Annotated in this window: 54 protein-coding genes (2 of these 54 cut by a window edge); 35 read left to right on the top strand and 19 right to left on the bottom strand. The window is 70.3% G+C overall.

Annotated features, from left to right (window positions below):
* Together O9Y01_RS13520 and O9Y01_RS13515 are read left to right on the top strand one after the other, a co-directional pair.
* Window positions 1-185 carry the 3' end of a hypothetical protein gene (locus tag O9Y01_RS13520; RefSeq protein WP_269632081.1) on the top strand. It extends 739 nt beyond the left edge of the window, so only the last 185 of its 924 coding nucleotides appear in the window; its start codon lies beyond the left edge, outside the window; it ends in the stop codon at window positions 183-185.
* Window positions 186-240: 55 nt separating this feature from the next.
* Window positions 241-810, top strand: a complete 570-nt coding sequence (locus O9Y01_RS13515) for an MOSC domain-containing protein (RefSeq protein WP_269632080.1) — start codon at window positions 241-243, stop codon at window positions 808-810.
* A gap of 49 nt (window positions 811-859) precedes the next feature.
* Here O9Y01_RS13515 and O9Y01_RS13510 read toward each other — a convergent pair whose 3' ends face one another.
* Window positions 860-1,933: an alkene reductase gene (locus O9Y01_RS13510; RefSeq protein ID WP_269632079.1), complete on the bottom strand. Its 1,074-nt coding sequence runs from the start codon at window positions 1,931-1,933 to the stop codon at window positions 860-862.
* A gap of 211 nt (window positions 1,934-2,144) precedes the next feature.
* Here O9Y01_RS13510 and O9Y01_RS13505 point away from each other — a divergent pair, with 211 nt between their 5' ends.
* Window positions 2,145-2,999, top strand: coding sequence for a 23S rRNA (adenine(2030)-N(6))-methyltransferase RlmJ (locus tag O9Y01_RS13505; protein ID WP_269632078.1), 855 nt, complete (start codon window positions 2,145-2,147; stop codon window positions 2,997-2,999).
* A 105-nt stretch (window positions 3,000-3,104) separates the two neighbouring features.
* Here O9Y01_RS13505 and O9Y01_RS13500 read toward each other — a convergent pair whose 3' ends face one another.
* Window positions 3,105-4,295 (bottom strand): M48 family metalloprotease, encoded by a 1,191-nt coding sequence (locus tag O9Y01_RS13500; protein WP_269632077.1) that lies wholly within the window; start codon window positions 4,293-4,295, stop codon window positions 3,105-3,107.
* A 237-nt stretch (window positions 4,296-4,532) separates the two neighbouring features.
* Between O9Y01_RS13500 and O9Y01_RS13495 the strand changes: the two genes are divergently transcribed.
* From O9Y01_RS13495 to O9Y01_RS13480, 4 genes are all read left to right on the top strand, one after another.
* The gene (locus O9Y01_RS13495) at window positions 4,533-5,447 is read left to right on the top strand and encodes an EamA family transporter (protein WP_269632076.1); all 915 of its coding nucleotides are present in this window, start codon (window positions 4,533-4,535) and stop codon (window positions 5,445-5,447) included.
* A gap of 40 nt (window positions 5,448-5,487) precedes the next feature.
* Complete coding sequence (locus O9Y01_RS13490; RefSeq protein ID WP_269632075.1) at window positions 5,488-6,201, top strand: hypothetical protein; 714 nt, start codon at window positions 5,488-5,490, stop codon at window positions 6,199-6,201.
* Between the two features lie 85 nt (window positions 6,202-6,286).
* Complete coding sequence (locus O9Y01_RS13485; protein ID WP_269632074.1) at window positions 6,287-7,570, top strand: glycoside hydrolase family 18 protein; 1,284 nt, start codon at window positions 6,287-6,289, stop codon at window positions 7,568-7,570.
* Between the two features lie 66 nt (window positions 7,571-7,636).
* Window positions 7,637-8,221: an NAD(P)H-dependent oxidoreductase gene (locus O9Y01_RS13480; protein ID WP_269632073.1), complete on the top strand. Its 585-nt coding sequence runs from the start codon at window positions 7,637-7,639 to the stop codon at window positions 8,219-8,221.
* A gap of 6 nt (window positions 8,222-8,227) precedes the next feature.
* Here O9Y01_RS13480 and O9Y01_RS13475 read toward each other — a convergent pair whose 3' ends face one another.
* Both O9Y01_RS13475 and O9Y01_RS13470 read right to left on the bottom strand, forming a co-directional pair.
* Window positions 8,228-8,821, bottom strand: a complete 594-nt coding sequence (locus O9Y01_RS13475; RefSeq protein ID WP_269632072.1) for a hypothetical protein — start codon at window positions 8,819-8,821, stop codon at window positions 8,228-8,230.
* Window positions 8,814-9,719, bottom strand: a complete 906-nt coding sequence (locus O9Y01_RS13470; RefSeq protein ID WP_269632071.1) for a LysR family transcriptional regulator — start codon at window positions 9,717-9,719, stop codon at window positions 8,814-8,816. Before O9Y01_RS13470 ends, O9Y01_RS13475 begins: the two co-directional genes overlap by 8 nt.
* 114 nt (window positions 9,720-9,833) lie before the next feature.
* Between O9Y01_RS13470 and hppD the strand changes: the two genes are divergently transcribed.
* The 4 genes from hppD (at window position 9,834) to O9Y01_RS13450 (ending at window position 12,390) form a co-directional block, all read left to right on the top strand.
* Entirely contained in the window at window positions 9,834-10,877 is a 1,044-nt protein-coding gene (hppD, locus tag O9Y01_RS13465; protein WP_269632070.1) for a 4-hydroxyphenylpyruvate dioxygenase, read from the top strand.
* 120 nt (window positions 10,878-10,997) lie between these two features.
* Window positions 10,998-11,399, top strand: coding sequence for a response regulator transcription factor (locus O9Y01_RS13460; protein ID WP_269632069.1), 402 nt, complete (start codon window positions 10,998-11,000; stop codon window positions 11,397-11,399).
* Between the two features lie 187 nt (window positions 11,400-11,586).
* Complete coding sequence (locus O9Y01_RS13455; protein ID WP_269632068.1) at window positions 11,587-11,985, top strand: response regulator transcription factor; 399 nt, start codon at window positions 11,587-11,589, stop codon at window positions 11,983-11,985.
* Between the two features lie 24 nt (window positions 11,986-12,009).
* Window positions 12,010-12,390 (top strand): methylglyoxal synthase, encoded by a 381-nt coding sequence (locus O9Y01_RS13450; protein WP_269632067.1) that lies wholly within the window; start codon window positions 12,010-12,012, stop codon window positions 12,388-12,390.
* A gap of 3 nt (window positions 12,391-12,393) precedes the next feature.
* Here the strand turns inward: O9Y01_RS13450 and O9Y01_RS13445 are convergent, their stop codons facing one another.
* Window positions 12,394-13,059, bottom strand: a complete 666-nt coding sequence (locus tag O9Y01_RS13445; protein WP_269632066.1) for a dienelactone hydrolase family protein — start codon at window positions 13,057-13,059, stop codon at window positions 12,394-12,396.
* Between the two features lie 172 nt (window positions 13,060-13,231).
* Between O9Y01_RS13445 and O9Y01_RS13440 the strand changes: the two genes are divergently transcribed.
* Both O9Y01_RS13440 and O9Y01_RS13435 read left to right on the top strand, forming a co-directional pair.
* Window positions 13,232-14,203 (top strand): DUF2157 domain-containing protein, encoded by a 972-nt coding sequence (locus O9Y01_RS13440; RefSeq protein WP_269632065.1) that lies wholly within the window; start codon window positions 13,232-13,234, stop codon window positions 14,201-14,203.
* Window positions 14,200-15,816 (top strand): GDYXXLXY domain-containing protein, encoded by a 1,617-nt coding sequence (locus tag O9Y01_RS13435; RefSeq protein WP_269632064.1) that lies wholly within the window; start codon window positions 14,200-14,202, stop codon window positions 15,814-15,816. The genes O9Y01_RS13440 and O9Y01_RS13435 overlap by 4 nt, the downstream gene beginning before the upstream one ends.
* A 10-nt stretch (window positions 15,817-15,826) precedes the next feature.
* Here O9Y01_RS13435 and O9Y01_RS13430 read toward each other — a convergent pair whose 3' ends face one another.
* Window positions 15,827-16,096: a hypothetical protein gene (locus O9Y01_RS13430; protein ID WP_269632063.1), complete on the bottom strand. Its 270-nt coding sequence runs from the start codon at window positions 16,094-16,096 to the stop codon at window positions 15,827-15,829.
* A 77-nt stretch (window positions 16,097-16,173) separates the two neighbouring features.
* Between O9Y01_RS13430 and O9Y01_RS13425 the strand changes: the two genes are divergently transcribed.
* Window positions 16,174-16,452 (top strand): DUF427 domain-containing protein, encoded by a 279-nt coding sequence (locus tag O9Y01_RS13425; RefSeq protein ID WP_269632062.1) that lies wholly within the window; start codon window positions 16,174-16,176, stop codon window positions 16,450-16,452.
* Between the two features lie 21 nt (window positions 16,453-16,473).
* Here O9Y01_RS13425 and O9Y01_RS13420 read toward each other — a convergent pair whose 3' ends face one another.
* The 4 genes from O9Y01_RS13420 to mltA all read right to left on the bottom strand — a co-directional run bounded on the left by O9Y01_RS13420 (window position 16,474) and on the right by mltA (window position 21,595).
* Entirely contained in the window at window positions 16,474-18,222 is a 1,749-nt protein-coding gene (locus O9Y01_RS13420) for a putative bifunctional diguanylate cyclase/phosphodiesterase (protein WP_269632061.1), read from the bottom strand.
* A gap of 13 nt (window positions 18,223-18,235) precedes the next feature.
* Complete coding sequence (locus O9Y01_RS13415; RefSeq protein WP_269632060.1) at window positions 18,236-18,691, bottom strand: response regulator; 456 nt, start codon at window positions 18,689-18,691, stop codon at window positions 18,236-18,238.
* Window positions 18,684-20,150, bottom strand: a complete 1,467-nt coding sequence (locus O9Y01_RS13410) for a sensor histidine kinase (RefSeq protein ID WP_269632059.1) — start codon at window positions 20,148-20,150, stop codon at window positions 18,684-18,686. Before O9Y01_RS13410 ends, O9Y01_RS13415 begins: the two co-directional genes overlap by 8 nt.
* Window positions 20,151-20,401: 251 nt before the next feature.
* Entirely contained in the window at window positions 20,402-21,595 is a 1,194-nt protein-coding gene (mltA, locus tag O9Y01_RS13405) for a murein transglycosylase A (protein ID WP_269632058.1), read from the bottom strand.
* On the opposite strand from mltA, the gene O9Y01_RS13400 reads away from it, so the two are divergent.
* The gene (locus tag O9Y01_RS13400) at window positions 21,594-21,725 is read left to right on the top strand and encodes a hypothetical protein (RefSeq protein ID WP_269632057.1); all 132 of its coding nucleotides are present in this window, start codon (window positions 21,594-21,596) and stop codon (window positions 21,723-21,725) included. The genes mltA and O9Y01_RS13400 overlap by 2 nt on opposite strands.
* Before the next feature lie 84 nt (window positions 21,726-21,809).
* Here the strand turns inward: O9Y01_RS13400 and O9Y01_RS13395 are convergent, their stop codons facing one another.
* A complete protein-coding gene (locus tag O9Y01_RS13395) occupies window positions 21,810-23,828 on the bottom strand; it encodes a site-specific recombinase (protein ID WP_269632056.1) in 2,019 nt (672 codons plus the stop codon).
* Window positions 23,828-24,202 (bottom strand): Co2+/Mg2+ efflux protein ApaG, encoded by a 375-nt coding sequence (gene apaG, locus O9Y01_RS13390; protein WP_269632055.1) that lies wholly within the window; start codon window positions 24,200-24,202, stop codon window positions 23,828-23,830. The genes O9Y01_RS13395 and apaG overlap by 1 nt, the downstream gene beginning before the upstream one ends.
* Before the next feature lie 134 nt (window positions 24,203-24,336).
* Here apaG and O9Y01_RS13385 point away from each other — a divergent pair, with 134 nt between their 5' ends.
* The 8 genes from O9Y01_RS13385 to O9Y01_RS13350 all read left to right on the top strand — a co-directional run bounded on the left by O9Y01_RS13385 (window position 24,337) and on the right by O9Y01_RS13350 (window position 33,579).
* Complete coding sequence (locus O9Y01_RS13385) at window positions 24,337-24,948, top strand: DNA-3-methyladenine glycosylase I (protein WP_269632054.1); 612 nt, start codon at window positions 24,337-24,339, stop codon at window positions 24,946-24,948.
* A gap of 98 nt (window positions 24,949-25,046) precedes the next feature.
* Window positions 25,047-25,724 carry a ribulose-phosphate 3-epimerase gene (gene rpe, locus O9Y01_RS13380; RefSeq protein ID WP_269632053.1) on the top strand — a complete coding sequence of 226 codons (678 nt, stop codon included), beginning with the start codon at window positions 25,047-25,049 and terminating at the stop codon, window positions 25,722-25,724.
* A 42-nt stretch (window positions 25,725-25,766) separates the two neighbouring features.
* Window positions 25,767-26,147, top strand: a complete 381-nt coding sequence (locus O9Y01_RS13375) for a DUF2845 domain-containing protein (protein WP_269632052.1) — start codon at window positions 25,767-25,769, stop codon at window positions 26,145-26,147.
* A gap of 230 nt (window positions 26,148-26,377) precedes the next feature.
* Complete coding sequence (locus tag O9Y01_RS13370; protein WP_269632051.1) at window positions 26,378-29,803, top strand: nSTAND1 domain-containing NTPase; 3,426 nt, start codon at window positions 26,378-26,380, stop codon at window positions 29,801-29,803.
* Window positions 29,803-30,282, top strand: coding sequence for a hypothetical protein (locus O9Y01_RS13365; RefSeq protein ID WP_269632050.1), 480 nt, complete (start codon window positions 29,803-29,805; stop codon window positions 30,280-30,282). Before O9Y01_RS13370 ends, O9Y01_RS13365 begins: the two co-directional genes overlap by 1 nt.
* Before the next feature lie 738 nt (window positions 30,283-31,020).
* Window positions 31,021-31,455, top strand: a complete 435-nt coding sequence (locus O9Y01_RS13360) for a helix-turn-helix domain-containing protein (protein WP_269632049.1) — start codon at window positions 31,021-31,023, stop codon at window positions 31,453-31,455.
* Window positions 31,456-31,647: 192 nt separating this feature from the next.
* Window positions 31,648-32,112: a low molecular weight protein-tyrosine-phosphatase gene (locus tag O9Y01_RS13355; protein WP_269632048.1), complete on the top strand. Its 465-nt coding sequence runs from the start codon at window positions 31,648-31,650 to the stop codon at window positions 32,110-32,112.
* A gap of 3 nt (window positions 32,113-32,115) precedes the next feature.
* Window positions 32,116-33,579, top strand: coding sequence for a diguanylate cyclase domain-containing protein (locus tag O9Y01_RS13350; protein ID WP_269632047.1), 1,464 nt, complete (start codon window positions 32,116-32,118; stop codon window positions 33,577-33,579).
* A gap of 22 nt (window positions 33,580-33,601) precedes the next feature.
* Here O9Y01_RS13350 and O9Y01_RS13345 read toward each other — a convergent pair whose 3' ends face one another.
* The 5 genes from O9Y01_RS13345 to O9Y01_RS13325 all read right to left on the bottom strand — a co-directional run bounded on the left by O9Y01_RS13345 (window position 33,602) and on the right by O9Y01_RS13325 (window position 41,475).
* Window positions 33,602-36,712, bottom strand: coding sequence for an efflux RND transporter permease subunit (locus tag O9Y01_RS13345; protein ID WP_269632046.1), 3,111 nt, complete (start codon window positions 36,710-36,712; stop codon window positions 33,602-33,604).
* Window positions 36,709-37,995 (bottom strand): efflux RND transporter periplasmic adaptor subunit, encoded by a 1,287-nt coding sequence (locus tag O9Y01_RS13340; protein ID WP_269632045.1) that lies wholly within the window; start codon window positions 37,993-37,995, stop codon window positions 36,709-36,711. Before O9Y01_RS13340 ends, O9Y01_RS13345 begins: the two co-directional genes overlap by 4 nt.
* Before the next feature lie 163 nt (window positions 37,996-38,158).
* Window positions 38,159-39,070, bottom strand: coding sequence for a pseudouridine-5'-phosphate glycosidase (locus tag O9Y01_RS13335; protein ID WP_269632044.1), 912 nt, complete (start codon window positions 39,068-39,070; stop codon window positions 38,159-38,161).
* The gene (locus O9Y01_RS13330; RefSeq protein ID WP_269632043.1) at window positions 39,067-40,161 is read right to left on the bottom strand and encodes a carbohydrate kinase; all 1,095 of its coding nucleotides are present in this window, start codon (window positions 40,159-40,161) and stop codon (window positions 39,067-39,069) included. Before O9Y01_RS13330 ends, O9Y01_RS13335 begins: the two co-directional genes overlap by 4 nt.
* A gap of 54 nt (window positions 40,162-40,215) precedes the next feature.
* Complete coding sequence (locus O9Y01_RS13325) at window positions 40,216-41,475, bottom strand: MFS transporter (protein WP_269632042.1); 1,260 nt, start codon at window positions 41,473-41,475, stop codon at window positions 40,216-40,218.
* A 109-nt stretch (window positions 41,476-41,584) separates the two neighbouring features.
* Between O9Y01_RS13325 and O9Y01_RS13320 the strand changes: the two genes are divergently transcribed.
* Window positions 41,585-42,499, top strand: coding sequence for a LysR family transcriptional regulator (locus O9Y01_RS13320; protein WP_269632041.1), 915 nt, complete (start codon window positions 41,585-41,587; stop codon window positions 42,497-42,499).
* Here O9Y01_RS13320 and O9Y01_RS13315 read toward each other — a convergent pair whose 3' ends face one another.
* On the bottom strand, window positions 42,500-43,075 hold the full coding sequence (locus O9Y01_RS13315; protein WP_269632040.1) for an NAD(P)H-dependent oxidoreductase: 576 nt from the start codon (window positions 43,073-43,075) through the stop codon (window positions 42,500-42,502). It abuts the gene before it with no gap.
* 139 nt (window positions 43,076-43,214) lie between these two features.
* Here O9Y01_RS13315 and gph point away from each other — a divergent pair, with 139 nt between their 5' ends.
* Window positions 43,215-43,883, top strand: a complete 669-nt coding sequence (gph, locus tag O9Y01_RS13310) for a phosphoglycolate phosphatase (protein WP_269632039.1) — start codon at window positions 43,215-43,217, stop codon at window positions 43,881-43,883.
* A gap of 24 nt (window positions 43,884-43,907) precedes the next feature.
* Here gph and O9Y01_RS13305 read toward each other — a convergent pair whose 3' ends face one another.
* On the bottom strand, window positions 43,908-44,504 hold the full coding sequence (locus tag O9Y01_RS13305) for a chalcone isomerase family protein (RefSeq protein WP_269632038.1): 597 nt from the start codon (window positions 44,502-44,504) through the stop codon (window positions 43,908-43,910).
* Window positions 44,505-44,912: 408 nt separating this feature from the next.
* Here O9Y01_RS13305 and trpE point away from each other — a divergent pair, with 408 nt between their 5' ends.
* The 10 genes from trpE to O9Y01_RS13255 all read left to right on the top strand — a co-directional run.
* Entirely contained in the window at window positions 44,913-46,397 is a 1,485-nt protein-coding gene (trpE, locus tag O9Y01_RS13300) for an anthranilate synthase component I (protein ID WP_269632037.1), read from the top strand.
* Window positions 46,397-47,131: a CTP synthase C-terminal region-related (seleno)protein gene (locus O9Y01_RS13295; protein ID WP_269632036.1), complete on the top strand. Its 735-nt coding sequence runs from the start codon at window positions 46,397-46,399 to the stop codon at window positions 47,129-47,131. Before trpE ends, O9Y01_RS13295 begins: the two co-directional genes overlap by 1 nt.
* Window positions 47,122-47,706, top strand: coding sequence for an anthranilate synthase component II (locus tag O9Y01_RS13290; protein ID WP_269632035.1), 585 nt, complete (start codon window positions 47,122-47,124; stop codon window positions 47,704-47,706). The genes O9Y01_RS13295 and O9Y01_RS13290 overlap by 10 nt, the downstream gene beginning before the upstream one ends.
* Window positions 47,707-47,776: 70 nt before the next feature.
* The gene (gene ltaE / locus O9Y01_RS13285; RefSeq protein WP_269632033.1) at window positions 47,777-48,799 is read left to right on the top strand and encodes a low-specificity L-threonine aldolase; all 1,023 of its coding nucleotides are present in this window, start codon (window positions 47,777-47,779) and stop codon (window positions 48,797-48,799) included.
* 12 nt (window positions 48,800-48,811) lie between these two features.
* The gene (gene trpD / locus O9Y01_RS13280) at window positions 48,812-49,846 is read left to right on the top strand and encodes an anthranilate phosphoribosyltransferase (RefSeq protein ID WP_269632032.1); all 1,035 of its coding nucleotides are present in this window, start codon (window positions 48,812-48,814) and stop codon (window positions 49,844-49,846) included.
* On the top strand, window positions 49,843-50,361 hold the full coding sequence (locus O9Y01_RS13275) for a hypothetical protein (protein ID WP_269632031.1): 519 nt from the start codon (window positions 49,843-49,845) through the stop codon (window positions 50,359-50,361). Before trpD ends, O9Y01_RS13275 begins: the two co-directional genes overlap by 4 nt.
* Window positions 50,362-50,411: 50 nt before the next feature.
* Window positions 50,412-51,200: an indole-3-glycerol phosphate synthase TrpC gene (gene trpC / locus O9Y01_RS13270; RefSeq protein ID WP_269632030.1), complete on the top strand. Its 789-nt coding sequence runs from the start codon at window positions 50,412-50,414 to the stop codon at window positions 51,198-51,200.
* Window positions 51,200-51,958: a uracil-DNA glycosylase gene (locus O9Y01_RS13265; protein WP_269632029.1), complete on the top strand. Its 759-nt coding sequence runs from the start codon at window positions 51,200-51,202 to the stop codon at window positions 51,956-51,958. Before trpC ends, O9Y01_RS13265 begins: the two co-directional genes overlap by 1 nt.
* A 260-nt stretch (window positions 51,959-52,218) precedes the next feature.
* A complete protein-coding gene (locus tag O9Y01_RS13260) occupies window positions 52,219-53,160 on the top strand; it encodes a BadF/BadG/BcrA/BcrD ATPase family protein (protein ID WP_269632028.1) in 942 nt (313 codons plus the stop codon).
* Window positions 53,157-53,699, top strand: partial view of a GntR family transcriptional regulator gene (locus tag O9Y01_RS13255; protein WP_183103958.1) — the 5' portion only. The gene runs 198 nt beyond the window's last position; the window shows 543 of its 741 coding nt (coding positions 1-543); its start codon is at window positions 53,157-53,159; its stop codon lies beyond the right edge, outside the window. Before O9Y01_RS13260 ends, O9Y01_RS13255 begins: the two co-directional genes overlap by 4 nt.

Here is a 53,699-nt window from a genome sequence, read left to right as displayed (position 1 = left end):
CCTTTGCCCAGCACCACTGCGCGGCGCCGGGCCATCTGGCCCTGAGCGTGTATCTGCAGGTGGGAACGCGCCAGGTCAACTGGGTGCTGAACCCTGGCACACGCCCCGCCGGGGCCGAGGACCTCAAGGCCTTGCTGCCCGTGATCCAGTCCTCCCTCGCGCATGCCGAGCGCCTGAAGCCCTGAGCGGCGGCCGGCCGGCAGGCATGGCGTAGAGTGGCGGCCTCACTGCCGTCCTGCCATGAAGATCCTCTCGCTCAACACCGGTCGCGTCCAACCCCTGCTCATCGAGGGCCAGTCCCACGTCAGCGGCATCCGCAAATCGCCGCGCGAGGGGCGGGTGGCGGTGGCGCCCCTGGGCCTGGAGGGCGACGAGCAGGCCGACCTCAGCGTGCACGGCGGCCTGAGCAAGGCCGTCTACGCCTATCCGCAGGAGCACTACGCCTTCTGGCAGACGGTGCGTGCCCAGGCCCGGGTCGCCGGCTGGAACGAGCCGCTGGCGCCCGGTGCGCTGGGCGAGAACCTCACCCTGCAGGGCCTGACCGAGAAGGACGTGTGGGTGGGCGACGTGCTGCGCTTCGCCGACTGCGACCTGGCCGTCAGCGAACCGCGCCAGCCCTGCTTCAAGTTCAATGCCGTGATGGGCTTCAACCAGGCCGCCAAGCTGATGAGCCAGAGCGGCTGGTGCGGCTTCTACCTGGCCGTGCTCAAGCCCGGCAGCCTGCAGGCCGGCGAGGCCTTCGAACTGGTGCCGGGCCCGCGCGAGGTCAACATCGCCGAGCTGTTCCGCGCCAAGATGCGCCGGGCCTGAAGCGGCCCGGCCTGCCTGGCTCAGCGCGTGAGCCAGGCCTCGGAGCGGTTCAGGCCAGGGCCGGGTAGTCGGTGTAGCCCTTCGCGCCGCCGCCGTAGAAGGTGCTGCGGTCGGGCTTGGCCAGCTCCGCGTTCAGGCGCAGGCGGCGCACCAGATCCGGGTTGCTGATGAAGTCCCGGCCGAAGGCGACCAGGTCGGCCTGCCCCTCGGCGACCACCTTCAGCGCCATCTCACGGCTGTAGCCGTTGTTGACCATCCAGGCGCCCTTGAAGCGCTGGTGCAGGGCGGCGAAGTCGAAGGGGGCGATGTCTCGGGCACCGCCCGTCATGCCCTCGATCACATGCAGGAAGGCCAGGTTCAGCGGCGCCAGCTGCTCGACGGCATGGTTGAAGAGTGCCTGGGCCTGGCTGTCCTGGCCGGCGTCGTTGACCGGCGTGACCGGGCTCAGACGCAGGCCGGTGCGGCCGCCGCCTATGGCCTGGCTCACTGCGGTCATGACCTCCACGAGGAAGCGGGCGCGGTTCTCGATGGAGCCGCCATAGGCGTCCGTGCGGTCATTGATGCTGTCGCGCAGGAACTGGTCGATCAGATAGCCGTTGGCCCCATGCACCTCCACCGCATCGAAGCCGGCCTCCATGGCGCAGCGTGCGGCATGCGCGAACTGGGCCACCACGCCGGGGATCTCCTCGGTGCGCAGCGCACGGGCCGGGGTCACGGGCTCCAGGCCGCGGGCGGTGAAGGTCTTGGCCTGGATGGGCCGGGCCGTGGAGGACACCGGCGCGCCGCCGCCGGGCTGGAAGTCCGCATGCGAGATCCGACCCACGTGCCACAGCTGCACGGCGATCTTGCCGCCTTCGGCATGCACGGCGTCGGTGACCTTCCTCCAGGCCTCGACCTGCTCGGGGCTGTGGATGCCCGGGGTGTCCAGATAGCCCTGGCCCTCGGGGCTGACCTGGGCGCCTTCGGTGATGATGAGGCCGGCATTGGCGCGCTGGCGGTAGTACTCGACGGCCAGCGGGCCGGGCTTCAGGCCCACGGAGCGGCTGCGCGTGAGCGGGGCCATGACGATGCGGTTGGCGAGCTCGAGGTCGCCGGCGCGGAGAGGGTCGAAGAGATTGGGCATGGGACTTCTGGTGCGGCGGCAGGCCGCAGGAACGAGGAAAGTGCCGCAAGCGTAGCCAATGTGGCGGCCCGCCGCCTGCCACGCTGGCGACAGCGCCCGTGGCGGCCCGGGCTTGGGCAGGCGCACTGCAGCGCCGCCGCCGCTGTGCTAGGGCGCTCCGTTGGGAGTGATGGCCCTAGGTGGCGCGGCGGCCGCTTGCTACAGTGCGCACATGCTCGCCTATCGACACGCCTTTCATGCCGGCAACCATGCCGACGTTCTCAAACACCTGGTGCTGGCCCGCGTCCTGCGCTACCTGGGCGAAAAGGACAAGCCCTACACCCTGGTCGACACCCACGCCGGGGCCGGTGGCTATTCCGTCGAGGGTCGCTACGCGCAGAAGAACGCCGAGTACGGCAGCGGCATCGCCCGCCTCTGGGACCGCAAGGACCTGCCCGAGCCCCTGGCGGCCTACGTCCAGCTGGTCAAGGACTTCAACCCGGACGGCCAGCTGCGCCAGTACCCGGGCTCCCCGGCCGTCGCCAATCTGTTGATGCGCGAGGCCGACCGCCTGCGGGTCTACGAGCTGCACCCCACCGACCACCGCATCCTGGCCAGCTACCTCGAATCACGGCCCAACACCCAGGTCGCCGACACCGACGGCTTCGCCTCGCTCAAGGGCGAGCTGCCGCCGCCCTCGCGTCGGGGGGCCGTGCTGATGGATCCGCCCTACGAGATCAAGACCGACTACGGCAAGGTGCTGACCGCCCTGCGCGAGGGCCTGCAGCGCTTTGCCGACGGCGTCTACATGATCTGGTACCCCCAGCTGCAGACCCTGGAGTCGGCCCAGCTGGCCACGCGCCTCAAGGCCGCGGCTGATGCCGCCGCCAAGAAGGGCTGGTTGCATGTGCGCCTGACCGTCGCCCAGCCCGACGAACGTGGCTTCGGCATGCTGGGCAGCGGCATGTTCGTGGCCAACCCGCCCTTCACCCTGCACGACGAGCTGCAGGAGTGCCTGCCTTACCTGGTCGAGCACCTGGGCCAGTACGACGGCGCGAACTTCGTGCTGGAGCAGCGGGCGAGCTGAGGCCCTGCCACCGGGCTGCTCCGGCGGTCCGCCAGGCATGCAAAAAGGGGGCCGAGGCCCCCTTTGCTGTTGGTGCGCTGCTGGTGCGCTGTTGGTGCGGTGGGATCAGCGGATGCCCTGCTCGCAATTCATCGGCAGCTTCTTCGGCTGGACCTCGCCCTGGATCTCGCAGACCCACAGCAGGCTGCCGTCCTCCTGCACCTGGGGCAGCAGGTTCAGCGTGGATTTGCCCAGGGCGATGGACAGGGTCATGTTCTCACTGTTGAGGCTCAGCTGGGCGCCGGAGGGCAGCGTGCTGCCAATGCCGACTTCATCGAGGGAGTCGGGCACCGTCTCCTGCGCCTGATAGAAGGCGGACAGCGCCTGGCGGGCCTGCGCGCTGTCCGTCAGCGCTGTGGCGGCCTTGGCCACGAGCTGGTACTCCTGGTACTTGGGCAGCGCGATGGCCGCCAGCACGCCGATGATGTAGACCATCATCAGCAGGCCGAAGCCGGCACCCAGGCGGCCGGCATAGGGCACGAAGACGGCCAGCAGATAGGCCAGCGGGTTGCGGGACGGCACCTTGGCCTCCGGCAGCACGCGGGCGACGCGCTTGGTGTGCCAGGGGTAGGCCGCGCAGAGCTCATGGAAGGACATCCAGAAGCCGCGGGTCTCGCGCAGCTGGCGGAGGTAGCTCGGCAGGTCCAGGTCGCGCCAGCGCTGCGAACCGGCGGCCAGCGCGGCCAGGGCCCGGGCCGCGCCCTCAGGGGTGTTGCAGCAGGCGGCACCGTGGCGGTCACAGGTGTACTCGCGGGCCCGCGAATAGGCCGCGCCCAGCAGGGGCAGCCACAGCACCGGCCAGCGCAAGACCTGACCCTGCAGGTGCTTCATGCGCAAGTGTCCCAGCTCGTGACCCAGGTAGAAGCGCACGCCGTCCTCGTGCTGAGCCATGGCCTCCAGCGTCCCGCTCAGCAGCACGACGTACTGGGTGCCCAGGAATCGCGTGGCAAAGGCGTTGAGCATGCCGTCGCCGTTGAGCACATAGGCGCGCGGGAGCTGAGCGATGTCCAGGCGGCGGCAGCAGTCCTCGAACTGCTCCCAGAGGTCGGGAAACTGGTTGGCCGTCAGCTCGACGCCATTGCCCTTGATGTAGGAGATCAGCGCCGACTGCGCGAAGACATAGGCCAGGAAGGCCAGCAGCAGGCCGATCAGGGCGGTGCCGTAGGTGCCGACGATGAGCGCCAGCCAGACGAGGACTCCCAGCACGAGGGTGATGAGACCCAGGATGCGTTCCTTGGGGTAGACGAGTTCTTTCATGGGACTTCCGTTGAGGCCAGGCGCTCAAAGGCGAGCGTGGCGTTGGTGCAGCGCGGCCGTCACGGCGCGCGGGCAGCGATTGTGCCCAGCCGCCGCGCGGCGGCCGTCCCTCCGATGGGGGTGAATCGCATGCCTGCAACAGCGCCAGGCGGGCGGTACGCATGTCCATCGCCCGGCGCCGCGGGCCCGGGCCTGCTAGGCTGCGCCTCTTCCGTACCTGATCTCGCGAGGCGCATCTTGAGCAGCTCCGGCAGCCTTCCCCTGCGGCATTTCCTGCTGGCCCTGGCCGTGGTGGCCATCTGGGGCAGCAATTTCGTGGTGATCCGGCTGGGGCTCAACGCCTTCCCGCCGCTGCTCTTTGCCACCCTGCGCTTCTCGATGGCGGTGCTCCCGGCCATCTTCTTCCTGCCCCGGCCGGACGTGCCCTGGCGCAATCTGGCGGCCTATGGGGCGCTGGTGGGCGTGGGGCAGTTCGGGCTGCTCTACCTGGCCATGGGCTCGCAGATCTCGCCGGGGCTGGCCTCGCTGGTGATCCAGACCCAGGTCTTCTTCACCCTGCTGCTGGCCATGCGCATCACCCACGAGCCGGTGCGGGGCTTCCAGTGGCTGGCGCTGGGCCTGGCGGCCTGCGGCCTGGCCGTCATCGCCAGCCATACTGACGGCAGCACCACGGTGCCGGGCCTTTGCATGGTCCTGCTGGCGGCCTTCAGCTGGGCCAGCGGCAATATCGTCGGCAAGAAGGCCGGGCGGGTGAACATGCTGGCCTATGTGGTCTGGAGCAGCGTCTTCGCGGCGCCGCCCCTGCTGCTGATGTCCTTGGTCTTCGAGGGGCCGGCCCGCATCGGCGAAGGGCTCAGCCAGGCCGGCTGGGGCGCCTGGGGGGCGGTGGCCTGGCAGGCCTTTGCCAACACGCTCTTCGGCTATGGCGTGTGGAGCTGGCTGCTGTCGCGCCATGCGGCCTCGCAGATCGTGCCCATGGCCCTGCTGGTGCCGGTCTTCGGCATGAGTACGGCGGCCTGGTACCTGCACGAGCCGCTGCCGGGCTGGAAGCTCACGGCGGCGGCCCTGGTGCTCAGCGGTCTGGCGCTGAACCTGCTGTGGCCCCTGCGGCCCTGGGCGAAGGCGGGAAACAAGCCCGCGACCAGCGGCTGATCCCGGGCTCGCGGCCCGGGCCGCGGCGTATGCTCAGGCCATGGATGCCTCTCGCCGTGCGCTGCTGAGCCTGTTCGCCTCTCTGGTCCTGAACCTGGCCCTGAACCTGGCCGTGGTGCTGCCCGCCCAGGCGGCCGAGCCGCGCGTCAATCTGTGGGTGGAGCTGCGCTGGGTGGACAGCCGCGTGAGCCAGGCGGCCATCGCCGGCGTGCGTGACGGCGCGGTGGTGGTGGGCACCGGCGGTTCGGTGTCGCCTCGTGGCGCTGTCGTGCTGAGTACCGAGCAGCAGTCCGCGCAAGGCCAGCTGCTGCAGCGCCTGACCGTGCTCAACGGCTTTCGCGCCTCGGTGCAGCTGGCCGAGCTCACGCCCCTGCAGTGGCTGGACATGAGCGTGCCGGTCTCCCCGGGCTCGACGGGACAGGCGCCGGCCCGGGACGCGGGCCGAGCCCAGCTGCGTCAGGGCTATGTCGAGCAGGTGCGCGGCTTCAGCCTGGAGCCCCATTGGCCGGGCGGCCGCGAGCCGGTGCGGGTCACCTTGCGGACGCAAGACCTGACCCCCAGCGAGTCCGGCGCCGGCCAACCGCCGGTGCGCACCGAGCTGGAGTCCACGGCCCTGGTCCCGCTGGACGAGTGGGTGACCGTGGCCCGCACGGGGGGCCAGCTGCGGCGCAGCGAGCGCGGCACCTTCAGCACCCGTGACGCCGAGGCTGTGAGCAGCCGCGAGCTGCAGGTCCGCATTCAGGTGGCGCCCTGAGCCCGGGGCCCTGGTTCCGGTTAATTGGTATTCAAGTGGCATCTAATTTGCGCTAGGCTGCGAGCTCTTGCGTGAAAGGATCGCCATGCTCAAGTCCCTCCGGCCCCGCCGCCTGTGCCGCAGCCTGTGCCTGCTGCTGGTGGCGGGTCTCGTCGCCTCGGCCTGGGCCGACCCGCAGCCTGCGCCGCCGCCGCCCGCAGGCCTGTTCACGCCCGGCGCGCTGGACTTCGAGCCGACCAGCGGCAAGGTGCTGGGCCTCTATGTGGCCAACTGGGAGCCCCCCAGCCGAGTGGCCGCCCTGCCCGCGGGCAGCCTGACGCATGTGCTCTACGCCTTCCTGCGCGCCTGCGGCCCTGGGCAACTGCTCAAGGACGCGCCCAAGTGCGAGGGCCGGGCTGAGCATTCTTTGGGCTGGAGCGCCGTCGATGCCCGCTTCGATGCCGCCTTTGCCGCGCTGAAGTCGCGTGCGCCCCAGCTGAAGGTGCTGGCCTCCGTGGGCGGCTGGGGGGGCTCGGATCCCTTCTTCCACTTCGCCAACGAGGCGCCGCGGCGCGCCGTCTTCGTGGCCTCCGCCCTGCAGTTCCTGCGCGAGCATCCGGCCTTCGACGGCATCGACATCGACTGGGAACACCCCGGCGGCAATGGCAGCGCCAACGGTGTCGCCCTGGGCAGCCCGGCGGACGGCCAGGGCTTTGCCGATCTCATGCAGGACCTGCGCGCGGGCCTGGACCGCCTGACGGCTGAGACCGGCCGGCTCTACCAGCTGACCGTGGCCGTCAATCCCATCCAGCAGATCACGCGACGCATCGACTACCGCCGCGCGGCGCCCGCCCTGGACCTGGTCTTCATGATGAGCTACGACTACCACGGCGGCTGGTCCGAGCGCGTGGGGCACCACAGCGCGCTGCGCGGCTCGGCGCCGCAGTCGGACGACAGCCTGGCGCAGTCGGTGCAGAACCTGGTCGAGGCGGGCGTGCCCCGGGCCAAGCTGGTGGCCGGTGTGGCGATGTACGGGCGCGGCTTCAGCGGCGTCCGCGAGCCGCGGCACGGGGCCGGCAAGACGGGCGCCTTCCCGGGAGGGGACGGTTCCATGGGTTGGGCTGCGCTTTCGCGGCGTTATTTCGATGAGCAGGGTCGGCCGCGGCATGGCTACCAGGTGCTGTTCGATCCCCTCACCCAGGCCTATGCCCTCTACCAGCCGCGCCTGCAGCTGTGGATGGGCTATGACGATCCGCGCGCCGTGCTGGCCAAGGGGCAGTTCGTGCGCGAGCAGGGCCTGGCCGGGCTCTTCGCGTGGGAATGGAGCCAGGACAACGGCGCCCTGCTCAACGCCATGAACCGCGGCCTGGGGCATCCGGTACTGCCGTGAGCCAGGTCAAGGCGCGGCGACCCGGCTGCCAACAAGATGAGGACTCCCGCCCGCACGGAGCCCTCCATGACACGCATCCTGATCCTGCAAGGTCATCCTGATGCCGATGCACCGCATCTCTGCCATGCGCTGGCCGAGTCCTATGCCGCCGGCGCCCGCGAGGCCGGCCACGAGCTGCGCCAGGTGGACGTGGCCCGCCTGGAATTCCCTCTGCTGCGTTCCCAGCAGGACTGGGAGCAGGGCACGCTGCCGCCAGGCCTGCGCCAGGCGCAGGAGGACATCGCCTGGGCGCAGCACCTGCTGATCGTCTTTCCCTTGTGGCTGGGCGAGATGCCGGCCCTGCTGAAGGGCTTTCTGGAGCAGGTGGCGCGGCCGGGCTTCGCCTTCAAGGCCGAGGGCGGCAACCCCTTCGGCCGCAAGGGCCTGCAGGGGCGCTCGGCCCGCGTGCTGGTGACCATGGGCATGCCGGCCCTGGTCTACCGCTACTACTTCCGGGCGCACAGCCTCAAGTCCCTGGAGCGCAACATCCTGGGCTTCGTGGGCATCGCGCCCATCCACGAGACCCTCGTCGGCATGGTCGGCCAGCTCAAGCCCGCGCAGGTGCAGGCCCAGCAGGAGAAGCTGCGCCGGCTGGGGCAGCGCGCGGCCTGAGCCGCCTCAGTGCCACCACCGCAGCCAGCGGCTGCGCAGGGCCTGGCGCCAGTTGATGCGGGTGAAGAGCCAGACGCCCGCCAGCAGCAGGCACTGGCTGACGACGAAGTAGATGCCACCGGCCAGGCCGCTGAGCTGCAGCTCCAGCTGGCGCCCGGCATAGGCACCGCCGATCACGGCGACCGTGTAGCTGATGAAGCGCCCCACGAAGAAGGGCCAGGCCAGCAGCCGCAGCGGCGCCCGGGCCAGGCCGTAGGCCAGGAACAGCACGTTGGAGGGCAGGGGGCTGATGGCGAAGGCCAGGAAGGCCAGGGTGCTGGCTCGCTCGTGGCCCTTGATGGCGTCGGCCACCTCGTGCATGTTGGCGCGCATGGCGGGGCGCATCCAGCGGCTGGCGCTGATGCGCTGGGCGGAACGGGCCAGCATCAGCCGCCCGCCGGTGGCCGCGACGGCCGCCACGCCCGCGATGGCCAGCGGCGCAGTGCCAGGTTGCTGCAGGGCGTAGAAGGCGAGCAGCATCCAGGTGGGCGGGGCGAAGGCCGGCATGGCATTGAGCACGAAGACGCCGCCCGCCAGCAGCAGCAGGCTGAACTCAGGCATGCGCGCCTCCGGGCACGGCCGGCTGTGCCGAGGGCGCCAGCAGCTCGACCAGGCGCTGGCCGGCCCGGCCCAGCGGGCGGTCCAGGCGCTGCACCAGCCAGGGCGTGAAGCGGTAGCGCGAGCCGCCCTCGTAGGCCAGCTCCTGCAGCGCTCCGCTGGCCAGGGGCTCGTCGGCCAGGTAGCGGGGGATCCAGCCGAAGCCCATGCCCATCAGCAGCGCCTGGCGCTTGGCCATGAAGCCGGAAAGATAGAAGACGCGTTCACCGCCAAACATGTGCCGATCATCGCCGCGTTCACTGCTGTCCTGCACGCTGAGCTCCACATGGGCCTGCAGCTCGGCCAGCGTGGCGGGCCGCCCCAGGCGGGCCAGGGCGTGCTCCGGCGCGACGCACAGCACGCATTCCACCTCCGGCAAGGCCAGCGCCCGGCACTGGGCATTGGGCTCGTATTCCTTGACCAGCATCAGGTCGGCGTGGTCCTTGTCGAAGCGGTACTGCACGCCGTGCAGGAACTCGATCTTGAGCTGGATCCGCGTGGGGATGCCCTCTTCGGCCAGCTGCTTGAGCGCCTGCAGGGTGTCCGCCTGAGGCAGGATGCCGTCGACCACCACCAGCAGGCGCGGCTCCCAGCCCGAGGCCAGCTGCTGGGCGAGCGCCTCCAGCTGATGGGCGTGCTGCAGCAGGCGCCGGCCCTCGTTGAGCACGGCCTCGCCCTGCGGGGTCAGGCGCACGCGGTAGCCGCTGCGGTCCAGCAGGGGCAGGCGCAGCTGCTCCTCCAGCTTCTTGACCTGGTAGCTGACGGCCGAGGTGACCTTGTGCAGGTGCTCCGCAGCCTGTGCATAGCTGCCGTTGCGGACCACGGCGTCCAGCGCGGCAAGGGCCTCCAGGTCCAGCTTCATGATCGATTTTCTTGAATGAGTTTCGCAAGGAAATTCGCTTTCTTCGAATTTGAGCCCCAAGAAGAATCACGGTCAATCCATCCCCCCGCTCTACCCAGGAAAAGAGGAGACCCCATGAGCCAGATCAATCCCTGCGGCCTTCGCGGCATCGAGTTCACCGAGTTCTGCGGCCCGGATCTGCAGCACCTGGAGTCCCTGTTCTGGGCCTTCGGCTTCTCCAAGCTGCGCCGCCATGCGTCCAAGGACATCGCCTATTTCCGCCAGAACGACATCCACTTCCTGCTCAACGGCGAGCGCGAAGGCCATTCGGCCCAGTTCGCCCGCCGCCACGGCCCGGCCATCAGCGCCATGGGCTGGCGCGTGGACGACGCCCAGGCCGCCCTGCACGCGGCGGTGAGCCGCGGCGCGGTGGAGGTGCCGGCCGCCATGAAGGACCACGCCTATCCGGCCGTGTGGGGCATCGGCGAGAGCGTGATCTACTTCATCGACGCCCAGTCCTGGGGCAGCGCGCCCCTGTCGCTCTACGAGCGTGACTTCGTGGCCCTGGAGCAGCCCCTGGTCCAGCCCGACAAGGGCTTTCTGGTGGTGGACCACCTCACCAACAACGTGCCCCCCGGCGAGCAGGACAAGTGGGCGGACTTCTACCGCGACATCTTCGGCTTCACCCAGGTGCGCTACTTCGACATCCAGGGCGTCAAGACCGGGCTGACCAGCTTTGCGCTGCGCTCGCCGGATGGCTCCTTCTGCATTCCCATCAACCAGCCCAAGGATGACAAGGACCAGATCGCCGAGTACCTGCGCGAGTACAAGGGCCCCGGCGTCCAGCACCTGGCCTTCCTGACGCGCGACATCCTGGCCTCGCTGGATGCGCTGAAGGGCAGCCCCATCGAGACCCTGGAGATCGATGCGGACTACTACCGCGAGGTCTTTGACCGCGTGCCCGGCGTGCGCGAGGACCATGCCCGGCTGGCGCAGCACCAGGTGCTGGTCGACGGCGACGAGCAGGGCTACCTGCTGCAGATCTTCACCAAGAACATCATCGGGCCGATCTTCATCGAGATCATCCAGCGCGCGAACAACCTGGGCTTCGGCGAAGGCAACTTCGGCGCCCTGTTCCGCTCGCTGGAGAAGGACCAGGAGCGCCGCGGCCTGATCTGAGGCTCGCACAAGGGCGCCTTCCGGCGCCCATAGTTCACGGCAGGGCGGCCGGCGTTGGTGCGCTGTCAGCGTGCGCGCCGGCCTGCGGCGCTAGCCTTGGCAGGTTCCGGAGCCCTGCCCATGAAGAAGACGTTGCTGGTCATCGAAGACCAGTCCGAGATCCGCCAGCTCTTGCGCATGACCCTTGAGGACGAGGGCCTCGAGATCTTCGAATGCGCGGACGCCGCCACCGGCGAGATCCTGGCCCGCGAATGCCGGCCCGACGCCATCGTGCTCGACGTGATGATGCCCGGGCCCTTCGACGGCCTGGAGCTGTGCCGCCGGCTGAAGGCCGATCTCACGCTGTCCGGCATCAAGGTGCTGATGGTCAGCGCGCGCGGGCACCGCAACGATGTGCTGATCGGCCGCCAGGCCGGTGCCGACGAATACCTCATCAAGCCCTTCAGCCCCGCCCGCCTGGCCGCGCAGCTGCATCTCTGGTTCGACGAGCCCCCGCCGCTGCAACCGGACATCGCCGTCTGATCCCGGCCGCGGCAGGCGGACGCGGTCCGGGCAAATACCGATCCTCCCGTTCGTGACAAATGTCGCGCCCGCGGCCACCCTGGGGCGGGGATCAGGTCCGCGTCAGGATTAACCCCTTGGTCAGCGCCTGCGAGCTTTGCGACCCTTCGCCCCGATTCATTCCAGCCCCCAGCTTGAAAGGTGCGTGATGCGCAAGCAGTTGTTGCTCATTGAACCCCGGACGGACATTCGCAGCCTCCTGCGAGCCAGCCTCGGCGCCGAGGATGTGGACATCCTGGAATGCGCCGACGCCGCCACCGGCGAGATCCTGGCGCGCAGCTGCCGCCCGGACGCCGTGGTGCTGGACCGCTTCATGCCCGGCCCCATCGACGGCATGGAGCTGTGCCGCCGCATCAAGGCCGATCCCAGCCTCTGGCGCACCCGCGTGCTGATGCTGGGCGGCGACCAGTTCGAGGAGATCGTCATCGACCTGGCCGAAGGCGCTGACGAATACCTGCCCGAGTCCTGCGCGCCCGAGCACGTCCAGCAGCAGCTCTCGGCCTGGCTGGAAGACGTGCCCGAGACCATTCTCGATATCTCGCTGTAACTCCTGCGCCCTATCATGGGCCGCATGAAGCTGGCCCTGATTGCCCACGACGGCAGGAAGAAGGAGATGGTGGCCCTGGCCGGGGAGTTCCGCGGCCTGCTGGGCCGCTGCACGCTGATGGCCACCGGCACCACCGGTGGGCGCTTGCAGCGCGAATGCGGGCTGCAGGTCGAGTGCCTGCTCTCGGGCCCGCTGGGCGGTGACCTGCAGATCGGCGCCCGCCTGGCCGTGGGCGGGGTGGACGCCGTGGTCTTCCTGCGCGACCCCATGACCCCGCAGCCGCATGAGCCGGACATCAACGCCCTGGTCCGCGCCTGCGATGTGCACGACGTGCCCTGCGCCACCAATGTGGCCAGCGCCCGGCTGATGCTGCAGGCGCTGCAGGATCGCCTGGGCCCCGGCTGACGCTCAGGCCAGCGTGCGCCTGAGGAAGTCCACGCTGCGCTGCCAGGCCAGCGCAGCGGCGGCGGCATCGAAGACCTCCGGGCGGGCGTCATTGAAGAAGGCGTGGTCGGCCTCGTAGTGGAAGCACTCGGGCTGCTGGCCGGCGGCCCGCATGGCCTGCTCCAGCTGCGCCGCCGCGGCCGGCGTGCACCAGTCGTCCCGTGTGGCGAAGTGGCCCTGGAAGGGCTTGCGGATGCGGGCCGGGTCGGCGAAACCGGCGGACGGGATGCCGTAGAAGCAGACGGCCGCATCGAGCTCCGGCACATGCACGGCGGCGGCCACGGTCAGCGCGCCGCCCATGCAGAAGCCCAGGGCCCCCACCTTGCGCCCCGTTGCGGCCAGGTGCAGCACCGCGCCCCGCAGGTCCTGGTGCGTGGCATCGGGAAAGTCCAGGCCGTTCATCAGGTGGCTGGCTTCGTCGGCACTGCTGGCCAGGCGGCCGCGGTAGAGGTCCGGCGCCAGGGTCTCGAAGCCCGCGGCGGCGAAGCGGTCGGCCAGCGCCCGGATGTGCCCGTTGAGCCCCCACCACTCCTGGATCAGCACCAGGCCCGGCGCACCGGGCGCGGCCAGGGCGAGGTAAGCGGCGCTGCGCTGGCCGTCGGGTCGCTTGAACTCGATCATCTGTCCCATGGAGGCTCCTCAGGGTCTGGGTGGGCGGACGCTGGCTATCATCGCACCGGCCCTGCCCATGTCGCGGGGCCGTCCGCGGCGGGCAGCGCACCCGTCCGTTGTCGGGACCGCCTGGCGCTGGGCCGAGGCGGGCATGGCCCCGTGAGGTGCGGGGCAGCCATGGAGGGCATGCATGAGTCTGCATGAACAGCTGTATCGATGGACGGCCGAGCAGGGCCTGGACGACACCCGGGCACGACGCCTGTGGGCCCTCAGCGGCCTGGATCAGGCCCCGCCGGACGCCCTGGGCCGCCTGCGCCTGGGCGCGGCCGGCCTGGCCGCTGGCCTGCTGGGCCTGGGCACGATGATGTGGGTGGCCGCGAACTGGGGCGAGCTGCCGCGCAGCACGCGTTTCCTGCTGCTGCAGGGTCTGCTGGCCGCTGCGCTGCTGGGGGCCTGGGCGCGGCCGGCCTGGCGCGGGGCCGCGGGCCTGCTGGCCCTGCTGAGCCTGGGGGGCCTGCTGGCCCTCTTCGGCCAGACCTATCCCACCGGTGCCGACGCCTGGCAGCTCTTCGCCCTGTGGGCCACGCTGGCCCTGCCCCTGAGCTGGGGGGCGCGCAGCGAGCTGGTCTGGACGCCCTGGGTGCTGGTGGTCGTCACGGGCATCAGCCTGTGGACGCACACCCACGCCGGCTTCCAGTGGCAGGCCACGGCGGCCACGCTGGGGGTGCATGCCTGCGGTTTCCTGGCCTTTGCGCTGCTGGGCGCGGGCATGGCCCTCAAGCCGCCCACGCCTGGCGTGCAGCCCTGGGCCTGGCGGGCGGCGGTCCTGCTGGGTGTGGTCGCGCTGTCGGCCACGGCGCTGGGCAGCCTGATCGCGAGCGATGTGCAGCCGCAGTACCCGCTGGGCCTGCTGGTGCTGGCCGGCGGCCTGGCGGCGGCCTGGTACTGGCGTGAGGTCTATGCGCTCAGCGCGCTGGCCCTGGCCCTGGACACCCTGCTGCTGGCCGGCCTGGGCCGGCTGATGCTCAAGGGCCAGCACGGCGAACCCCTCGGCACCATGCTGCTGCTGGGCCTGGTCGCGGCGGGCCTGCTGACGGTCAGCGTGCAGCTGATCCTGCGGCGCACGCGGCCGCAGGGCGGGGCAGGGGAGGTCGCGCCATGAGCACCCCCTCCCTGCCTGACTGGATGGTGCAGGCGCAGCAGCAGGGCCTGCTGCCGCCCGAGGCCGGTCTGCCCGCGGCGGAGCACCCCTGGCCGGTCCAGCTGCTGACGGCCCTGGGCGCCTGGCTGGCCCTCATCCCCTTCGTCATCTTCCTGGCACTGCTGCTGGGCCGGGCCTGGGAGCATGGGGTGACGGCCTATGTCGTCGGCCTGCTGCTGCTCGCGGCCGGCGTGGGCCTGCTGCGCTCCGAAAGCGTGGGGCGTTTCCTGGAACAGCTGGCCCTGCCCCTGCTGCTGCTGGGGCTGGGCAGCGTGGGCTATGCGCTGGGCCGTGACCTGCCCAGCCGCATGGCGCCGGCCCTGGGACTGCTTCTGTGTGCCGCCCTGGTGCTGGCCCTGCCGCGGCACTGGCTGCGCCTCATGCTGGGCGTGGCGGGGGCCTGGCTGTGCCTGCTGCTCGTCCGGGGGCCGCATTGGATCGGGGGCGATTTCGCCCCGCTGTGGTGGTCGGTCTACCTGACCCTGGGCCTGTGGGGGCTCGCCCAGGCCTGGCTGCATGCCCAGGGCCTGCGCGCGCCGGGCGCGGCCGCGGCGGCGCTGCTGGAGCCCGTGGTCCGTGGCTGGGTCCTGGGCCTGCTGCCCGTGCTGGCCTGGCTGTCCGGGCCCACCTTCATGATGAGCGGAGGGCTGGGGTCAGGTCTTGCCAGGGAGCTGCATGCAGCCTTCGGCGCGCACCTCTGGGCCTCGGGCCGGATGGGGCCGGCCGCGCTGTCGGTGCTGGCTGCCGCGCTGGGCCTGGCGGCACTGCCGCAGGCCTGGCCCGTCCTGCGGCAGTGGCGGCTGCTGGTGCCGGCGCTGCTGCTCCTGGGGCTGGCCTTCGTACTGCCGGCCCTGGGCGCCTGCCTGCTGGTCCTGGGCCTGGCCCTGGTGCGCGGCCGCCGCGTGCTGGCCCTTGGCGCGGCCGCCGTGGCCTTGTGGACGCTGGGCAGCTTCTACTACCAGCTGGCGCTGCCCCTGACGGACAAGGCCCTGGTCCTCGTGGCCTCGGGCGCCGTGCTCGGGGCCTGGCTGTGGCTGACGGCCGAGCGCCGCCCGCTGCGGCTCGGCCTTGCGAAGCCCGAGGGCGCCGCGCGGTGGGCGATCCCCCTGTGCGGCCTGCTCTGCCTGGGCGTGGTCAACGGGCTGATCTGGCAGAAGGAGCAGCTCATCGCGCAGGGCCGGCCGGTCTTCGTGGGGCTGGCGCCGGTGGACCCGCGATCACTGATCCAGGGCGACTACATGCGCGTCAACTACGCGCTGCCGGCGCTGCCTCCCGTGGCCGAGATCGCCGGCCCCTGGCAGGAGCGGCCCCGGCTGGAGGCCCGGCTGGACGCCCGCGGCGTGGCCACCGAAGTGCGCCTGCTGCAAGCGCAGGAGGCGCCGGCCGCCGGCACCCAGCTGCTGATGCTGAGCCCGGTCAATGGCCACTGGACGCTCGTCAGCGATGCCTGGTACTTCCAGGAAGGCCAGGAGCCGCGCATGCGCGCAGCGGCCTTCGGCGAGTTCCGCGTGATGCCCGACGGCCGCGCCCTGCTCGTGGGCCTGGCCGACAGGAACCTGCAGCGGCTGCCCTGAGCCTTCGGCTTCAGCCCGCCTCGGGATCGCCGCCGTCCAGCATCAGGTCGATCAGCTGGTGCAGGAAGTCCAGGGCCTCCTCGGCGGTGGCGAAGTAGTACTCGCCCCCGAGGTCGGCCGCGTCACCATCCGGGCCGATGTGGGCCAGGCCCCAGCCCTCGGCGCCGCCCCCGATGGCCAGCACGGCGAAGCTGCCGGGCGGCAGCTCGCGGGCGCTGCCGCTGGTGATGCGGATGTCCTTGCCGCGGTAGGTCTGGAAACGTTTGAGGGGCTGGTACATGGCCCGGATTGTCGGCGCTGCGCGCGGCCGCGGGCGCAGCCTATAGTCGCGGCATCTTCACCTTGGGAGCCCTGGCCATGAAAGCCATCTGGAACGGCGTGATCCTCGCCGAGAGCAATGACACCGTGCTGGTGGACGGCAACCACTACTTCCCCGAGTCCGCGCTGAACAAGGCCTACACCAGCTTCAGCAACCACCGCAGCAGCAGCGAGAAGGGCCAGGCTCAATACCTGAGCCTGCTGGTCAACGGCGAGTTCAACCCGGACGCCGTGTGGTTCTACGCCGAGCCCAACGAGGCATTCGCCGCCATCAAGGGCCGCGTGGCCTTCTGGAAGGGCGTGCAGATCACGGAGTGAGCTTCTGGCGCCCTGGCGGGCTCAGTGGCGCTGCCGCCACTGCTCCAGCCAGGCCGGCAGGTCGTCGAAGGGCATGGGCCGGCTGATGCCGTAGCCCTGGCCGCAGTGGCAGCCCAGCTCCAGCAGGCGCTGCCAGCAGTCCGTCGTCTCCACGCCCTCGGCCACCAGGCGGATGTCCAGGGAGCGGCAGAACACCACCAGGCTGGTCACCAGGGACAGGTCGAACTGGTTCTGGCCGAGCGTGATGATGTAGGACTTGTCGATCTTGATTTCCTTGATGGCGAAGTCGCGCAGGTAGCCGAAGGAGGTGAAGCCGGCGCCGAAGTCATCGATGGACAGCTCAATGCCCTCGGCCGCCAGCGCATCGATCACCCGGCGCGCCTGCACGGGGTTGGCGATCAGCGCGGTCTCGGTCAGCTCCAGGGTCAGTTGCCCGGGCTGCACCCCGTGCTGCCGGAGCACGGCCAGCAGCTGCTCGACGAAATCCGGGTACTCCAGGATGCGCGCCGAGATGTTGACCGCCACCCGCGCCTCCAACGCTGGCGCCGGCAGGCGGGCGAGCTGGCTGAACACGCGGTTGAAGGTCTCCAGCGTGAAGCGCGGCAGCAGGGGCGAGGGCTCGACGGCCGCGATGAACACGTCCGGTGGCACGTTGCCGAACTTGCGATGCTGCCAGCGCGCCAGCACCTCGAAGCCCAGGATGTGTCCGTCCCGCAGGTCGATCTTGGGCTGCCAGTGCCAGTCCAGCTCGCCGCGGTCCAGGGCCAGCTCCAGGTCGCCCAGCAGCATCAGGCGGTCGGTGAAATTGCTGCTCTTGGGCTCCAGCTCGTCGTAGATGACGGCCTTGTCGATGCCTTTCTTGGCGCGGTACATGGCGTTGTCCGCGCGGCTCAGCAGGGTGTTGGGGTCCTGGCCGTGCTGCGGGCACAGGGCGATGCCCACCGAGGCGCCGATGCGCAGCACGTCCGCCCCCAGCGCGAAGGGCTGCTCCAGCAGCTTCACCACCTTCTGCGCCATGGCCTGGGCCACCTCCAGCGAATGCACGCCGTGCAGGATCATGGCGAATTCGTCGCCGCCCAGGCGCGCCACGGTGTCGGCCTCGCGCACGCTGTCCGCCAGGCGGCGCGAGACCTCCACCAGCAGCCGGTCGCCGACCACGTGGCCGCGCATGTCGTTGACCTCCTTGAAGCGGTCCAGGTCCAGCATCAGCACCGCGAAGGGGTCTGACTTGCGGCGGTGGATCATGCAGAACTGCTCCAGCCGGTCGAAGAACACATGGCGGTTGGGCAGATCGGTCAGCGCGTCATGCAGGCTCTTGTGCAGCAGATCCTGCTCGGCCTGGCGCAGCCGCGCCTGCACCTGGATCCACTTGAGACCCTCGTCGATCGCGCTGCTGACCTTGTCGGTGGAGAGGTCCACCTTGGAGAGGTACTCGCGGATGCCCAGCTTGATGGCGTCCGCCGCGGTCTTCTCGCTGCCGCCGCCGGTGACCGCCACGACCACGCAGTCGGCGCCCACGCTTTCCCAGATGTCGGGCAGCAGCTCGCGGCCGTCGCCGTCGTCCAGCTTGAAGTCCAGGAAGATGAAGGAGAAGCGCACCTTGCGCTCGCGCAGCTCGGCCAGGGCGCCGGACTTGGACGAGGCCTCGGCAATGTGGATGGGCCGCCGGTAGCGCTTGAGCATGCGCGCCAGGCGTTCGCGGTCCACGTCGTCATCGTCGACCAGCAGGGCGTAGATGTCACCGGTCTCGGCAATGCTCAGCGCTTCCATGCGAGGCTCCGGGTCAGGGCAGGTAGACCGAGGCGGAGTACTTGTCGAGGAAGCTGGCCAGCAGCGAGAACTGCGGGCCCACGGCCGACTTGACCATGAAGCCGGCCACGTTCTCGTTGTAGGCGCGGGCGCGGTCGGTGTCCCGGGCCGAGGTGGTCAGCACGAAGACCACGGTCCGCTTCAGCGCCGGGTCCTTGCGCAGGACCTCCAGGAACTGGAAGCCATCCATGCGCGGCATGTTCAGGTCCAGCAGCACGAGGAAGGGACCGCTCAGGCGCCGCGTGGGATGCTGGTTGCGCAGGATCTCCAGGGCCACCAGGCCATCCTCGGCCGTGACGGTGTTGCAGTGGATGCCCAGCTTCTTGAAGCTGCGCAGCACGCCTTCGGTGGCCACGTCGTCGTCGTCCACGAGCAGCACGCTGAAGGGGGCGCTGGCCGGGAGGGCCTGAGGGCTGTCGGAGCTAGTCATCGTCGACCTCCTTCATGACGATGCGGGGCCAGTGGACACGGAAGCAGGCGCCGCCGAGCAGGCCCTGCCGGCTGGTGACGATGGCGCCGCCGTGGGCGTTGATCATGCGTCGCGTCACCGCCAGCCCGACGCCGTGCCCTGCCGTCGTGGTGTTGGCGCGATGGAAGAGCTTGAAGATCCGTTCATCGGCCCCCGCGGGGATGCCCTGGCCGTCGTCCTCGATGGTGAAGACATTGAAGCGGCCCTCTTCCCGCATCTGGATGAGGATGCGACCCTTCGTCCCGCCGTGGTGCTTGACGGCATTGCTTACGAGGTTGCGCAGGCTGAGGCTCAGCGGCACGCGCGGGGTCGTGAAGGCCTGGCCTTCGACGTCCACCTCCACCTGGAAGTCCGGCGGCATGTGCACCAGTGACAGGACTTCCTCGATCAGCAGCCTGGGCTCCACCGCCTCGAGGCGCTGGTCGCGCTGGCCGGCGCGTGCGTAGTCCAGCAGGTCGTCGATCATGCGTTCGGCCCGCTCGATGCGGGTGCTGGCGCGCTCGAAGTTCTGCAGCACGGCGGGTGTCAGGGCCGATTCGGGCAGGTCCTCGCGGATCCAGCTGAGCAGGTCGCCGATGCCGCGCAGCGGGGAGCGCAGGTCGTGCGAGGCCACGTAGGTGAACTCCTCCAGCTGGGCATTGGTCTGCTGCAGGGCAGCCTCGGCCTTCTTGCGCAGCGAGATGTCGCTGACCATGGCCAGGGCCTGGCGGCCGTCGTGCATGTCCAGCATGGCCAGCGCGATCTCCACCGGGAACTCCTGCCCTGACTTGTGCAGGGCCGTGAGATCGCGGCCCGCTCCCATCCAGCGCTGCGTGGGTTGCCGGGCGTAGCCGTCGCGGTGATGTACATGGCCGGCCCGGTAGCGCTGCGGCAGCAGGACTTCCATCGGCTGGCCCAGCAGTTCGCCGGCCGCATAGCCGAACTGCGCCTCCAGCGCGGGATTGCTGAGCTTGATCCGGCCCTGCTCGTCGACGATGAGCAGGCCCTGGGGCATGGCCGCGAAGATCTGCTCGAACTGGCGCTGCATCTGGCGCCGCAGGGAGAGGTCGGAGATGTAGGCCGCGGCGCAGAGCTGACCATCCAGCTGCATCGGCGCCAACGCGATCTCGACCGGCACGGCGTGACCCTCGCGGTGCTGCGCGAACAGCTCGCGTCCGGCGCCCATGCGGCGCTGGCGCGGGTCGGCGAAGAACTCGGCCATCCAGGCGTCGTGATGAGGCCGTGCGGCCTGCGGCAGCAGCTGCTCCAGGGTCTGGCCGGTCAGGGAGCCGGGCTCGTAACCCAGCATCCGTTCCAGCGCGATATTGGCATACAGGATGCGCGCGGGAGTCCGGCTCACCACCAGCACGCCGACCGGCGCATGCTCGAGGACGGCACGCAACTCCCCGACGGACGGTGACAAGCTCTGCTCTACAGCCATGACCAACGCTCCCTGGAATCGGGTTGCATAGACCCGCGCTCGTGCCCAGACCTTATCTGCATTCCCGAGGGCACACAAGCCTGGGAGTCCTGCCAGGGCGTCGGAATGGCCCATGGGCAGGGCGATCTGCGCGGTGCTACCCGGCCGGGTAAGTGCCCATCAGGGGTGGCGATGAAGGTTCGTTCGCAACAGGACGGGACCCATTCACCGCGGATGCGCGCCTGTTCATCGGCGATGCGCGGCCTGCTGGCTCAACTGCGCGGCCAAAGCACCCACAGCTTCAAGGGTTGCTTCATGCGCCCCGCCTGGGCCTCGGCCTCGGGGCCCCAGCCCCAGAAGAAGTCGGCGCGCACCGCGCCGACGATGGCGCTGCCGGTGTCCTGCGCCACGACCAGGCGGCGCAGGGGCGTGCTGCTGAGGGGCTCGGTGGCCTCCAGCCACACGGGCGTGCCATAGGGGATGCTGGCCTTGTCGACCGCAATGGAGCGGCCCGGCGTCAGCGGCACGCCCTGGGCGCCCTTGGGGCCCAGTTCGGGATCAGGCAGCGCTTCCTCGCGGAAGAACACATAGCGCGGATTGGCCCACAGCAGCTCGGTCATGCGCGCCGGATTGCGCCGCGCCCAATCGCGGATCTGCGGCCAGGAGGCCTCGCCGGGCCGCAGCTCGCCCTTGTCGATGAGATAGCGGCCGATGGACTGGTAGGGCTGGTCGTTGTGCCCTGCGAAGGCCAGGCGCAGCAGGCGGGTCTGGCCATCGGGCTCGCGCATCTGCACTCGGCCTGATCCCTGGATGTGCAGCACCAGGGCCTCCAGCGCGTCGTCCACGTAGGCCAGCTCCAGCGGCCTGAGGCGCGCCTTCACCGTGGCATCACCCTCGATCTGGGCGCGCGTGTAGAAGGGCTTGCGCTGGGCGAGGTCGGGCGGCACGCCGTGCAGGGGGATGCGGAAGGCGCCCTGCGGCTTGCGGGCCGCCTGCAGCAGGGGCTCGAAGTAGCCGGTCACCAGGCCTTCGGTCTGGCCCTCCAGGCTCTCGACCCGCCAGGGCTGCAGGTGCTCGCGGAGCCAGGCCCGCATCTCGATCTCGTCGTGCGGGTTCGCGGCCAGGGCCTGGGCGCAGGTCTGGGTCCAGCCCGGTGCCGGCTTGCTGCAGGAGCGAAGGAGCGCGGGCCAGGCGGCCAGGGTGCTGTCCTCGCTCCAGCCGGGCAGTTCGGCCCAGCTGGCCTGCACCCAGCGCGAACGCTCGCGCAGCATCACCGGGGCGCTGCCCTGGGGCGTCTCGACCGCAGGGGTGCCCGGCGGGACGGTGACGGGCGCCGTCGGCGGCGGCTGTGTGCTGCTGCACGCGGCCAGCAGCCCTAGAATCGCCGCGCCCAGCCAGACTCGCCGGCCCCGGCCGGGAGCAGCAGTGGATGGGCGGGCCTGGAAGGAAGAGGAAGCGAACAACATGGGCGTGATTGTGCTGGAGGCCCTGGGGGCCCTGGGCCTGCTGATCTTCATCGTCTGGTGGACCATGTTCTCCGGCCGCAAGCGCGGCGAGCGCGAGCTGCCGCCCGAGCAGGACGACAGCAGGCGCTGACCACCGCCTCCCCCGGCCATGCCCTGCGGCCGCAGCCGCGGGTGCATCCACCGGGAGCCGGCGAGGCCGGCAGGGGCCGCCCCGTCACCGGCCGGAGGGGTCAGCCGGGGGGGAGAGGAAGCTTCCCGGCGAACGGCGCAGGCGGTGCCAGATCGCGCGGCGCACGCGGGCCCGGTCCGCCAGCTGGATGCCGCGCGAGCGCAGCGCCACGCGGAAGGCCAGGGCAAAGCTCACCACCAGGTTCAGGACGCCGGTGCCCGCAATGCCCAGCACGCACAGCCAGAAGGGCGCGGTGAGCGCCACGCCGGGCCCCAGTGCGCCCACGGCGGCCGCCAGCTGGCCGGTCGAGAGGGTCACGTGGCGCACCTCGATCGGCAGGCCCAGGAACTGCAGCAGCGCCGGCACCAGGCCCAGCATCAGGCCCAGGCTGATGTTGGCGGCCATGCCCGAGACATTGGCCCGCCACCACGCCGCCCAGGCCTGCGCCCGGGTCGGCCCCAGGCGCGCCACGATGCGCGGGTTCCAGGCGATGGCGCTGTCCAGGCGGTGGAAGACGAACCAGTTCTCCGCCCAGCCCGCGATCAGGCTGGAGATGAAGAGCAGCACGCCGGTGAAGGCCGCATACAGCCACGACGGGCCCAGCACATTGAGCGAATGCAGGGCGTAGTGCGCGTCCTTCTCGCCCACCAAGGGCGCGCCGGCCAGCAGCACGGCGGTGCCCTGCACCAGCAGCACGAGGGGGGCCACGACGGCCAGGTTGCCCAGGATGCCCGCCACCTGCGAGCGCACCAGGTGCGCCACCTCGTCGACGAAGCCGTCCAGGCCTTCGTCGGTGCCGATCTGGCTCAGCTTGTGAGCCATGGCCGGCGCCGTCATGGCCGGCTGCTTGGTGGCCACGGTCCAGTGCAGCAGGTGGATGATGACGAAGCTCAGCGCATAGTTGGCGCCGGCCCAGAAGCCGGCCCAGAAGGCGCTGAGCCCCAGAGCCATCACCGCGAATTTCGCGAAGACGGTGCCGGCGATCACCGCCCCGCCGCCGGCCGCGCGGCGCAGCATGCCGCGGTACTCAGCGCGGTCACGGGTGATGTAGTGCTCACCCGTCTCGGCGCTGCGCTCGGCCACCTTGCGGGCCAGCAGCGAATAGTGGCGCGCGAAGAGCGTGCGCAGGCTGCGGCGCTCGTGGGTGACACGGACGAGGTCGGCGGTGAGCTGCAGCAGGCGCGGCGCGGGGTCCGGCGCGACCAGGCAGTCCAGCAGATCCTCGATGCGGCGCAGGCGCTCGGTGAGCTGCTCGACGTCGAAGATGATGTCCACCGAGACGCCATAGGTCTCCAGGTGCTCGGGCACGGACTGCACGGCGCTGCGGCACTGGTCCAGCAGGGCGCGCAGCACCTGCAGGGCCTGGCGCAGGGTGGTTTCGTCAGGACCATCCAGGGCCTGGACGAACTGCTCGCTGGCCCGCGCCAGCTGCTCGAAGGGGTGCCCGGCCAAGGTGTCCGCGCCCATGCGCAGGCGCAGCGGCCCGGACAGCCCGGCGGCCCGCACGGAGCTGACCAGCACGGTCAGCGCGTCGCGCATGGGGGCGCGCCAGCCGCCGTCGTCGTCCTGCGGGAACACCAGGGCCTGCAGACGGGCCTGCAGGGGGGCGTCGATCTGGCGCAGCCAGGCCTCGTCGTCGGCTTCGGGGAAGAGCTGCGCGAAGAGCTCGCCCAGCTCGGAGGTGTCCACCGTGCCCGGCAGCAGGCGCAGCCGGAGGCGGTGAAAGACCTCGCCCCACAGGGCCATGCGCGGCGCGAAGCCGACATCGGCGAAGAGGCCGATGGCATTGAGCTCGCTCCAGCAGCGGGCGATCACGCCGCGCACCGCGGCCTGATGCTCGGGATGCCGCTCCAGCACATTGAGCAGGTGCTTCAGGCGCAGCAGGGGCAGGGGGGTGGCGCCGGCGGCGCGGGCATCCTCGCGCGAGGTGGGCGCGTGGCGCAGCCACTCCAGCAGGCGGGCCAGCCACAGATTGCGTGCCGGCAGCGCGGCCTTGGGGTCGGCGGCGTTGAGCAGGGCCGTGAGGTCCCAGGCCGCGGGGTTCCTGAAGAAGCGGCCCGTCATCAATGCAGCTGGCTGGCCTCGGCCAGCAGGAATTCGGGGATGTCGGCGTAGAAGACTTCGGCGTCTTCGCTCACGCAGAGGTAGCGCCCGCGCATGGTGCCCTGGGGCGTGGCAATCTGCGCCCAGGAGCTGTAGCGGAAGCTCTCCCCCGGCTGCAGCAGCGGCTGGTGCCCCACGACGGCAAGCCCGCGCACTTCCTGCACCGTGCCGGCGGCATCGGAGATGGTCCATTCCCGCGCGATCAACTGGGCGGGTGTGTCACCCGCATTGGTGATGGTGATGGTGTAGCTGTAGGCATGCAGACCGCGATCGGGGTCGGTCTGCTCGGGCAGCGCGGCGACTTGCACCGTGCACTTGAATTCGAGATGGGCCATGCGACCCATTCTATGGACTGGCGCCAAAGCCCTGGTATTTGTGCGATGTGCGTCACTCGCACAGATGGAGGACGACGGCGGGGCACGGCCGCGCTTAAGCTCCGGGCCTTTCCCGACGCCGCGAAGGCTCCGCCATGAACACCCGAATCCATGTGGCCGAGGACGGCCAAGCCCGCTGCGCCTGGTGCGAGGCGCCCGGCTTCGAGGCCTACCGTCACTACCATGACACGGAATGGGGCTTTCCCGTCAGCGACGAAAAGCGCCTGTTCGAGAAGCTGTGCCTGGAGGGGTTCCAGTCAGGGCTCAGCTGGCGCACCATCCTGGCCAAGCGCGAGGCCTTCCGCGCGGGCTTTGCCGGTTTCGATCCCGACCGGGTCGCAGCCTTTGACGACTCCGACGTGCAACGCCTGCTGGCCGACGCCGGCATCGTGCGCCACCGCGGCAAGATCGAGGCCGCCATCCACAATGCCCGCCTGGTGCCGGCCCTGCGCGAGGAGTTCGGCTCGCTGGCGGCCTTCTTCTGGGCCTTCGAGGAGACGGCCGCGGCCGAGGCGCCGGTGCGCGGTGAATCAGAGACCTCGCGCCGCCTGTCCAAGACCCTGCGCGCCCGGGGCTTCAAGTTCGTCGGCCCCACCACCTGCTATGCCTTCATGCAGGCCATGGGCCTGATCAACGACCACGCCCCCGGCTGCGGCTGGCGGGTCCGGGTGGACCAGGCGCGGCAGGCTTTCACGCCGCCGCGCTGAATCCGGCGCCGCCGGGGTGGCGTGCTTTCGTAAAATCACGGGTTCTGCCTCCCCGGCCCCCTGACGGCCGGGGCCAATCCTCCCAAGCACCGCCCGCCATGAGCCACCGCATCGCCCCCAGCATCCTCTCCGCCGACTTCGCCCGCCTGGGCGAGGAGGTCCGCAACGTGCTGGCGGCCGGCGCCGACTGGATCCACTTCGACGTGATGGACAACCATTACGTGCCCAACCTGACCTTCGGCCCCATGGTGTGCGAGGCCCTGAAGAAGCACGCCGTCAAGCCCGACGGCACGCCCGCGCCCATCGACGTCCACCTGATGGTCCAGCCCGTGGATGCCCTGGCCCAGGCCTTCTGCAAGGCCGGCGCCGATCTGGTCAGCTTCCACCCCGAGGCCTCGGCCCATGTCGACCGCACCCTGCAGCTGATCAAGGGCGAGGGCAAGCAGGCCGGCCTGGTCTTCAACCCGGGCACGCCGCTGGATGTGCTGGAATGGGTCATCGACAAGGTCGACCTGGTCCTGATCATGAGCGTGAACCCCGGCTTTGGCGGCCAGAGCTTCATCCCCAGCGCGCTGAAGAAGCTGGAGAAGGCCCGCCGGATCATCGAGGCCAGCGGTCGTGACATCCGCCTGGAGATCGACGGCGGCGTCAAGGTCGACAACATCCGCCAGATCGCGGACGCCGGCGCCGACACCTTCGTGGCCGGCTCCGCCATCTTCGGCAAGCCCGACTACAAGGCCGTCATCGACGCCATGCGCGCCGAGCTGGCGCGCTGACCGCGCGGTCAGCCGCTGCGGCTGCCGCCGCGTTGAGCCCGGATGAGCGCTTCTCTCACTCTCGGACGCCTGACCGCGCTGCTCGCGCTGCTGGGCGCTTTCCATGGCGGTGCCCAGGCCTTCCGCTGCAACGCCTTCGTGATCGATCCGGGGCTGCGCAAGGCCGAGGTGTTGGGCAAGTGCGGCAGCCCCTTCACCCAGGACCAGCGCACCGAGTACCGCCTCCAGCGGGTGCGCGAGACGGTCTGGGGTCGCGGCTCCCCGGGTGGGCCGCCTGTGCAGACGGCGGTGGAGGTGGAACGCCAGGTGCCGGTGGTGATCGACGAGTGGGTCTACAACTTCGGCCCGCAGCAGTTCATGCAGGCCCTGCGCTTCGAGAACGGCACGCTGGTCGACGTGCGGGACCTGGGCTACGGCCACTGAGCCCGGGCTGGCGGCTGATGCCCAGCTGATGCCGGCGCCGCCGGCCGGCCTGATTAGCATGGCAACGGTTCTCCGCGGGGCACCCTCCTGGGTTTCCCGTCCCTGTCGTGCGCCTGCTGACTTCTATACTCCCCGCCATGCCACGGGGCCGCAGGCCCCCATGCGAAGACCCATCGCCGCAAGACCTGACCCTCTCGGGCCAGCCGCGCGGCGCCACCAGGTGCAGGGACATGACAGTCACGGGGACCGTTGCCGCCGCCGCCGCCGCCGGCAACGCGGGGCAGGCGAGGCCGCCTGCTGAACGCTTTGAGCTGGGAGACTGGCGGGTCGATCCAGCCGCCAACCGGCTGCATCATGCCTCCGAGGGTGAGCTTGCCCTCGAGCCGCGCGCCATGGCCGTGCTCCTGGCCCTGTGCGAGCACCCCGGTGAGGTGGTCAGTGCCGACGCCCTGCTCGTGCGCTGCTGGGGCGACGCCCTGGTCGAGGGCGGCCTGGGAGACAACCCCGTCCACAAGAGCATCAACCAGCTGCGCCGGGCCCTGGGTGACAGCGCCACCGCGCCCCGGTACATCGAGACCATCCGCAAGCGCGGCTACCGTGTCATTGCGCCGGTGCGCGGCGGCCAGGGTCAGGCGAGGCCCGGCGCCTGGCACGGTGGCTCGCCCTTCCGCGGCCTGCAGGCCTTCGACACCCGCCATGCCGAGGTCTTCTTCGGCCGTGAGCAGGCCACGCAGGACCTGCTGCGCAGCGTGAGCCAGCAGCTGCAGCGTCAGCACGGGCTGGTGCTGGTGCTGGGCCCCAGCGGCTCGGGCAAGACGTCGCTGGTGAGCGCCGGTCTGATTCCTGCGCTGGCCCGGGAGCCGCTGGCCGGCCGCTGGCGTCTGGTCAGCCACAGCCAGCTGGACCTGGCCGACCTCAGCGTCCCCTTGGCGGACGAGGCGGCCGACCACGCCAGCCCCTTTGCCCTGGCCCTGGCGGCCGCCCTGCTGGACTGGGAGACGGTCGACGGCGAGCCGCTGCTGGACGGCTTCAATGCGCATGACCTGGCACGGGCCCTCAGGGAGACCCCCGCGGCCGTGCTGGCCGAGCTGCGCGCCGCGATGGCGCGGCAGTCCAGCGGCAATCAGGCCTTTGTCCTGCTCTTCATCGACCGGCTCGAAGCCCTGTTCCGCCCGCCTCTGGGCGAAGACGGGCCGCGGGCCGCCGCCCTGCAGCTGCTGCAGGCCCTGGCCGAGAGCGGCTGCGTGCTGGTGGTCGCCGCCTGCCGCAATGACTACTACCCGCAGCTCGCCCAGCACCCCTGGCTGATGCAGGACAAGGCGCTGGGCGGCCATCTGGACCTCGCACCGCCCAGCCGTGCAGAGATCGCCCAGATGGTGCGGCTGCCTGCCCGCGCAGCGGGCCTGAGCTTCGGCATCGACCCGTCCACGCAGCAGCGCCTGGACGACCTGCTCTGCGATGCCGCCGCCGCCAGCCCCGATGCCCTGCCGCTGCTGCAGTACACGCTGGAGCAGCTCTACCAGCAGCGCAGTCCGCACGGCGAGCTCAGCTTCGCGGCCTACCAGGCACTGGGGGGCGCGACCGGGGGCATGGGCGGCCTGGAGGGCGTGATCGCCGAGCAGGCCGAGCAGCTCATCCGCGGCCTGACGCCGGTGCAGCAAGGGGCGCTGCCGCATGTGCTGTCCCTGCTGGTGCTGGTGGGCGAGGACGAGTCCAGCCCGGTCGGCGGGCGGCGGGCGCTGTGGAGCGAGCTGCGCAGCGCGGCCGAGCGCGAGCTGGTGCGTGCCCTGGTGGATGCGCGCCTGCTGGTCAGCGAGCACAGCACCGAATTCGCCCGCGAGGAGCCTGCCTTCCGCGTCGCCCACGAAGCCCTGCTGCGCCGCTGGCCTCGGGTGACGGACTGGATCGCCCAGCACCGCCAGGACCTGCAGACCCGCGCCCGCCTGCGCCAGCAGGCGCAGCGTTGGGAGCAGGGCGGCCGGGCTGCTGAGTTCCTGTGGCCGCGGGGGCGGCAGCTTCAGGAAGGCTTGAGGCTGGGCAGCAGCGCCGCGGTGGCCCTGAGCGCCACGGAATGGCAGTTCTTGAAGACCAGCGAGGGGCGGGCTGCCCTGGGCAAGCGTCTGGGCTGGGCGACCTTCGTGCTGATCACCTTGCTGGCCGGCGTCGCGAGCTGGTCGGCCTGGCGCAACGCCGGGCTGGTTCAGGAGATCGGGCGCAAGAACGAGAACAGCCAGGCCCTGGTCAGCCTGGTGCTGGGCCGGGTGCTGGACGAGCTGCGACCGGACTCCCGGCTCGCCGTGCTGGAAGGCATCGGCAAGCAGGCCCTGGAGGTGCTGGGCAGTCACTCCGAGGAGAAGCTGAGTGCCGTGGTGCGCCTGCAGCGGGCCAAGGCGCTGAGCGTCGTGGGCGAGGCCGCCTTTGGCAAGCGCCAGATGGACACGGCGCAAGGCGCCCTGAACGAAGCCTGGGCCTTGCTGAGCGTGGGAGAGCCGGCGCCCGAGCATGCCGCCGGCTGGGTCAAGATCCAGGGTGCGGTGGCCTATTGGCAGGGGCAGCTCGCCCTGGCCGAAGGGCGGGCCGCGCAGGCCCGTGACTGGTCCTTGCGCTACCGGGACCTGATGGCCGAGCGCGTCAGCCGGGCGCCCGGGGACCGCGAGGCCTGGGTGGAGCTGGGCTACGCCTTGACGACCCTGGGCAATATGGAACTCAAGTCCGGGCGCTGGAACGATGCCGCCCGCCTCTTTGCCGAGTCCTCCAGCTGGCTCCAGAAAGCCCTGCAGGCCCAGCCTGAGGACGCCGCCCTGGCCGCCAACTGGGCGCACACGCTGGGCTACCAGGCCTCGGTGGCCCGGATCCAGGGGCAGATGAACGAGGCACTGGCACGCTGCAACCAGATGGTCAGCGTGCTGCGGGGCCTGGTGCGGGCGGGGGGCAATGACCTGCAGCTGAAGTACCGGCTCGGCAAGGCCCAGCGCGTGAGGTACTGGGTGCTGGCCGACATGCGCCGTGACCGGGAGGCCGCCGAAGCCCTGGCCGAGGCCCTCGAGCTGGCCCGGCTGCTGGCCGGGCGGGACCCGGAGAACGTGGAATGGCGCGCCGGCCAGCTCTGGGCGGAGCTTGACGCCCTGGCCTTTCACGTCGGGCGCCAGCCTTTCCAGGCGGCCCTGCCTCCCGAACAGATCCCCGACATGCTCGAGCGGGCCCGCCCCATGCTGAAGGCGCAGCCCGGCATCCTCTCGCGCATCCAGGCCGCCTGGACGCAGCTGCGGGCGCAACTGGCACTTCAGCAGGGTCAGATCGATGCGGCCGAGGCACTGATCTCGCAGGCCGCCCAGCAATGGGCGGAACGCCTGCAGGCCCAGCAGAACGACCCCTATCTGCTCAACCAACTGGCACAGGCCGATCTGTTCAGGGCCAGGCTGCCCGCGAGGGGCGACCCCGTCGCCACCCTGGCCTGGTGCACCAGCGCCCAAGCGCGCTGGAACCAGGTGGTCCAGCTGGGCTTTGGCGCCGCACCACTTGAGGCCAAACTGATCCTGGGCGCTTGCGACGGCAAGGCTCCCTTGCCCCAGGATTGGTCTGCCCTGGTCGCTCATGGCTATGCGCCAGGCGGCCCCGCACGCTTTCATTCAACAGCCAAGGAGAAGTCTCTGTGATGAATACCTACTGGGTCCTGGTCCAACAGCAGGGGACCGGCTACAGCTACACCTACTTCCCGTCCGTCAAGGCCACCCCGGTGCCGCCCAAGCCCTGGGATGGTCCCGATGCCGAGCCGGTGCGGCCCAACTTCGCGGCGCCGATCCAGCAGAACTCGAAGGGCCAGCTGCAGCTCCCGACCGGCACGGGCAGCAACCTGATCGCCGTGGCCCAGGTGACGCCGCAGAATCAGCCGCCCGCTCCCTATGTCCCGGCGCGCAACGTGGCGCTGTTCGGCGCCGTGGCCAAGACCCTGCTGGAGAACGCCGGCCTCAACCCCTACTCGCAGGCCGACGGTGGGCTGGTGGTGCTGTCCGTGGCGAATGCAACCGCGCGCGGCTGCTCGCTGGTGTTCCAGAACCAGGATGAACAAGGGCGCACCGTGGGCATCTTCTGCTCGCCGGACCCCATGCCCATCCAGCCCGGACCGGACGAATAAGTGGCACAGCGGGGCCAGTAGTCCTGGCCCCCCCATCTGTCACCGCCATCCACGCCGGCCGGCAGGCATTCAAGGAGCCAATCTCCGGAGTGCCGCGCGCCGGCAGTTTTTCCGCCGGCAGAATCAGTCGGGCCCGGATTTTCTATGGATTCAATTTCGGCGCTGGTTTCTTCGTGATGTCGCCGCGATTGAAAGGCATCCGCTGATTCCATTGGCGGCCCGGTAGATTTCTCGCCTGTCAAAAATCAGATCCCGGGAATTCACCTGCGGCCCGCCAAGCGCCCATTGATTTTCAGGCAATGAAATGCGATGGGTTTCCGCAGGGCCACGGTCTGGAAGCGTCTTGAGCCCTGCCCAGCACCTGCCGGAAACCTGCGACAAGCTTCCCGACGCCTGCGCCCACCTGGATTTGATCTGATCCCCAGACGCCACCCCTCTGCCCCGGGGCTGGCGCTGACGGCGGGGTCGCCGTTGCGCACAATAGGCTCACTGGGCACAGGGCGTCATCCTCCCGCCCCCCTGGCCGTCCGGCCGCGTCAAAGGATCAAAATAAAGGGTTAACCCTTAAATCTGATCCCCTGCAGACGCCTTTCAGGCACCGGAAGGTTTCCGGAAGGCGACTTTTCCTCCGATTTCCTATCGTTCAGGTCATCGATGCACCGCGCATCGACGCGCCGCCCGCCCGCCTCCCCCGGCATCAGCAGGCCCGCCCCTTCAGTCACATCTGATGAGGTCACCATGAGCAAGGAAATCGACACCAGCCTGAACGAGGAGTCTTCGGCTGCCCCCACCATTGCCGAGAATGCCGTGCCCGCTGCCGGCGAATCGCTGTCTTATGAAAATATGCTGGCCCAGGTCGCGGCGGCCATGAATCCGGCTCCGGCCGTGCGTTATGAACCCATGGTCCAGCAGGGCCGGGTATTCCTGGTCAAGGATGTGCTGAAAAGCCTGCGCAACGAGAAACTGCAGACCCAGGAGGAAATGGCGGAAAGCTGCCAGCAGGGCCGATTTCGCGTCTCCATTGCCTCCATCAAGCGGGCAGAAATCGGGCGGCCGGTGCTTTTTCGTGTCGCGCGGGAACTAGCCCGGTATTTCAATGTGCCTGTGGAGAAAATCGTGAAGATGCGCCCGGTGACCGTTGCTGAATATCTGGCAGGGGAAACGAAGCACTGAGCGGCCTCCCGGGCCGGGCGCTGTCGGGGAAGGGGTGCCAGGCCCCTTGATCGACAAGCCTTGAGTGACAAGCCCGCCGCGCCAGATGATGGGGGCACAGATGGGGGTCAGGCCTTGCCTGCCTCGCCACACCCGCGGCTGCAGGGGCGAGGGAATGCGGCGCACGCGGCGCGCTCGCCCATAATGCCCGCCATGCAATCCCTGCTGCTGGTCTGCACGGCCAACATCTGCCGCTCGCCCATGGCCGAGTCGGTGTTCAAGGCGCAGGCTACCCTCCTCGGCCTGGGGCGGGTGGCTTCGGCCGGCGTGCGCGCGTCCTCGCGTGCGCAGGGCATGGATGCCCGGGCCATCACGGCGCTGGGTCGCCGCAAGTATCCCGTCGACAAGAAATGGCGCTCCCGCCGCGTGGAGGCCGAGGACTACCTGCGCTTCGACCACATCCTGGCCATGGACCAGGACAATCTGGACGCCCTGCGGCGCCAGTGCCCGACCGAGCAGCAGCACAAGCTGCGCCTGCTGCTGGACCTCGTGCCGGGCCGGCAGGGGCAGGAGGTGCCGGACCCCTATTTCGGCAGCCCGGTGGGTTTCGAGAATGTGCTGGACCTGATCGAGCTGGCCGCGCGCAGCTGGTCAGCAGCCCGGGCGGGCGCTCGATAGACCATGTCCGGCAAGCCTTCCACCATGCTGTTCCGGACCAAGCTGGCCCTCAACCTCGTCGCCCAGATCGTACTGGTGCTGGTGACGACCGCTGCGGTGGGCTATCTGGTCGCCGGCTACCGCAGCGTGATGGAGCAGGGCCGCCATTTCCTCGAGCGCGACCACCTGGTGGCCCAGCTGCAGCGCAGCTCGGACGAGCTGACGCGCATGGCTCGGCTTTTCGTGGTGAGCCGCGACCCGCAGTTCGCCGACCACTACCGCGAAGTTGCGCGCATGCGCGAGGGCCTGCAGGCCGAGCCCGAGGGCTATGACGAGGTCTACTGGGACCTCGCCCTGGACCAGCCCCGTGCCGCCGGCCGCCCGGCCGCGGCACGCTCGCTGCAGGAACGCCTGCTGGAGGCCGGCTTCGATCCCGACGACTACGCCCGCCTCGCCGAGGCCCTGCGCCGCTCCGAGGCCCTGATGAAGACGGAGCAGCAGGCCATGGGCCGCGTCGACACCCGCGGGTCCTCGCATCCCCTGGCCGAGGAGGACTGGAAGGAAGCGCTGGAGATGCTGCACGGCCCGGCCTACCGGCATGCCAAGGCCGAAATCATGGGGCCGCTGCGTGCGGTGCGGCAGTCCCTGAAGGCCGGCCACGAGGCCTGGATGCAGCCCCTGCAGGACAACCTCCGCTTCACCGCCTGGCTGGCCATCGTCTGCCTGGTGCTGACGGCGGCCAATGCCGTCTTCATGGCCCTGCGCTACGACCGCTCGGTGCGTCGCCCGGTGGAGTTGCTGCGCCATTGGGCCAAGCAGGTGCGCAAGGGGCAGCAGCAGGGGCAGCGCGTCAGCCTGGGGCACAGCTCGGAGTTCGGCGAGCTCTCGCAGGCGATCGACGAAATGGCCGAATCGGTGGAGCGCAGCCTGGACGAGCTCAAGGAAGAGGTGGCCCGGCGCGCGCGTGCCGAGCAGGTGGTGCGCCACCTGGCCAACCATGACGCGCTGACCGGCCTGCCCTCCCTGCGCCTGCTGCATGACCGCCTGGACCGCGCCCTGGCCCAGGCCCAGCGCAAGAACCAGGGCCTGGCCCTGATCTTCGTGGACCTCAACGACTTCAAGCCCATCAACGACCGCTACGGCCACGAGGCGGGCGACCAGGTGCTCAAGGTCGTGGCCCAGCGGCTGGCCGCCTCGCTGCGGGAGGCGGACACCGTGGGTCGCATCGGCGGGGATGAGTTCCTGGTGCTGCTGCCCGACGTCGACAGCCTGGCCCAGGCCCAGCAGGTCAAGGCCAAGCTGGTGGGCCTGCTGGAGCAGCCCATCTTCATCTCGGTGCACAACCTGGCCGTGCGGGTCAGCGCGGCCATGGGCATCGCGGTCTACCCCGCCATGGCCAATGATGCGCAGGGCCTCATGCGCATCGCCGACCAGGACATGTACCGCGACAAGGCCGAGCAGAAGGCCCAGGCCACGCGTACCGGCTGAGCGCCGGGGCGGGCCGGCGGCCTCAGCTGCCGTGCGCCGTCATGCGGACCTCGCTGACCTCGCGCAGGTCCGGGCCCGAGCCGCTGAAGCGGTCCAGCGCCAGGTAGATCACCGGCGTGATGTACAGCGTCACCGCCTGCGAGACGATCAGCCCGCCCACCACGGCCAGGCCCAGCGGCTGGCGCAGCTCGGCCCCCGCGCCCAGGCCCAGGGCGATGGGCAGGGCGCCCATCAGCGCGGCCAGCGTCGTCATCATGATGGGCCGGAAGCGCAGGCGGCAGGCCTCGCGGATGGCCTGCTCCGGGCTCATGCCGCCGGCGCGCTGGGCGTCCAGGGCGAAGTCGATCATCATGATGGCGTTCTTTTTCACGATGCCGATCAGCATCACGATGCCGATGGTGGCGATGATGGTCAGCTCCATGCCGAAGAGCTCCAGCGTGGCCAGCGCGCCCACCGCGGCCGAGGGCAGGCCGGCCAGGATGGTCACCGGGTGGATGTAGCTCTCGTAGAGCACCCCCAGCAGCACGTAGATCACCGCCAGCGCCAGCACGATGAGCAAGACCTGACCCCCTTGCGAGTCCTGGAACACGGCCGCGTCACCGCCGTAGCTGGTGATGATGGAGGGCGGCAGCTGCATCTCGCGCACGTAGCCGTCCAGCTTGGCGGTGGCCTGACCCAGGGGCACGTCCGGGGCGAGGTTGAAGGCCACGGTGACGGCCTGCAGCTGCCCCTGGTGGTTGACGGCCGTCGGGCCCAGGCCGCGCTGCACGGTGGCGAAGGCCTGCAGGGGCACCAGGGTGCCGTTGCGGCCGCGCAGCTGGATCTTGGCGAAGGCGTCCTCGGTGCCGCGGTCCTCGGGGCTGGCCTCCATGATCACCTGGTAGGTGTTGCTCTCGGCATAGATGCTGGAGACCTGGCGCTCGCCGAAGGCGTCGTAGAGGGCGGAGCGCAGGTCCTGCATCTGCACACCCAGCAGATTGGCACGCTCGCGGTCGATGAGCAGGTTGGCCTGCAGGCCGCGCTGCTGGGAGTCGCTGGTGACGTCGCGGAACATGGGGTCGCCGCGCAGCTTCTCCTGCAGCTTCAGCGCCCACTGGTTGAGCTCGCCGGCGCTGACGGACTGCAGCGAGTACTGGTAGCGCGCCTTGCTCTGCCGGCCGCCCAGCTGCAGGTTCTGCACCGGGCGCAGGTAGACGGCGATGCCCGGCACCTTGCGCAGCTCCTTGCGCAGGCTTTCCAGCACCTGGGGCATGGGCGCGCGTTCCTTGCGGGGCTTGAGGTTGATGAACATGCGGCCGTTGTTGACCGAATTGCCACCGCCACCGCCCGCGCCCAGCGCGGAGGCCACGCTGGCCACGGCCTCGTGCTGGCGCACGATCTCGGCCAGGCGCTGCTGCAGCTGCTCCATGGCGGCGTAGCTGATGTCCTCGGAGGCTTCGGTGCTGGCCTGGATCTGGCCCACGTCCTCCTCGGGGAAGAAGCCCTTGGGGATCAGCGTGTACTGGATGAGGGTCGCCACGAAGCTGGCCAGGGCCACCGCCAGCACGGCCTTGCGGTGCGCCAGGGCCCAGTCCAGGCTGCGTTCGTAGGCGCCCAGCACGGCGCTGAAGCCGCGCTCGAAGGTCTTGCCCAGGGCCGACTCCTCGACGGCGTGGTGCGGCTGCAGAAAGCGGCTGCACAGCATGGGCACCAGGCTCAGGGAGACCACGGCCGAGACCAGGATGGACAGCATCACCACCACCGCGAACTCGTGGAAAAGCAGGCCGATGACGCCCGGCATGAAGAAGATGGGGATCAGCACCGCCACCAGGGAGATGGAGATGGAGAGGATGGTGAAGGCCATCTCCCGCGCGCCGCGGATGGCGGCGTCGAAGGGTGCCATGCCGTCCTCGACGTGGCGCACGATGTTCTCCAGCATCACGATGGCGTCGTCCACCACCAGGCCCACGGCCAGGGTGATGCCCAGCAGGGAGATGTTGTCCAGGCTGTAGCCCAGGGCGTAGAGCAGGGTCAGCGCGCCGATCAGCGAGATGGGCAGGGACAGGGTCGGGATCAGCGTGGCGACCGCGCGGCGCAGGAAGAGAAAGATCACCAGCACCACCAGGGCCACGGTCAGCGCCAGGGTGAAGTACACGTCGTGCAGGGACTCGCGAATGGACAGCGAGCGGTCGTTGAGCGTGCTCATCTGCACCGAGGCCGGCAGCTGGGCCGCCATGCGCGGCAGCATGGCCTTGACGGCGTCGACCACGGCCACGGTGTTGGCATCCGGCTGGCGCTGCACGGCCAGGGTGATGGAGCGCTCGCCGTTGAAGCTGGCGTAGGACTTGGTGGTCTCGAAACTGTCCTGCACCTCGGCCACGTCGCGCAGGAAGATGGGCTGGCCGTTGCGGCTGGCAACCACGATGGCGCCGAACTCCTTGGCGTTCCTCAGCTGCTTGTTGGCCTGGATGGTGAGGGTCTGGCGCGCGCCGTCCAGCACGCCCACCGGCGTGTTCGCATTGGCCGAGCGGATGGCCGCCTGCAGCTCCTCCAGCGTGATGCTGCGCTGGGTGAGGGCCTCGGTCCGGGCCTGGATGCGCACGGCGTAGCGCTTCTGGCCGAAGATGGACACCTGGGCCACGCCGTTGATGGTCGAGAGGGCCGGGGTGATGAGGTTCTCGGCGTAGTCGTTGAGGTCCGAGAGGTTCAGCGAGGGCGAGGTCAGGGCCACCATCAGCACCGGCGCGTCGGCCGGGTTGACCTTGCGGTAGGACGGCGGCGAGCTCATCTCGGTGGGCAGGGCGCGCAGGGAGCGGAACAGCGCGGCCTGCACGTCCACGGCCGCGGCGTCGATGTTGCGGCTGGGGTCGAACTCCAGGGTCAGCGAGGTGCTGCCCAGGATGTTGGTGGACGAGATGCTGGACAGCCCGGCGATGGTGGAGAACTGCTTCTCCAGCGGCAGCGCCACCGAGGACGCCATGGTCTCGGGGCTGGCGCCCGGCAGGCTGGCCTGCACGTTGATCACCGGCGTGTTGTAGGAGGGCAGGGCCGCGACCGGCAGCTTGGAGAAGGCCGCCAGGCCTGCGATCACCAGCGAAAGGTTCAGCAGCACAGTCATCACCGGCCGCCGGATGAAGAGCTCGGTCAGTCTCATGCCCCAGCTCCCGAGGCCACCGCAGAGACCGCGTTCGCCGCGCTCGCCGCGCTCGCCGCAGTGTCAGCCCGCTGCGCACGGCCCGGGTCGACGGCGGCGGGCTGCACCTTCAGCGGTGTGCCGGGCCTCAGGTTCTGCTTGCCCTCCAGCACCACCTGCTCGCCGGCCTCCAGGCCCTCGACGACGGCGAAGTCGCCGAAGCCGTAGCGCAGCTGCACGGTCTTGAGCTGGGCTGTCTTGTCGGGGCCGACCACATAGAGCGTGCGCTCGGCGCCGCGGAGGATCAGTGCGGCCTGGGGCACGACCACGGCGTTCTTCAGCGTGCGCAGCGTCAGGCGCACCCGCACGTACTGGCCCGGCCACAGCTGCTGGCCGGCGTTGTCGAATTCCGCGCGGGCCTTGATGGTGCCGGTGCTGGCATCGACGAGGTTGTCGACAAAGCCGAGATGGCCCTTCAACGCGGGCTCTGCGGACTTGCTCTTGCCCCGCGGCGCGCCGGGCAGGCTCACCTGCACGTCCAGGGCTTCGGTCTTGCCGTCGGCGTCCGGGCGCACGGCGGCGAGCAGGGGCTGCAGCTGCGTCTCGGGCACGACGAAGCTCACGCCGATGGGCGAGAGCTGCGCGATGTTCAGCAGCGGTGTGGCCGTGGCATTGGCCTGCACCAGGGCGCCGGGCATGGCGTTGACCAGACCGGCACGGCCGGACAGCGGGGCGCGCAGCTCGTTGTAGCTCAGGCTCACCTGTGCGGCCTGCACCGCGGCTTCGTCGGACTGCACCAGGGCGCGCAGGGACTCGACGTTGGTCAGCGCCGTGTCCACCGCACTCTGGGCGACGAAGTTCTGGCGCAGCAGGTCCTGGGCGCGCTGGAGCTGGCGTTCGGCGTCGGCGAGGCTGGCGCGGTCGCGCGCGAGCTGGGCGCGGGCCTTGTCGAGGTTGGCACGGTCGGTCCGGTCGTCGAAGCGGAACAAGACCTGACCCTTGCTGACCATCTGCCCGTCCTTGACCAGCACCTCGCGCACCGTGGAGGTGGTCTGGGCGCGCAGGTCCACGCTCTGCAGCGTGGCCACGGTGCCGGCGGCCTCGATGCTCACCGGCACGTCCTGGCGCTGCACCGTCACCACGCCCACGGCCTGCGGGGCCGGCGTGCCCTTGCCGCCTGCCGCCGAGGCCGCACCGGCGGCGGGCGGCGTGGCGCCGGGCTCTGTCGGGGTGGACTTCCAGCGCCAGGCAGCGGCGGCGAGGATCAGCAGGAGGACGGTGGCAACGACGGGCGTGCGGCGCATGGGGCTTGTCTTTCTGGCCTGGGTCCGGGGCCAGCAGGTCCGCACGCGAAGCGGCGGAACCCGGGCAAGCCGCGGGCTCAGCAGGTGAACTGGAGAGAAGTCCCGAAGCTTAGCCGGGCGGGCTCGCCAGCGTATTGCCCCGATGTGAAGTCAGCGCATGACTTTATGCACGCAGCAAGGCTAGGGCCAGGCGCGCACCGGCGCGGGCGTTGTGGCGGACCAGGGCGATGTTGGTCGCCAGGCTGCGGCCGCCGGTGAGCTCCTTGATGCGGGCCAGCAGATAGGGCGTCACGGCCTTGCCCTGGATGCCCTGGGCCTCGGCCTCCTGCAGGGCCTGCGCGGTGATGCGCTCGATCTCCTCGCGCGGCATGGCCTCGTCGGCGGGCACGGGGTTGCTGATCACCACGCCGCCGGCCAGGCCCAGGCTCCATTTGGTCCGCAGGAAGCGGGCCTGCTCGGCGGGGTCGTCGATGCGGAAGTCGGCCTTGAGGCCGCTGTCCGGCGTGTAGAAGGCCGCGAAGTTGTCCTGGCCGATGGAGAGCACCGGCACGCCGTGCGTCTCCAGGTACTCGAGGGTGAGCGGCAGGTCCAGGATGCTCTTGGCGCCTGCGCAGACCACGGCCACCGAGGTGCGGGCCAGCTCCTGCAGATCGGCCGAGATGTCGAAGCTGGTCTCGGCGCCGCGGTGCACGCCGCCGATGCCGCCGGTCACGAAGACCTGGATCCCCGCCAGCTGCGCGCAGATCATGGTGGCGGCCACGGTGGTGGCGCCCACGCGGCCGCTGCTCAGCGCGTAGGGCAGGTCGCGGCGGCTGAGCTTGAGCGCGTCGGGGCTCTGGCCCAGCAGTTCCAGCTCCTCGTCCGCCAGGCCGATGCGGATCTTGCCGCCCATCACCGCGATGGTGGCCGGCACGGCGCCCTCGGCCCGCACGATGGCCTCGACCTCGCGGGCCGTCTGTACGTTCTGCGGATAGGGCATGCCATGGGAAATGATGGTCGACTCGAGGGCGACGATGGGGCGGCCCTGTTCGCGGGCTCGGGCGACTTCAGGGGCGAAGATCAGGGGCAGGTTCATGGCGTGGTCTCCTCCAGGAGGGCAGGGCTCAGCAGCGGCGACACCGTGGCCGCGCTTTGCAGGGTGAGGGCGGCCAGGCGCTGGCCCAGCCGGCAGGCGGCGGCCAGGTCCTGCGGCGCGCGCTGCAGGCCGGCGATCACGCCGGCCGAGAAGGCGTCACCGGCGCCGGTGACCTCGACGATGTCCGCCACCGCCGGTGCCGGCACGCGTGCCAGCGGCTGGCCGGCCCAGGCGCAGCGGACCTCGCCGCTGCCCTGAGTCAGCACCAGCCCCTGCAGGCCGCGGGATTGCAGCAGGGCCCAGGCTTCGTCCAGCGCGGCTTCGCCGTCCAGGGGCAGCCCGGTGCAGGCAGCCAGTTCGTCGCGGTTGAGCAGCAGCAGGGTGAGGCCGCGCAGGTCCTGCGGCAGCCGGTCCATCTTGGGCACGGAGGCCGCCACGGCGGCGAGCCGGCGCGGGCCGGCCGCGGCCTCTGCCATCAGGGCGGCGACGGTGGCTGCGGGCAGGTTCAGGTCCAGCACGGTCCAGCTGGCGCTGCGGCGCAGGGCCTGGGTGGATTGCAGGAAGCCGGCGTCCAGGGCTTCGCAGGCCTGCATCTGGGCCAGGCCGATGATGAGCTCGCCCTGCGCGTCCAGCACCGCGGTGTAGCTGCCGGTGGGAAGCTCGGCCAGCTGCAGGCTGCCCTGGGTGCGGATGCCCAGCGCGGCGGCCTCGGCGAGCAGGGCCTGGCCGGCGGGGTCCTGGCCCACGGCGGTCAGCAGTTGCACGGAAAGGCCCAGGCGGGCGAGGTTCTCGGCGATGTTGCGCGCCACGCCGCCCGCGCTCTCGAGCTGTGAGGCCGGATTGGAACTGGCCAGGCGCGCCGGGCCCGTCGTGCGCAGCTTGCGGTCGCGGTTGGCGGCTCCGATGCACAGCAGCTGGCGCGGCTCGGCCAGCACATAGGCGCGGCCCAGGATCAGGCCTTCACGCGTCAGTTGGGCGAGCTGGTGGGTGAGGGTGGAGCGCGCCAGGCCCAGCTGGGCGGCGAGGGCATCCTGGGTGATGAAGGGCTGCTCGCGCAAAAGGGCGAGCAGCCGCTGCTTGGGGCTGTCCATCCAGACATTCTAGACAAATGTCTGGACGATTGGACAAATGTTTGAAGCAAAGGCTCAGGCTGTGCCCGCTGCCTCGGCCGCAGGCCCTGCACGACGCTGGGCCACCTTGGCGGCCAGTGCAAAGACCACCAGCGCGGCGCCGCCGATGGCGGCCTCGGACTGCAGCATGCCGTTGTTGCCCCAGTGGGTCTGGGAGTAGCCGGCCACCAGGGTCATCCAGCTGAGCGGCATGTTGGCCAGGGAGGCCAGCAGGCTGTACTTGGTGGCGGCGGCGCCCTTGCCGATGGCTTCCAGCACCACGGCGGCATAGCCGGTGTAGCAGAGGCCGGTGGTCAGGGCATAGAGCGTGGTGAAGATGACGAAGCTGGACTCGCTGTGCGGGGCCGCGGCCATGGCCAGGGCGCACAGGGCCTGCAGTCCACCGAAGAGGCAGTAGGCCCACTTGCGGTCCATGCGGTCGCAGATGAAGCCACCCAGCAGGCTGCCGCCGGCCGACACGATGCCGCTGAGCACCCCGGTGACGAGGGCGACGGTGGCCGGCCTGGCATGCCAGTCCGCTGCCACCACCGACCACAGATTGCCGGCGCCGCCGCTGCCGATGGGCAGGAAGCACACCAGGATGGCCAGCAGGCCCAGGCGGGAGCTTGCGACCTCCCAGAGGTCCTTGCCCGCGGCGCGGGCGCTGGCCTTCAGGCTGAAGCCCTCGTTGCCGCTTTCGGGAGCGGGCTCGCGCACCAGGGGCAGGGCGGCGGCGCAGGCCAGGGTCAGCACGGCCATCAGGCAGCTGGTGAGCATGGCGGACACGTGCAGGTCCTCCATCATCCACAGCGCCAGGCCGCCGCCGAGGCTGGCGCCGGCCATGTTGCCGGCCTGCATCCAGCCGGCGGCCCGGCCCTTCTCCTCTGCTGGCGTGGCGTGTGCCATCAGGCTCTCCACCGACATGCCCAGCAGGCTGGCGGCGATGCCGGCCGCCACGGCCACGGCCGTCAGGAAGGGGATGGATTCGAGCCTGTAGGGCGTCATCCCCGTGATGAAGATGCCCGCGGCCGAGCCCACGCAGCCGATCAGGTACCAGGTCTTGCGCGTCAGCGTGAGGTCCACGATGGGCGCCCAGAGGAACTTGACCGCGTGCGGCATGAAGGTCACCGCCAGCAGTCCGGCGATGGCTTCGGCCGGCACCTTGGCCTGGGCCAGTGCATAGGCCGCGGCGATGGCCAGGTAGCCGCTGAGGGCACTGAAGGGGGCGAAGAGAACGAAATAGACGGCCGGGTGCGAGGCCCGGTGCGAGGCCGGGCGCAGGGAAGAGGCGGACATGGGGAGATGCTCTGGAAGCCCGGGGGGCGGGGCGATGCGGCATTGTCCCCGGCCTGCGTATAGTCACTGCTCCGCATCTACCCAGGGGCGCGTCCGGGCCCCCCGCCGCATGAGCACTTCCGGAACCTCCCCCGAGCTGGACCCCCGGCTGCTGCAGTGGCTCAACCTGCTGCTGCAGGAAGGCAGCGTCAGCCGCGCCGCCCTGCATGCCAACGTGACGCAGTCGGCCATGAGCCATGCCCTGCGCCAGATGCGGGCGCATTTTGGCGACCCCCTCCTGGTGCGGGCCGGGCGCGGCATGCGGCTCAGCGCGCGGGCGGAGTCCCTGAAACAGCCGCTGCAGCAGGCCCTGCGCCAGCTGCAGGAGGTGGTGGCGCCGCAGCCCGGCTTCGAGCCCGCGGCCGGTGCGCATGCCTTCCGCATCGCCATGCCCGACTATGGGGACCTGGTCCTGGCGCCGGCGCTGCTGGGTCGGCTGCGCCGGCTGGCGCCGCAGTCCACCCTGCATTGCGTGCAGCCCAGCGACTTCGACCTCCTGCAGGCCGCCACGCAGGTCGACCTGCTGATCGGCCGCTACGAGCAGGCGCCGCAGAGTCTGCACCGGCGCGTGCTGTGGGATGAAACCTTCGTGGTGATCGCCAGCCGACGGCATCCGCGCTGGCAGGCGGACGCCATTACGCTGGACGACTACCTGGCGGAGTCGCATGTGCTGGTGAGCCCCACCGGCGTGGGGCTGGGCCCGGTCGACAGCTGGCTGCAGCGGCAGGGGCGCCGCCGGCATGTGGCCTGCACCTTCACGCAGTTCGCGAGTGCGGCGCGGCAGGTGGCCGAGAGCGAGCTGGTCTGCACCCTGCCGCGGCGCGTGGCGCTGGGCCTGTCCCGGCATCTGGCGCTGCGCTGCTGGGAGCCGCCGCTGCCGCTGCCCTCGCATGCCGTGGTGATGCTGTGGCACGCGGCCCAGCACCGCGATCCGCGCCACCGCTGGCTGCGCCAGCAGGTGGTGGCGGCCCTGCGGGGAGGCTGATCAGGCGGCTTCGGCGCGCGTCTCGAGGGGCTTGTCCAGCGGCTTGTCGAGGGGAGGCAGTCCCGGCAGGCGCCGCAGCAGCCGCTCGCCCACTCCGGCCAGGGTCGCCGCGTCCTGCTGGTGGGTGCCGTATTCGACATGGGGCGGCAGGTACTGCATGCCCAGCATGCCGGCCGTGCGCTGCAGGGGCTTGAGCAGCTCGCTGAGGCTGTACTCGTTGAAGCCGCCGGCCTGGTAGTCCTCTGCGGTGCCGCCGGCGCTGATCACGGACCACCACTGCTTGCCGTGCAGCGTGCGGACCCCGCGGCCATAGGCCCAGCCATGCTGCAGCACCTCGTCCATCCACGTCTTCATCAGCGGCGGCACGGAGTACCAGTACAGCGGATGCTGGAAGACGATGCGCTCATGGGCCAGCAGCAGGGCCTGCTCGCGGGCGATGTCGATGCGGCCATCGGGGTATTGCTCATGGACCAGGTTGAGCGTGGTGCCCGGCAGCGTGCGCCAGGCCTCGGCCCAGCGACGGTTGATGTTGGACTGGCCCAGGCGGGGGTGGAAGAGGTGGACGAGTGTTTTCATGGCTGCCACGGTATCGGGCCCGGGCGGCCCCGACTGCCATCGGCCCTCATGTCGGCCATGAGCGGCATTCATGGGTCGCAGGACCCGCTAGGATCCAGGGCCCATCCCCACTGCCGGCCCGGGCCGGCCTGAGCCTCCGATGTCCGCCCATCCGTCTGCCAGAGCCTTCCTCGTCGACCTCGACGGTACCCTTGTCGACACCGTCGGCGACTTCGTGGCCGTGCTGGCCCTCACCCTGGCCGACCTCGGCCTGCCGCCGGTCTCACGGGCGTGGGTGCTGCAGGCCGTGGGGCGAGGCAGCGAGCAGCTGATCCGCTCGGCCCTGCGCGAGGTGGGCGGCGATGCCGGGCTGTACGAGGCGGCCTGGGCCCGCTACCAGGCGCACTACCTGCAGCTCAACGGGCAGGCCTCGGACCTGTTCCCGGGCACGGTGGAGGGCCTGGACCTGCTGAAGGCGCAGGGCCTGCCCATGGCCTGCCTGACCAACAAGCCGGCGCGCTTTGCCCGCGACCTGCTGGCGGCCAAGGGGCTGGCGGGCTACTTCGACCGGGTGTTCGGCGGTGATGATTTCGAGCGCAAGAAGCCCGATCCGCTGCCCCTGCTCAAGACCTGCGAGGCCCTGGGCGTGCGGCCGCAGGAGGCCTGGATGATCGGGGATTCAAGCAACGACGCGCAGGCCGCGCATGCGGCCGGCTGCCCGGTAGTGCTGCTGCGCCATGGCTACAACCACGGCGAGCCCATCGATGCCGTGCCGGCCCTGGCGCACCTGGACCGGCTGGACCAGATCGGGCGCCTGCTGGCGCCCTGAGCGCCTCGTGGGCCGGCCTGCCGCTCAGCGGCTGCGGCCCTGGGCCTGAATGCCCAGCAGGGCATCCTTGAGCTGGCCATCCGCCGGGTTCTTGCCCAGCCAGATGCGCATCAGCGTGGTGAAGAACTCCGGCTCCTTGATGGGCTCGCCCTGCACCTTGCCGTTGACCGAGATCACCGTGCCGGTGCCGGGGACGAAGTCCACGGCAAAGCCCTCACCGGAGCTCATCTTCTTCTTGGCTGCAAAGACTTCGGCGATGCGCATCACGCCGGGGATGGACTTGGAGAAGTCCTCGGGCGTGGCGTTGTCCTGCATGCCCTTCGTGAAGAGCTTGCCGAGCTCGTTGGCATCGATCTCGCGCAGCATGTGGATGGACAGGCGCTTGGGGCCACTCATGCCGAACACGCCGTCGGGCGTGCCGGTCTTCTCCTTGAGGTAGAGGCCGGCGGTGTAGACCTTGAAGATGGCCTTGTAGCGGATGCCCGCACCATTGAGCACCAGCTTCTGGCCACCCAGTTCGGCCTGGGGCTCGTACTTCACCCCGGCCAGTTCCACGGCCTGGGCCTGAGCGCCCAGGGGCATTGCCAGCGCTACCAGCGCTGCAAGAATCAAACGACGCATGTCTCGCTCCAAGGATGTCTGCATGACAGCTGCAGAACTTGTAAAAAGGAGTATGTCTGAACGGCGAAGGCTTGAGCTAGGGGCAGGTCTCAGTTTTCGTGTAGCACTGCTACACTCGCCCGCACTATGTTCATCACGCGCAAGCAGATCAAGGGGTCGAACGACCGGGGAGCCTGGCCCTGGCGATGCCCGTCCGCCTTCACCCACTGAAGCGCCTGGCCTGCTTGCCGGCCCCGGTTCCCGGGGTCCACACTTCCGCGTCATTTCCTCGTAGTTCCCGCGAAAGCTGTTGCGAATCCGTGCGCCGGTGCTGCCTCTGGCAGCGCCGCGGCATGTCAGCCAGGCTGATCTGTACGATCGGGCTCCGCCGCCCCTGGGCCGGTGCCCCTGACATCGCGAGAAGAGAACGTGATCACCGAACTCGAATTCCAGAGCTTGGCCGCAGAAGGCTACAACCGCATCCCTCTGATCAGCGAGGCCTTTGCGGACCTTGAAACCCCGCTGTCCCTCTACCTGAAGCTCTGTGCCGGTGCCGGCCAGGGGCGCTACAGCTTCCTGCTGGAGTCCGTGGTGGGCGGCGAGCGCTTCGGGCGCTACTCCTTCATCGGCCTGCCGGCGCGTACCGTGCTGCGCAGCCACGGGCAGCGCACCGAGGTGCGCCGCGATGGCGAGGTGGTCGAGACCCACGAGGGCAACCCCCTGGCCTTCATCGAGGCCTACCAGCAGCGCTTCAAGGTGGCCCTGCGCCCCGGCATGCCGCGCTTCTGCGGCGGTCTGGCCGGCTACTTCGGCTACGACGCCGTGCGCTACATCGAGCCGCGCCTCGCCAAGACCGAGAAGCCCGGCGGCCTGGACACCCCCGACGTCATGCTGCTGCAGTGCGAGGAGCTGGCCGTCATCGACAACCTGTCCGGCCGCCTCTACCTGATCGTCTATGCCGACCCGGCCCAGCCCGAGTCCTACTTCAAGGCCAAGAAGCGCCTCGCCGAGCTGCGGGACAAGCTCAGCTACAGCGTCTCGGCGCCGCAGGTGAAGCGCGGGCAGTCGCACCCGGTGCTGCGCGAATTCGCCAAGGCCGACTACCTCAGCGCCGTGCTGCAGGCCAAGGAGTACATCGCCGCCGGGGACATGATGCAGGTCCAGGTGGGCCAGCGCCTGTCCAAGCGCTACACCGAATCCCCGCTGAGCCTCTACCGCGCGCTGCGCTCGCTCAATCCCAGCCCCTACATGTACTTCTATGACATGGGGGACTTCCAGATCGTCGGCGCCTCGCCCGAGATCCTGGTGCGCCAGGAGCGCACGGCAGAGGGGCAGAAGGTCACCATCCGCCCGCTGGCCGGCACGCGGCCGCGCGGCGCCACGCGCGAGCAAGACCTGGCCCTCGAAGCCGAGCTCAAGGCCGACCCCAAGGAGCGCGCCGAGCACCTGATGCTGATCGACCTGGCCCGCAACGACATCGGCCGCATCGCCACCACCGGCAGCGTCAAGGTGACGGATGCCTTCGTCATCGAGCGCTACTCGCACGTGATGCACATCGTCAGCAATGTCGAGGGGCAGCTGCAGCCCGGCGTCAGCAATATGGACGTGTTCCGCGCCACCTTCCCTGCCGGCACCCTCACCGGCGCGCCCAAGGTCCGGGCCATGGAGATCATCGACGAGCTGGAGCCCGTCAAGCGCGGCATCTACGGCGGCGCCTGCGGCTACCTCAGCTACGCGGGCGACATGGACCTGGCCATCGCCATCCGTACCGGCATCGTGCAGGACCAGATGCTCTATGTGCAGGCCGCGGCCGGCGTGGTGGCGGACTCCGTGCCCGAGCTGGAATGGAAGGAAACCGAGGCCAAGGCACGGGCCCTGCTGCGCGCGGCCGAGCTGGTCGAGGAGGGCTTCTGATGCGCCCCGCACCGACCCTCGAGCTGGTGCTGGTGGGGGACCGCGACGAAGCCATCACCGCCCACCGCGCCATCCCCCTGGCCCTGGACCTCGCCAGCCAGGCGCTGGATCAGCCCCTGCAGGCCCGCTGGCTGGCCACCGACGAGATCGGTGACGGCAGCGCGCTGCATGCCGCCCACGGCGTCTGGTGCGTGCCGGGCAGCCCCTACCGCAGCATGGACGGCGCCCTGCGCGCCATCCGCCAGGCGCGCGAGAGCGGCCAGCCCTTCCTGGGCACCTGCGGCGGCTTCCAGCATGCCGTGGTCGAGTACGCCCGCCATGTGCTGGGCTGGGTCGACGCCGAGCACGAGGAGACCGCCGGGGCCGGCGAGCGGCGGGTGATCCATCATCTGGCCTGCGAGCTGGTGGAGCAGCACGAGCGGCTGGCCCCTCTGCCGGGCACGCGCCTGCATGCCGTCTACGAGGGGCAGCCCTTCAGCGAGGGCTACCGCTGCCGATTCGGGCTCAACCCCGACTTCGTGGCGGCCCTCACCGCGGGGCCACTCAAGGCCGCCGCCCAGGGGCCGGCCGGCGATGTGCGGGCGGTTGAACTGGCCGGGCATCCCTTTTTCGTGGCAGCGCTGTTCCAGCCGGAACGCCAGGCGCTGCAAGGCAATCTGCCGGGCCTGGTCAGGGCCTGGGTCGAGGCTGCGGCCGTGCGCGCCGCTGAACAGGAGGCGCGCTCATGCTGCTGATGATCGACAACTACGACAGCTTCACCTTCAACCTGGTGCAGTACTTCGGCGAACTCGGGACCGAGGTGAAGGTGGTGCGCAATGACGAGATCACCGTCGGCGAGATCGCGGCCCTGAAGCCGGCGCACCTGGTCTTCTCGCCCGGTCCCTGCTCACCTGCCGAGGCCGGTGTCTGCGTGGAGGCCATCCGTCACTTCGCGGGCAAGCTGCCCCTGCTGGGCGTGTGCCTGGGCCATCAGAGCATGGGCGCGGCCTTCGGGGCCAACATCGTCCGCGCCAAGACCCAGATGCACGGCAAGACCAGCGTGATCCACACCGACCAGCAGGGCGTGTTCGCCGGCCTGCCGCAGGACTTCACCGTGGTGCGCTACCACTCGCTGGTGGTCGAGGAGGCGACGTTCCCCAAGGAATTCGTCGTCACCGCCCGCAGCGAGGACGGCGAGATCATGGGCCTGCGCCACCGCGAGCTGGCCGGCACAGCCACGCCGCTGGAGGGGGTGCAGTTCCATCCGGAGTCCATCCTGTCCGAGCACGGCCATGCCATGCTGAGGAACTTCCTGCAGCTGCGGAAGTGAGAGGCCGCCCCGCCGGGTCCCGCGGCGGACGGCGCCAAGCGAAGACCGATTGCCAAGGAGTAGTCAGGCCATGATTGACTTGCGAAGCGATACCGTCACCCAGCCCACGCCGGCCATGCGCGAGGCCATGAGCGCTGCGCCGCTGGGCGACGATGTCTTCGGTGACGACCCCAGCGTCAACGCGCTGCAGGAGGACCTGGCCGCGCGGCTGGGCTTCGAGGCCGCGCTCTTCATGCCCACGGGCACGCAGAGCAATCTGTGCGCGCTGATGGCCCACTGCCAGCGCGGCGACGAATACATCGTCGGCCAGATGGCCCACACCTACCGCTGGGAAGGCGGTGGCGCGGCGGTGCTGGGCTCCATCCAGCCGCAGCCCCTGGTGCAGCAGCCGGACGGCAGCCTGCTGCTGGCCGACATCGAGGCCAACATCAAGCCCGACGACGCCCACTTCGCCCGCACCCGGCTGCTGACCCTGGAGAACACCATCGGCGGCAAGGTGCTGCCCATGGACTACCTCGCCGCGGCCTCGGAGCTCGCGCAGCGCCGTGGCCTGGCCCGCCACCTCGATGGCGCGCGGCTCTTCAACGCAGCCGTGGCGGTGGACGCGGCCGACCCCTACGCCGCGGCGCGCCGCATCTGCAGCCATTTCGACAGCGTCTCCGTGTGCTTCTCCAAGGGCCTGGGCGCGCCGGTGGGCTCGGTGCTGTGCGGCTCGCGCGACTTCATCAAGGCCGCCCACCGCTGGCGCAAGATGGCCGGCGGCGGCCTGCGCCAGGCGGGCCTGCTGGCCGCCGCGGCCCACCATGCCCTGGACCATCACGTGCGCCGCCTGGCCGAGGACCATGCCCTCGCGCGCCGGCTGGCCGAGGGCCTGGCCGGGGTGCCAGGTCTTGCCATCGAGGCGCCGCAGACCAATATCGTCTTCGCCGATGTGGGCGACACCGCGCGCGCGGCCGGCCTGCTGCCCTTCCTGAAGGAGCGCGGCGTGCTGGCCACGGGCCTGTACCGCCTGCGATTCGTGACCCATCTGGACGTCGATGCGGCGGGCGTGGACCGCGCCATCGCCGCCGTCCGCGACTACTTCAAAGCCTGAACGGAAACCGTCATGCCCATCACCGATAACGAAGCCCTGACGCGGACCATCGAGCACCGCGAGATCTTCCACGACGAGATGCTGACCCTGATGCGCCGCATCATGAGCGGGGACATGTCCCCCGTGATGGCCGCGGCCCTGCTGATCGGCCTGCGCGTCAAGAAGGAGACCATCGGCGAGATCACCGCCGCCGCGCAGGTGATGCGCGAGTTCTCGGTCAAGGTCCCGCTGGGGCCGAAGCCGCATCTGGTCGATGTGGTGGGCACCGGCGGCGATGGCGCCCACACCTTCAACATCAGCACCTGCTCGATGTTCGTGGCCGCGGCGGCCGGCGCGCAAGTGGCCAAGCATGGCAACCGCAGCGTCTCCAGCAAGACCGGCAGCGCCGACGTGCTGGAGGCCCTGGGCGCCAACATCATGCTCAAGCCCGAGCAGGTGGCGGCCTGCGTGGCGCAGTGCGGCATTGGCTTCATGTTCGCGCCCAACCACCACCCGGCCATGAAGAACATCGCCCCGGTTCGCAAGGAGCTGGGCGTGCGCACCATCTTCAACATCCTGGGGCCCCTGACCAACCCGGCCGGCGCGCCCAACATCCTGATGGGCGTGTTCCATCCGGACCTGGTCGGCATCCAGGTGCGCGTGATGCAGCGCCTGGGCGCCGAGCACGCCGTCGTCGTGTACGGCAAGGACGGCATGGACGAGATCTCGCTGGGCGCGGGCACGCAGGTGGGCGAGCTGAGGAACGGCGAGATCCGCGAGTACGAGATCCACCCCGAGGACTTCGGCCTGGCCATGGCCTCCAACCGCAGCCTCAAGGTCGCCGGGCCGGAAGACAGCCGCCAGATGCTGCTGGGCGCCCTGGCCGACGAGCCCGGCCCCGCGCGCGACATCGTGCTGCTCAACGCCGGCGCCACGCTCTACGCTGCCAATGTGGCGGACAGCATCGGCGACGGCATCGAGCGCGCGCGCGAGGCCATCCGCAGCGGCGCGGCGCGGGCCAAGCTCGACCAGTTCATCGCGACCACGCAGGCCCTGGGCGCCGCATGAGATCCAATGCCGCCCTCTGGCGCCGCCTGCGGGATGACATCCCCCAGGCCCGCCAGGTGCTGCTGCCGCGCGTGGAGGTGCACCCGCTGTCCTGGGGCCTGGGCCTGACTGGCACGGCGCTGGGTCTGTGGGGCGTGCCCCTGCTGCCCGACGCCTGGCGCACGGGCGCTGGCTGGCTGGCCCTGGGCCTGGTGGTGGCCGGCATGGCTGCCTGGGGCCTGCTGAGGCGCGAGCACCTGGGCTGGCGCCTGGATTTCGCCACGCGCGAGCTGGCGCCCGTGGGCGTTGATGGCGAGCCACGCCGCCTGGACGGCCCTGGCTGGGGCCTGTATTGCGTGGGCGGATCCAAGCGCCGCTCACTGGCGCTCGAATTCCGTCACGAGGACGGCGGCAAGGCCCTGCGCGTGCTGGAGACCCGCGGCGGCGCCAGCCGCGAGGAGCATCAGCTCGTGAGCCAGATCGCCGACGCGCTGGCGCAGCGCCTGCAGCTGCGGCGCGAGGGGCTCAGCCTGTGAGCGCGCCGATCGCCAGCCTGCACACGACATCCTGACTCAAGGCCAAGACCATGTCCGACATCCTGAACAAGATCAACGCCGTCAAGCACGAGGAAGTGGCCGCGGCACGCGCCGTGCGTTCGCTGGCCAGCCTGCGCGACGAAGCCGCGGGCCAAGGCCCGGTGCGGGGCTTCGTGGCCTCGCTGCGCAGTGCCATCGCGGCCGGGCGTAGCGGCGTCATCGCCGAGATCAAGAAGGCCAGCCCCAGCAAGGGCGTGCTGCGCGAGGACTTCCGCCCTGCCGAGATCGCGCAGAGCTATGCCCGCCACGGCGCGGCCTGCCTGAGCGTGCTGACCGACCGCCCCTTCTTCCAGGGCGCGACCGAGTACCTGCAGGCCGCCCGCGCCGCCTGCACGCTGCCGGTGCTGCGCAAGGACTTCATGGTGGACGAGTACCAGATCGTCGAAGCCCGGGCCATGGGCGCGGACTGCGTGCTGCTGATCGCCGCCAGCCTCGATGACGCACTGATGGCCGATCTCGAAGCCTGCGCGCTGGATCTGGGCATGGATGTGCTGGTCGAGGTGCACGACGGCGCCGAGCTGGAGCGCGCCCTGCGGCTGAAGACGCCGCTGGTGGGCATCAACAATCGCAATCTGCGGACCTTCGACGTCACGCTGGACACCACCCTGGGCCTGCTGGACCGTGTGCCGGCGGACCGCCTGCTGGTGACCGAATCCGGCATCCTGCAGCGCGCCGACGTGCAGCGCATGCGGGACCACGGCGTGCACGCCTTCCTGGTGGGCGAGGCCTTCATGCGCGCCCCCGAACCCGGCGAGGCCCTGGCGGCCTTGTTCGCCTGATGCAGGCCTCGCTGCTGGATGACGACGGCGCCCCCGCGGCGGCGCCCAATGCCCTCGCGCGCCCGCTGGGCGAGGTGCTGGATGCCACGCCGCTGTCGCCCGGCTGGCAGGCCGAGGTGGAAGGGTGGCGCCAGAGCGCCGCAGGCCAGGCGCTGGTCGCCTATGTCGAGCGGCGCCAGCGCGAGGGCGCCACGGTGTTCCCGGCCCAGCCGGTGCGTGCCTTGAGCCTGACGCCGCTGGAGCAGGTGCGCGTGGTCATCCTGGGCCAGGATCCGTACCACGGCGCCGGTCAGGCCGAGGGCCTGGCGTTCTCCGTGCCGCCGGGCCAGAAGCTGCCGCCCTCGCTGCGCAACATCTACAAGGAGCTGCAGCGCGACCTGGGCCAGCCGCCGGCGCGCGACGGCCATCTGATCGCCTGGACGCACCAGGGCGTGCTGCTGCTCAACACCTCGCTGACGGTGGAGGAGGGTGCCGCCGGCAGCCATGCGAAGAAGGGCTGGGAAGCCCTCACCGATGCCTTGATCGCCGCCACGGCGGCGCACGCCGCGCCCAAGGTCTACCTGCTGTGGGGCGCCCATGCCCAGGCCAAGGCGCCGCTCATTGCGGCGGCCGGCCCGCAGCACCTGGTGCTGCAAGCCAACCACCCCTCGCCGCTCTCCGCCACGCGGCCGCCCCAGCCCTTCATCGGCTGCGGGCACTTCTCCGCCGCGCAGACCTGGCTGGCGGCGCGCGGGCAGCGCCTGGACTGGCGCGTCTGAGCTCAGGCCCCACCGCCGCGCAGCAGCGTTCCCCGCCCGCCCGCTCCGGGTAGACCCTGGGGCCAGCCCCATGCCGAACTTGGTTCTAAACTGGTATTGTTCCACTTGGTGCGATACCCGTTCGCACCTGTCTGCTACCCCGTGAAACCGCGATCAAAGCCAGGCATCGCCGGTGGATCGGCTGAGTGGGTGGATTTGGATGTAAGCCAGTGCAATACCAATTGACGCTCGGCTAATTCTGGTACTAAACTGGTATTACTATGAACAAGCCCCTGCCTCTGCATCACACCCTGGCGCGCGCTGAGGCGCTGGCCGCGGTGCGCTACCACGTGGGGGTGGATGGCGGCGGCACCGGGACGCGGGTCAAGCTGGCGGACGCCGCCGGCCGCGTGCTGGGTCAGGGCGAGGCCGGGCCTTCGGCGCTGGGGCAGGGCGTGGCCCAGGCCTGGCGCCACATCCTGGACGCCCTGCAGCAGGCGGCCGGGCAGGCCGGCCTGTCGTCGGTGCCGCTGGCCGAATGCGCGCTGGGCGCGGGCCTGTCGGGGGCCAATCTGCTGGCCGACGCGCAGGACTTCATCCGCACGCAGCCCGGCTTCGCCGCGGTACTGCTGGAGAACGATGGCTTCACCACCGTGCTGGGCGCCCATGGCGGCCGCCCGGGCGTGGTGGTGGCGGCCGGCACCGGCACGGTGGGCGAGGTGCTGCGGCCCGATGGCTCGCGGGGCATCGCCTCGGGCTGGGGCTGGATCACCGGTGACGAGGGCAGCGGCGCCTGGCTGGGGCTGCGCGCCATGGGGCATGCCCAGCAGGCCATGGACGGGCGGGTGCCCGTCAGCCAGCTGGCCCTGGCCGTATGGGAGGTGGCGGGCCGTGATCGCGAGTCCATCCTGGCCTGGTGTGCCGCGGCGGGCCAGCACGGCTTCGCGTCCCTGGCGCCGCGGGTCCTGGACGCCGCCGAGGCGGGCGACAAACCGGCCCAGGCTCTTCGCATGCAGGCCGTGGTGGCCCTGGAGCAGCTGGCCCACAGCCTCGATCCCCAGGAGGAATTGCCCCTCGCCCTGGCCGGCAGCATCGCCAAGCGTCTTTTGGCCCATTTCTCAGGCAACATTCGTGCCCGTTGCGTCGAGTCCCAAGGAGATTCGGCCGACGGCGCACTGCTCTTGGTCGGCAGTGCACTCAACGACAAGACGGGTACACGATGACAAAGCTGCCGTTCCAATTCAAGCCTGATCCCGAAGCCGCCTCGCCGCTGTACATGCAGCTGGCCCACAAGCTGGCGCAGGCGATCCGCGAAGGCCACTACCAGGCCGATGAAGCCCTGCCCTCCGAGCGGGTGCTCTCCGAGTCCCTGGACCTCTCCCGCGTGACGGCCCGCAAGGCCATCGACCGCCTGGTGGAGCAGGGCCTGATCATCCGCAAGCGCGGCTCCGGCAACTACATCGCCCCCAAGCTTGAGCAGCCGCTGTCGCGCCTGACGAGCTTCTCGGAGGAACTGCACCAGCGCGGCTTCAAGCCGAGCTCGCGCTGGCTGACGCGCGGCTTCTCGCTGGCCGCGCCGGACGAACAACTCTCCCTGGGCCTGACCACCGGCCAGCGCGTGGCGCGCCTGGAGCGCCTGCGCCTGGCCGATGCCGTGGTCATGGCCTACGAAGTGAGCGTGCTGCCCGAGGCGGTGCTGCCGGACCCCGAGTCCGTCAGCGCCTCGCTCTATGAGCACCTGGGCCGCCTGGGCGGCGCCCCG

This window comes from Pelomonas sp. BJYL3 (genome assembly GCF_027257975.1).
Lineage (GTDB): Bacteria > Pseudomonadota > Gammaproteobacteria > Burkholderiales > Burkholderiaceae_C > Roseateles_B > Roseateles_B flavus.
Note: the sequence above shows the minus strand (reverse complement) of the source record. Positions and strands in the feature narration are given on the sequence as shown.

What these genes read in the sequence shown, in the direction of transcription:
- O9Y01_RS13515 (WP_269632080.1), top strand. Translation starts at nt 241, where the DNA reads ATGAAGATCCTCTCGCTCAACACCGGTCGCGTCCAACCCCTGCTCATC.
- O9Y01_RS13510 (WP_269632079.1), bottom strand. Translation starts at nt 1,933, where the DNA reads ATGCCCAATCTCTTCGACCCTCTCCGCGCCGGCGACCTCGAGCTCGCC.
- O9Y01_RS13505 (WP_269632078.1), top strand. Translation starts at nt 2,145, where the DNA reads ATGCTCGCCTATCGACACGCCTTTCATGCCGGCAACCATGCCGACGTT.
- O9Y01_RS13500 (WP_269632077.1), bottom strand. Translation starts at nt 4,295, where the DNA reads ATGAAAGAACTCGTCTACCCCAAGGAACGCATCCTGGGTCTCATCACC.
- O9Y01_RS13490 (WP_269632075.1), top strand. Translation starts at nt 5,488, where the DNA reads ATGGATGCCTCTCGCCGTGCGCTGCTGAGCCTGTTCGCCTCTCTGGTC.
- O9Y01_RS13485 (WP_269632074.1), top strand. Translation starts at nt 6,287, where the DNA reads ATGCTCAAGTCCCTCCGGCCCCGCCGCCTGTGCCGCAGCCTGTGCCTG.
- O9Y01_RS13480 (WP_269632073.1), top strand. Translation starts at nt 7,637, where the DNA reads ATGACACGCATCCTGATCCTGCAAGGTCATCCTGATGCCGATGCACCG.
- O9Y01_RS13475 (WP_269632072.1), bottom strand. Translation starts at nt 8,821, where the DNA reads ATGCCTGAGTTCAGCCTGCTGCTGCTGGCGGGCGGCGTCTTCGTGCTC.
- O9Y01_RS13470 (WP_269632071.1), bottom strand. Translation starts at nt 9,719, where the DNA reads ATGAAGCTGGACCTGGAGGCCCTTGCCGCGCTGGACGCCGTGGTCCGC.
- hppD (WP_269632070.1), top strand. Translation starts at nt 9,834, where the DNA reads ATGAGCCAGATCAATCCCTGCGGCCTTCGCGGCATCGAGTTCACCGAG.
- O9Y01_RS13460 (WP_269632069.1), top strand. Translation starts at nt 10,998, where the DNA reads ATGAAGAAGACGTTGCTGGTCATCGAAGACCAGTCCGAGATCCGCCAG.
- O9Y01_RS13455 (WP_269632068.1), top strand. Translation starts at nt 11,587, where the DNA reads ATGCGCAAGCAGTTGTTGCTCATTGAACCCCGGACGGACATTCGCAGC.
- O9Y01_RS13450 (WP_269632067.1), top strand. Translation starts at nt 12,010, where the DNA reads ATGAAGCTGGCCCTGATTGCCCACGACGGCAGGAAGAAGGAGATGGTG.
- O9Y01_RS13445 (WP_269632066.1), bottom strand. Translation starts at nt 13,059, where the DNA reads ATGGGACAGATGATCGAGTTCAAGCGACCCGACGGCCAGCGCAGCGCC.
- O9Y01_RS13440 (WP_269632065.1), top strand. Translation starts at nt 13,232, where the DNA reads ATGAGTCTGCATGAACAGCTGTATCGATGGACGGCCGAGCAGGGCCTG.
- O9Y01_RS13435 (WP_269632064.1), top strand. Translation starts at nt 14,200, where the DNA reads ATGAGCACCCCCTCCCTGCCTGACTGGATGGTGCAGGCGCAGCAGCAG.
- O9Y01_RS13430 (WP_269632063.1), bottom strand. Translation starts at nt 16,096, where the DNA reads ATGTACCAGCCCCTCAAACGTTTCCAGACCTACCGCGGCAAGGACATC.
- O9Y01_RS13425 (WP_269632062.1), top strand. Translation starts at nt 16,174, where the DNA reads ATGAAAGCCATCTGGAACGGCGTGATCCTCGCCGAGAGCAATGACACC.
- O9Y01_RS13420 (WP_269632061.1), bottom strand. Translation starts at nt 18,222, where the DNA reads ATGGAAGCGCTGAGCATTGCCGAGACCGGTGACATCTACGCCCTGCTG.
- O9Y01_RS13415 (WP_269632060.1), bottom strand. Translation starts at nt 18,691, where the DNA reads ATGACTAGCTCCGACAGCCCTCAGGCCCTCCCGGCCAGCGCCCCCTTC.
- O9Y01_RS13410 (WP_269632059.1), bottom strand. Translation starts at nt 20,150, where the DNA reads ATGGCTGTAGAGCAGAGCTTGTCACCGTCCGTCGGGGAGTTGCGTGCC.
- O9Y01_RS13400 (WP_269632057.1), top strand. Translation starts at nt 21,594, where the DNA reads ATGGGCGTGATTGTGCTGGAGGCCCTGGGGGCCCTGGGCCTGCTGATC.
- mltA (WP_269632058.1), bottom strand. Translation starts at nt 21,595, where the DNA reads ATGTTGTTCGCTTCCTCTTCCTTCCAGGCCCGCCCATCCACTGCTGCT.
- O9Y01_RS13395 (WP_269632056.1), bottom strand. Translation starts at nt 23,828, where the DNA reads ATGACGGGCCGCTTCTTCAGGAACCCCGCGGCCTGGGACCTCACGGCC.
- apaG (WP_269632055.1), bottom strand. Translation starts at nt 24,202, where the DNA reads ATGGCCCATCTCGAATTCAAGTGCACGGTGCAAGTCGCCGCGCTGCCC.
- O9Y01_RS13385 (WP_269632054.1), top strand. Translation starts at nt 24,337, where the DNA reads ATGAACACCCGAATCCATGTGGCCGAGGACGGCCAAGCCCGCTGCGCC.
- rpe (WP_269632053.1), top strand. Translation starts at nt 25,047, where the DNA reads ATGAGCCACCGCATCGCCCCCAGCATCCTCTCCGCCGACTTCGCCCGC.
- O9Y01_RS13375 (WP_269632052.1), top strand. Translation starts at nt 25,767, where the DNA reads ATGAGCGCTTCTCTCACTCTCGGACGCCTGACCGCGCTGCTCGCGCTG.
- O9Y01_RS13370 (WP_269632051.1), top strand. Translation starts at nt 26,378, where the DNA reads ATGACAGTCACGGGGACCGTTGCCGCCGCCGCCGCCGCCGGCAACGCG.
- O9Y01_RS13365 (WP_269632050.1), top strand. Translation starts at nt 29,803, where the DNA reads ATGAATACCTACTGGGTCCTGGTCCAACAGCAGGGGACCGGCTACAGC.
- O9Y01_RS13360 (WP_269632049.1), top strand. Translation starts at nt 31,021, where the DNA reads ATGAGCAAGGAAATCGACACCAGCCTGAACGAGGAGTCTTCGGCTGCC.
- O9Y01_RS13355 (WP_269632048.1), top strand. Translation starts at nt 31,648, where the DNA reads ATGCAATCCCTGCTGCTGGTCTGCACGGCCAACATCTGCCGCTCGCCC.
- O9Y01_RS13350 (WP_269632047.1), top strand. Translation starts at nt 32,116, where the DNA reads ATGTCCGGCAAGCCTTCCACCATGCTGTTCCGGACCAAGCTGGCCCTC.
- O9Y01_RS13345 (WP_269632046.1), bottom strand. Translation starts at nt 36,712, where the DNA reads ATGAGACTGACCGAGCTCTTCATCCGGCGGCCGGTGATGACTGTGCTG.
- O9Y01_RS13340 (WP_269632045.1), bottom strand. Translation starts at nt 37,995, where the DNA reads ATGCGCCGCACGCCCGTCGTTGCCACCGTCCTCCTGCTGATCCTCGCC.
- O9Y01_RS13335 (WP_269632044.1), bottom strand. Translation starts at nt 39,070, where the DNA reads ATGAACCTGCCCCTGATCTTCGCCCCTGAAGTCGCCCGAGCCCGCGAA.
- O9Y01_RS13330 (WP_269632043.1), bottom strand. Translation starts at nt 40,161, where the DNA reads ATGGACAGCCCCAAGCAGCGGCTGCTCGCCCTTTTGCGCGAGCAGCCC.
- O9Y01_RS13325 (WP_269632042.1), bottom strand. Translation starts at nt 41,475, where the DNA reads ATGTCCGCCTCTTCCCTGCGCCCGGCCTCGCACCGGGCCTCGCACCCG.
- O9Y01_RS13320 (WP_269632041.1), top strand. Translation starts at nt 41,585, where the DNA reads ATGAGCACTTCCGGAACCTCCCCCGAGCTGGACCCCCGGCTGCTGCAG.
- O9Y01_RS13315 (WP_269632040.1), bottom strand. Translation starts at nt 43,075, where the DNA reads ATGAAAACACTCGTCCACCTCTTCCACCCCCGCCTGGGCCAGTCCAAC.
- gph (WP_269632039.1), top strand. Translation starts at nt 43,215, where the DNA reads ATGTCCGCCCATCCGTCTGCCAGAGCCTTCCTCGTCGACCTCGACGGT.
- O9Y01_RS13305 (WP_269632038.1), bottom strand. Translation starts at nt 44,504, where the DNA reads ATGCGTCGTTTGATTCTTGCAGCGCTGGTAGCGCTGGCAATGCCCCTG.
- O9Y01_RS13295 (WP_269632036.1), top strand. Translation starts at nt 46,397, where the DNA reads ATGCGCCCCGCACCGACCCTCGAGCTGGTGCTGGTGGGGGACCGCGAC.
- O9Y01_RS13290 (WP_269632035.1), top strand. Translation starts at nt 47,122, where the DNA reads ATGCTGCTGATGATCGACAACTACGACAGCTTCACCTTCAACCTGGTG.
- ltaE (WP_269632033.1), top strand. Translation starts at nt 47,777, where the DNA reads ATGATTGACTTGCGAAGCGATACCGTCACCCAGCCCACGCCGGCCATG.
- trpD (WP_269632032.1), top strand. Translation starts at nt 48,812, where the DNA reads ATGCCCATCACCGATAACGAAGCCCTGACGCGGACCATCGAGCACCGC.
- O9Y01_RS13275 (WP_269632031.1), top strand. Translation starts at nt 49,843, where the DNA reads ATGAGATCCAATGCCGCCCTCTGGCGCCGCCTGCGGGATGACATCCCC.
- trpC (WP_269632030.1), top strand. Translation starts at nt 50,412, where the DNA reads ATGTCCGACATCCTGAACAAGATCAACGCCGTCAAGCACGAGGAAGTG.
- O9Y01_RS13265 (WP_269632029.1), top strand. Translation starts at nt 51,200, where the DNA reads ATGCAGGCCTCGCTGCTGGATGACGACGGCGCCCCCGCGGCGGCGCCC.
- O9Y01_RS13260 (WP_269632028.1), top strand. Translation starts at nt 52,219, where the DNA reads ATGAACAAGCCCCTGCCTCTGCATCACACCCTGGCGCGCGCTGAGGCG.